Origin of the sequence: Oerskovia sp. NPDC057915, from assembly GCF_042887685.1 — a bacterium.
GTDB lineage: Bacteria > Actinomycetota > Actinomycetes > Actinomycetales > Cellulomonadaceae > Oerskovia.
Genome location: NZ_JBHVOS010000007.1, coordinates 114,593 through 162,938, shown reverse-complemented (window position 1 = coordinate 162,938; position 48,346 = coordinate 114,593). Strand labels below are relative to the sequence as shown.

Sequence of the window (48,346 nt, the reverse complement as noted above, 5' to 3'; positions counted from 1 at the left end):
GGGGGCCGGGGCGCGGGGGCGGCCCCGCCACTTCGCCCGTGTTCCCCCGGTGGCGGGTTGTTACCCCCCCGGGTGTAAACCCCCCCCCACACGGGTCTACCTCGGCCGGCAGGCGACGGGGTAGCGGGCCGACTCTCAGTGGTGCGTGTACCTCACGGGCTCCGGGAGGCCCGCGTCCGCGCGGATCGCGCGCGACAGGCCCTCGATCGAGCGCAGCGCGTCGACGAGCTCGGGCACGCGGACCTCGAACGGCATCGCGTGAATGGTCTCGCCCGGGGCGGTCGCGGCCTCGGCGACACGGCGCAGGTCGCCCACGTCGGCCGGCGTCAGGCCGATCTCGGTGAGCGTGTTGGGCAGCCCGACGCGCGTCGTGAACTCGACGAAGTCGCGGATCTCCTGCGACGGCGCGCCCTCCAGCACGAGCTGGGTCAGCGAGCCGATGTTGACCTTCTGGCCGTGCGTGAGGCCGTGGGTCTGCGGCGCGGCCGTGAGCCCGTTGTGGATCGCGTGGGCCGCCGCGAGGCCGCCCGACTCGAAGCCCAGCCCGGACAGCAGGGTGTTCGCCTCGACGACGGCGTCGACCGCGGGCGTGACGAGGTGCTCCTTCACGGCCTCGATCGCGGGCAGCGAGTTCTCCCACAGGATCTTCCAGGAGAGCTCGGCGAGCGCGGTGCCCGTGATGAGGGGCAGGCCGCCCGCCATGGTCGTCGCGTTGGCCTTCGCCACGGCACGCGCCTCGATCCAGGTGGCGAGCGCGTCACCGATGCCGGCGACGAGGAACCTCACCGGCGCGTTAGCCACGAGCTGGGTGTCCACGAGGACCAGGTCGGGGTTGTGCGGGAAGAAGCGGTACTCCTCGAACGCCCCGTCCTCGGTGTAGATGACGGACAGCGCGGAGCAGGGCGCGTCGGTCGAGGCGACGGTCGGGACCGAGACCCACCGGATGCCCTCGAGGTGCCCAGCGGCCTTGACCGCGTCGATCGTGCTGCCGCCGCCGATACCCACGATCACGTCGGCGCCGCTCTCGCGGATGCGCCGTGCGAGGTGGTCGACGGCGGTCGCGGTCGCGTACGTGCCGAAGCCCTCGCGCTCGCGGCGCAGGTTCGCGGCCTGGAACGACTCGGCGACGGTGTCCTCGACGATCTCCCAGACCACGTCGTCGGCCACCAGGAGCGGCTTGGTACCGATCGGGGCGACGAACTCACCGAGCCGGGACAGCGCGCCGCGCGACTGCACGTAGCGCAGGGGGCTGATGAGGGTGCGGATCGGGACCTCGGACATGGGGACCTCCTCGGAGTGCTGGACAGGGCCGTCGCCGGACCTGCGCGGAGGGTCGCTCCGCGTGGGCCGTCGACACCTCGACGCTATGCCGAGGCGTGACCGACCGCCCGGTGGGGCCGTGTGACGTCCGTCGTCGGCCCACCGTCCGGGACGTGCTGCGTCAGTCGACCGTGACGGCCTCCAGCACGGGTAGGCGCGAGGCCCGGATGCCCGGCCAGACGCTCGCGACGAGACCGATCACGACCGCGAGCCCCAGGACCGCGAGGACCTGACCCCAGGGGATCGCCAGGCTCGTGAGGCCCTGCTCGGCCAGGACCCCCGGGAGGGCGGCCGCGATCGCGATCCCGGTCAGCACACCGAGGACCGTCCCGTAGACGGCGGTCAGGACCGACTCGATCGTGATGATGCCCGCGAGCTGGAGGCGCCCGAGCCCCACGGCCCGCAGCAGCCCGATCTCGCGCGTGCGCTCGATGATCGACAGCGCGAGCGTGTTGACGATGCCCAGCAGCGCGATGACGATCGACAGCCCCAGCAGCGCGTAGAGGATCACGAGCACCTGGTCCACCTGGGCGGCGGCCGCGTTGGCGAGCTCCTCGCGGTCGAGCACCGAGACGACGAGGAACGGCTTGACCGCGTCGGTGAGCGCGGCGCGCAGCTCCGTGGCCGAGGTGCCCGGGGCGGCCGTGACGTACACCGCGTACGTCGGGATCTCGGCGGAGCCCACGTCCGCGTACGTCGCGTCGGAGAGCACCACGTCGGACGAGATCACCTGGGTGTCGATGATCGCCCCGACGGTCACGTCCTGCGTCCGGGTGCCGTCGTCGCTCGTCAGGGTCAGGGAGTCGCCGACCTCCCAGCCCTCGTCACGCGCCGCGGTCCGACGGACCACCGCCTCGCCGTCGACGAGGGCCCGGTCCGGGTCTCCCTCGACCACGGGCGCGTCGAGGCCCTCGGTGAAGAACCCGGGCGGCACGACCGTGGCCACGCTGGGCTTGCCGTCGACGTCGAGCGTCCCGAGCCGCAGGGGAAGCGCCTGCCCGACGGCGGGGAGCCCGGTCACGGCATCGGTGACCCCCGGGGGGAGCGCGCCCGTGGCCGCAGCACCCTGGACCACGTAGTCGGCCCGCATCTGCTCGTCGACGATCGACCGGACCGAGGCCTGCGTCGAGGCCGCGATGACCCCGGTCGCGCTCACGAGCGCCATCCCGATCAGCAGCGCCCCCGCGGTGTTGGACGTGCGGCGCGGGCTGCGTGTCACGTTGCCGCGCGCCAGCCGGCCGAGCGGGCGGATCGCCGCCACCGCCGGTACGGCGAGCACCGTGATCACGGCGCCGGCGATCGCGGGGGACAGGACCAGGACGCCCACGAGGGCCGCGCTCGCGCCGACCGCGAGCAGGACCCGCGGGTTGAGGTCGTCGACCAGGGCCCACCCGGTCGGGTCGGCCGAGGCCGAGCTGCCGAGCCGCGAGGCCAGGACCAGGAGCCCCGCGCCGAGCACCGTCAGCACGAGCCCGACCACCGCCCGGGTGCCGGTCCCGCGGTCCGGTGCGACGTCGTCGTGCATGGCCTGGACCGGGGGAGTGAGGGCTGCACGGCGGCCCGGGACCGCGGCTGCGACCACGCTCACCAGGACGCCCAGCGAGATCGCGACCACGACCGAGGTCGCGCTCAGCGGCACGCGCCCCGAGAGCTCCATGCCCGTCGAGCCGAACACCGCGCGCAGACCGCTGACCAGGACCCGGCCCAGCACCACGCCCGTCGCGGCACCGAGCAGCCCGACCGCGACCGCCTGCGCCAGGATCGACGCGAACACCTGCGCGGGCGATGCCCCGAGCGCGCGCAGCAGCGCGAACTCGCGCTGGCGCTCGCGCACCGACATCGCGAACGTGTTGGCGATGATGAACGTCCCCACGAACAGCGCGATCGCCGCGAAGACCAGCAGGAACGTCTCGATGAAGCCCAGGATCTGCTCGACCTGCTGGCGTGCCTCCTCGCGCACGGCCTCGCCCGTGAGGGACTCGGTGCCCGCCGGGACGACCTTCGCGACCCGGTCGGCGAGCACCTGCTCGGACACGTCGCCCGCGGCGTAGACCGAGATCGTGGGGACCGTGCCGTCGGGGGCGTAGGTAGCGAGCGCGGTCGCCGGATCGAGGCCGACCAGGATCGTGCCCGCGGCCGCCGCCTGGATCGCGAAGATCCCCGTGACCGTGACGGGCTGGGGCGCGCCCGCGAGCACCACCGTCGTCGTGTCGCCCGTGGTCAGGTCGGCCGCCGACGCGGCGCTCTCCTCCAGGGCGATCTCCGCAGGGCCCACGGGCCACGCGCCGCTCGCGAGCGTCACGGTCGGCTCGTCGGGACCCACCGCGATCCCGATGCTCGGCGGCCCCGACGTCGTGACGGCCGTGCCGTCCGCCGCGACGAGGACGATCGGGCCGGACGCGTCGGGCACGGCCCGCGCGACGCCGTCGACCCCCGCGACCGTGTCCGCGAGCGAGACCGGGACCGGGGAGTGCGGCGTCCCGAAGGTGCTGCCCGCGGTCGTGGAGTCGTCGATCTCTTCGGCCCCGCGCACGTAGACGTCTGCCACGAGCGTCGTCGCGATGATCTCGTCGAACGTCGAGGACAGCATCGCCCGGAACGTGAACGTCCCCACGACGAACGCGACCCCGAGCATCACCGCGAGCGCCGACAGCAGGAAGCGGACGAGGTGCGCCCGGACCCCGCGCAGCGCGACCTTCAGCATCAGTCCTCCTCCGCCTGCCCGAGCGCGTCGAGGATGTCGCGCCGCGTCGGGGCCGCGAGGTCGGCCGTGATCCGCCCGTCGGTGAGGAACAGGACCCGGTGCGCGTACGAGGCCGCCCGTGGGTCGTGCGTGACCATGACGACCGTCTGCCCCAGCTCGTCGACCGACCGCCGCAGGAACCCCAGGACCTCCGCGGACGACCGTGAGTCGAGGTTGCCCGTGGGCTCGTCGGCGAACACCACGGACGGCCGCGACACCAGGGCGCGCGCGCACGCGACCCGCTGCTGCTGACCGCCCGAGAGCTCCGACGGCCGGTGGTGCAGGCGGTCGCCGAGGCCCACGGCACCCACGACCTCGTCGAACCACGCCCGGTCCACGGGGGCGCGGGCGATGTCGAGGGGGAGCGTGATGTTCTCCGCCGCGGTGAGCGTCGGGACCAGGTTGTACGACTGGAACACGAACCCGATCCGGGTCCGCCGCAGCGCGGTGAGGCGCCGCTGCGAGAGGCGGCTCACCTCGGTCCCGTCGATCACGACCCGACCCGACGTCGGGGAGTCCAGACCCGCCATGCAGTGCATGAGCGTCGACTTGCCCGAGCCGGACGGCCCCATGATCGCCGTGAGCTCGGCCGCACGGAAGTCGACGTCGACGCCGTCGAGCGCGCGCACGACCGTCTCGCCCTGGCCGTACGTCTTGACGAGGTCACGCGCCCACGCGGCGGTCCCGGGAGGCGCGGTCGGGGGCAGCGCGGGCACGGGTCCGCCCCCGGTGCGGGTCGCGGGCGGGCCGGACGAGGACGGGGCGGGCTCCATCGGGGCTCCCTTCGGTCGGAATGTCTCCATCGTGGCCCCTGGGGCGGGTGACGTGCGACACATCCGCGGATCTGGCGTCAGGACGCCGATGCGGGGTGGTCCTCCCAGATACCACGGACCACCCGCCCGTGCGACCCGACGGCTCGACCCCCCCTGCCCGCCGGGAACCACCCGAGGAGCCCATCATGACGAACCACACACCGGCCGGATCCCCCCGGCACGCGGCGGTGCTCGCCGCGCCCCCCACGCTCGCGTGGCGCCTGCTGTCGACGGCGCTCGCGGCCCTGCTCGTGCTCGTGGGCGTCGTCGCGATGCCCCGCACGGCGTCCGCCGCCGAGCTCGACGCCATCAAGACGGTCACGATCACCCAGCCCCTGGACGAGGTCCACCTGTGGCAGTCGCTGCGGATCGAGGCGACGTGGGCGGTGCCCGACGGCTCGCACGCGGGCGACACGTTCACGCTGAGCTTCCCGGACTCGCCCCGCGTGACCGGGTTCGCGCAGACGTTCGACCTCAAGACGCCCGGCGGCGCGGTCGTCGGCACGTGCGACGTCACCCAGGACGGCTTCGCGTGCACGCTCAGCTCGTACGTCGAGACCGCGAGCAACGTCCACGGCACCCTGTTCTTCTACGCGCAGGTCAGCAGCGTGGGCGAGGGGGGCACGTTCACGTTCACCACGGGCAACGACATGGTGATCCAGGTGCCCGTGCCGGGCGGTGAGGTCATCCCCGGGAGCGGCTGGTCCGCCCCGACCGAGCCCGTCAAGGGCGGCTGGGTCAGCACGGACGGCAAGACCGCCGTCTGGGAGGTCTACGTGCCGAGCGAGTTCCTGGCCGCGTCGGCCGGCGGCCCCGTCGTCGTGACCGACACGTACGACCCGCGGCTGACCATGCGCGACGACTCGCTCGCCGTCGCGTACGTCCCGCTGGCCGACTGGAACAACGGTGACTACGGCTCGAGCGCGGTGCGCCTCAGCCCGGGGACCGGCTACGCCTACACCCCGAACGTGGCCGGCTCGTCGTTCGACCTGACGTTCGTCGACCCCGTCACGGACGGCTCGCGCATGTACATCTTCACGTACCGGATGTCGCTGCCCACGGGCGTGCAGGACGGCGACACGTTCGCCAACAAGGTCCAGGGCAGCACCGGCTGGGACGACCAGCGGGTCCTCGAGTACGCGGCCGCCGGCGGCGACGGCAACGGCGACGGCAACGGCGAGCTCCGCCTGACCAAGCACGTCACGGGCGAGGGTGCGGCGTCGGTCCCGGCGGGCACCGGGTTCACGGTCGACTACACGACGGACCGGAACGGTGCGACGACGTCGGGCAGCCTCACGGTGACCGACGGCGAGACGGTCACGATCCCCGGCCTCGCCGCAGGGACCGTCGTGACGCTGAGCGAGGTCTCGCCCGCCGCGATCGACGGCGTGACCTGGGGCGAGCCCGTGTTCTCGGGCGAGGGAGTGACACCCGTCGAGGGTGGCGCGCAGGTCACGGTCGGTGCGGAGGGCGTGGTCGAGGTCGCGCTCGACAACCCCGTCACCCCGGTGGAGCCGCCGGCCCCGCCGGTCCCCCCGACGACGCCTCCCACGACCGTGCCCCCGACGACGGTACCCCCCGTCACGCCGCCCGCGTCGGTCGTCCCGCCGACCAAGGCACCGACGGTCAAGGCGACCAAGAAGCCCGCGCGCGGCGCGCTCGCCACGACCGGCGCGACGGTCGGCCTGGCCGCCGGTGCGGCCGCCCTGCTGGTCGGCACGGGCCTGACGCTCGTGGCGCTGCGTCGTCGGGGGTCGAGCTCCTGACGACCTGACGAGGCTGCGGCCCTGGGACGGACCGGCCGGTCCGCCCCAGGGCCGCAGTAGCGTGGGCGCATGGTCTCTCACGCAGTGGTGAACGTGCTCGACGCCGTGCCCGACCCGGGCGACGCCCCGCCCGTGCGCTGGGGGATCCTCGGCGCGGGGAACATCGCGGGGTCGTTCGCCGACGAGGTGCGGGCCTTCACACAGGGGCACGTGGCGGCCGTGGGGTCGCGCGACGAGCGCCGCGCGCGGGACTTCGCGCAGCGGCACGCGCCGTCGGCGACCGTGCACGGCTCGTACGAGTCCCTCGTCGCGGACCCCGACGTCGACGTCGTCTACGTCGCGACCCCGCACTCGCACCACCGCGACCACGGGCTGCTAGCGGTCGCGGCGGGCAAGCCCGTCCTCATGGAGAAGGCGTTCACGCGCAACGAGGCCGAGGCGCGCGAGGTGCTGGACGCCGCACGGCTGGCCGGGGTGTTCGTCATGGAGGCCATGCTCACGCGGCACCTGCCGCACGTCGCCGCGATCCGGGCCCTGATCGCGCAGGGGGAGATCGGTGAGGTCCGGTCGGTCACGGCGTCCTACGGCTCGAACGCGGCGTACGACCCGGCGAGCCGGCTCTTCGCGCCCGAGCTCGCGGGCGGCGCGCTGCTGGACATCGGGATCTACCCGCTCGCGTTCGCGACGGACCTCCTGGGCATGCCCGACGACGTCACGGCCGTCGGTCTGCAGGCTCCCACCGGGGTGGACGCCCAGTCGACCGTGGTGCTGCGGTACGGCGACCGGGCCACGGCCACGCTCTCGTCGTCGGTCCTGGCGCAGTCGGCGACGTCGCTCGTGGTCGCGGGCACGGGCGGCCGGATCGAGGTCGTCGACCGGTTCATGGTGCCCACGACGTTCAGCGTGGTCTGGGCCGACGGGGCGCGGCGCGAGTACGACGGGTACGCGACGGGGGCCAAGCAGTACGAGGCGGCCGAGGTCGCGCGCTGCCTCGCGGAGGGCCTGACCGAGAGCCCGCGCATGACGTGGCAGGACACGCTCGACCTGATGAGGGTCATGGACCTGGTGCGTGCGCAGCTGGGGGTCGTCTACCCGGGGGAGTGAGCACCGGTTCCGAGAACGGCGGTGCCGAGAACGGCCGTGCCGAGAACGGCCGTGCCGAGAACGGCCTTGAGGTCGTTCCGGCGGTCGGGACGACCTCGATCACGGTGTTCGACCGCGCGGAACCTCGTCCTCGGCGCGAGGGCCCGCCTGGGCGCCGCGCGACCACACCTCGGGCACTACCCAGTGGCACCGCTCTCACGGGGTTAGCGTGAACTCATGAGCAACGACGCCCGCACCGCGGCACCGACCGACCAGCCCGTCTCCCTGCCCGACCTCGTCGCGACCGCCGCCGACCTGCCCGAGGTGATCTCCGGCGTCGTGCCCGATCCCCGGACCGCGCCCACCGTCCGCTGGGGGATCCTCGGTGCCGGGAACATCGCCGGGTCGTTCGCCGAGGCCGTGCGCGACCACACGCGCGCCCGCGTAGTGGCCGTGGGCTCGCGCGACCGCGTCCGGGCCGAGCGCTTCGCGACCGAGCACGGCATCCACACCACGCACGCCGACTACACCGAGCTCGTCGAGGACCCGCAGGTCGACGTCGTGTACGTCGCCACGCCCCACTCGCACCACCGGGACCACGCGCTGCTGGCCATCGCCGCGGGCAAGCACGTCCTCGTCGAGAAGGCGTTCACGCGCAACGAGGCCGAGGCGCGCGAGATCCTCGACGCCGCACGGGCGGCCGGCGTGTTCGTCATGGAGGCCATGTGGACGCGGTTCCTGCCGCACGTCGCGGCGCTGCGCGGCGTGATCGCGCGCGGTGAGATCGGCGAGATCGTCAACGTCACCGCCGACCACGGGCAGTTCTTCCCGTTCGACCCCGAGCACCGGCTCTACGCGCCCGACCTCGCGGGCGGCGCGCTGCTCGACCTGGGGGTGTACCCCGTGTCGTTCGCGCACGACGTGCTGGGCGCGCCGTCGTCGGTCACCGCGGTCGGTGCGCTGACCGAGACGGGGGTCGACGGCCAGCTCGGCATCACGCTCGGCCACGGCCGTGCCATGGCCACGCTGTCGACGACGCTGTGGTCGCAGACGCCCAACGTGGCGTCGATCTCCGGGACGGCCGGACGCATCGAGATCGAGGGCACGTTCTACGCCCCGACGTCGTTCCGTGTGGTCCGGCACGACGGCGCGCAGTGGCGCTACGAGGGCTTCCGTGGCGAGGGCAAGCAGTACCAGGCTGCCGAGGTCGCGCGCTGCCTCGAGGCCGGGCTGACGGAGAGCCCGCGCATGACGTGGCAGGGCACGCTCGACGTCATGCGGACCATGGACGAGATCCGCCGCCAGACGGGCGTGGTCTACCCGGGCGAGTGACCCGGGTGGCCTGACCGGGGGCCGCCTCGGACCGGGCTGCCGACTCCGCCCGGGGTCGAGAACGGGTTGGAGGTCGTCCTGACGGGCTGGGCGACCTCCAACCCGTTCTCGGCGGCGCAGGTCAGCCGGCGGAGGGCTCGTCCGTGTGCTCGACGACGTAGCTGCGGCCGTCAGGGCCCGTCACGTACTCGAAGCGCGTCTTGAGCTCGCGGTCACGCTCGGCCTCGGCTGCGGAGACGCCACGTCCGGCGGAGCCCTGCTTCCCGACCTGCGCGGGTCCGAAGATCGGCAGGAACGTCTCGGTCATGCGCAGGCCCAGGGGGCGTCGTCGCTGCTTGTCGGCCATGCGCCTCTCCTCTCGAGAACGGTGCAAGTAGATGGTGCACCAATGATTGGTGTACCAAGCATAGGGGAGAACTGGCTACGATGACGACATGACCACCTCGATCGAGAGCGCCCCGCTGCCCGGCACCGACCCGCTCGCGCTCGAGTCCCAGGTCTGCTTCGCGCTGTCGGCAGGTGCCCGCGCGATGGTCGCCATGTACAAGCCGCTGCTCGAACCCCTGCGCCTGACCCACCCGCAGTACCTCGTGATGCTCGCGCTCTGGCAGGACGCCGCGGCTGGCGAGCGCACCACGGCCACGTCCCTCGCCGAGCGGCTGCACCTCGACCCCGGCACGCTCTCACCGCTCGTGCGACGGCTCGAGACCACGGGGTACCTCACGCGCTCGCGCAACGAGCACGACGGCCGCGTCGTCGACGTCACGCTGACCCCAGCAGGGCGCGAGCTCCGCACCCAGGCCGAGAAGGTGCCGCCCGCCATCACCGCCGCGACAGGCCTGACCCTCGACGAGCTCATGGAGGTCCACGCCGCAGCCTCGAAGGTCGTGTCCGCCGCGCTGCGCACCGGCGTGATCTAGCTCAGGCCTCCACGACCGTCCCCGGCGACATGTCGTACGTGACCCACGGGGTCGCCGTCGCGACCGAGTCGTAGAGCCGCCTGGCCGTGGCGTTCGCCGGGTCCGTGATCCACCGCACGACGCTCGCCCCCAGGTCACCGGCGTGCACCCCGACGGCCCCGAGCAGCAGGCGCCCGACCCCGGCCCCCCGCGCCGCCTCGGCGACGAACAGGTCGTCGAGCCAGCACCCGTGCGACCCGTCGAGCGGGCGCTCGAACGTCCGCAGCACCGCGATCCCGCCGAGGCGCGTCCCGTCCGTGGCGACCAGACCGCGGACCCCCGAGGCGTCGTCGTGCAGCCAGGACCAGACCAGCCGGTCCCGCGCCGCGTCCGCGGGCATCTCGTAGAACGCGCGGTAGGCCGCGTACAGGTCGAGCCACTCGTGCTCGTCGTCGAGGAGGACGGGGCGCACCCGCCAGGTCGTCGTCACGGCCACACCGTACCCACCCGGAGCCTGCCCCTGCGACGACGCCCACGCCCTGCCTAGGGTGGCGCGATGACCTCCCCCAGCATCTCCGCCCCCAGGGCTCCCCGGGCGGCCCGGGCGCGCGGCCTGGCCGCCGCCGCCCTCCGCCAGTGGCACCTGCACCCCCGGTGGGCCATGGCCGTGCGCGGCGCCGTGGCGGCCGCGGTCGCGTGGGTCGTCGGGATCGTGCTGCCGGAACCCTTCTCCGACTACCCGTACTACGCGCCGCTCGGGGCCGTCGTCGCGACCACGAGCACCGTGGCCCGGTCCGTCCGGGAGTCGTTCCAGGCGGTCGGCGCGATCGTCGTCGGGGCGCTCGTGGCGCGCAGCGTGGACCTCGTCCTCGCCCCGAGCGCGCTCTCGATCGCGCTCGTCGTCGCCGTGGCGATCCTCGTCGCCGGGTGGGGGCTCCTGGGCGACATGGGGTCGTGGGCCGTGACCTCGGCGCTGTTCGTCCTCATCATCGGGAACGCGGACAAGGTCGGGTACATGGGGGCGTACGTCGGCCTCGTCCTGGTCGGGGCGCTGGTCGGGATCGGCATCAACCTGCTCTTCCCGCCGCTGCCGCTCGCGGCGTCCGACGTCGACCTCGACCGGCTCAAGGAGGCGCTCGCGGACCAGCTCGACCACCTCGCGGACGGGCTCGACGGCGACGTCGCGCCCTCTCCCGAGGAGTGGGACGAGCGCCGCCTGCTCCTCGGGCCCGTGGTCGACCGGTCGCAACGGTCCGCCGAGCAGGCGCGAGAGTCGGCCCGCATCAACCGCCGCGCCCGCCGGTACGCCGAGACGACCCGGGCTCAGGGGTCCCGGGCGAGCGCGCTGGGCGTCACGTCGTCGGTCGTCGGGGACCTGACGCGACTCGTCACCGGGTGGGAGAGGCAGGACCGCGACGACCTCGCCTTCGGCCAGCCCCTGCGACCCCTCGTGCGCGACGCCCTGCGCTCGTACGCCGACGCCGTGCGGTCCGCGGCGGGAGCGCACGCGGAACCAGAGGTGCTCGACCGTGCCCGGGACACGACCGAGCGACTGCGGCGAGCCGTGCGCGACGTGCGCAGCGGCTCAGACGAGGACTACTTCGTCGCGGGGGCGACCGTGCTCGCGATCCGGCGAGGGGTCGCGGCGCTGGCCGAGGGGTAGGTCCGCGTCAGGCGTCCGTGACGCGGATCGCCCCGTCCTGCCCGACGGCGAAGCGCACCCGGTCGAGCCCGCTCGCACCCGCGTCGGGAGGCACGGGAGCGCCCGCGAGCTGGGCGAGCGTGTGCGTGCCCTCGACCACGAGCACCGCGCATCCCGCCGCCCGGCCCGCAGCGACCCCGGCCGGGGCGTCCTCGACCACGAGGCAGCGCGCCGGGTCGACACCCAACCGCTCGGCGCCCAGCAGGAACGGGTCCGGGTCGGGCTTGCCGTGCACGACGTCGTCGGCCGTGACCACGACCGCAGGAGGCACGAGGCCCGACGCCCTGATGCGCGCCGCCGCGAGCGGGCGCGTGCACGACGTGACGATCGCCTGACGCGTCGCGGGGAGCGACGCGAACGCGTCGACCGTGCCCGGCAGGATGCGCACACCCTCGGTGTCGTGGAGCTCGAGGTCGTGGATGCGGTGGTACGCCTCCTCGACCAGGTCTGCCGGCAGGAGGCGCGCGATGAACGTCCTGGCCGGGGTGCCGTGCTCGATCTGGAACGTGTCCGCGTCCGCCAGGCCGTACTCGTGCGCCCACCGGCGCCAGTTCCGGTCGACCGCGGGCACCGAGTCGATCAGGGTGCCGTCCATGTCGAACAGGATCGCGTCGAACGTGCGCCCCGCGAACGCGACGCCCGGGCTCGGGAGCGCAGGGGAGTCGGGAACGTCGGGGCCGGGTGCGGGGAGGACGGGCATGCCACCGAGGCTACCGGCCGCATCACGCGACCCGTCCCGTGTCAGGCGGCCCGACTATCGTGGGCGCGTGAGCACACCCGGTTACTTCATCTCGTTCGAGGGCGGCGACGCCGTCGGCAAGTCCACCCAGTCCCGCCTCCTGGGGGAGTGGCTGGGCGAGCTGACCGGCCGTGAGGTCGTTCTCACGCGTGAGCCCGGGGGCACCGAGCTGGGCGTCGAGCTGCGTCAGGCCGTGCTGCACGGCCGCGACATGGACGCCCGCACCGAGGCCCTCATCTACGCGGCCGACCGTGCGCACCACGTCGCGCACCTGGTCAGGCCCGCGCTCGAGCGCGGCGCCGTGGTCGTCACGGACCGCTACCTCGACTCGTCGGTCGCCTACCAGTCGGGGGGGCGTGAGCTGGGCGTCGACGAGGTCGAGCTCATCTCGCTGTGGGCGGTGCAGGGGCTCATGCCGCACGTGACCGTCCTGCTGGACCTCGACCCCGCGGTCGCCGCCGAGCGGCTCCAGGGCAAGCCCGACCGCCTCGAGAGCGCGGGGCTCGACTTCCACCGGCGTACGCGCGAGGCGTTCCTGTCCCGCGCAGCGGCGGACCCCGAGCGGTGGGTCGTGATCGACGCGACCGCGTCGATCGAGGACATCCAGGCCCAGATCCGGGTGGACCTCGCGGCCCGGCTCGAGCTCACGCCCGTGGTCGAGGAGGCCGAGGACACGGTCGAGGCCCTGCCCGACGACGGGTTCGACGACTCCGACTCGGCGATCGGCTACGCCCCGGACCTCGCGGACCTGCCCGTCACGCGCCCCGTGACGCACCCGGCGCCCGGCCCCTCCGCAGGCAAGGCCACGACGGGGACCGTCGGCGCCGCCGGGACGGGCGCGCCGTGACGGTCTGGGACGACGTCGTCGGGCAGGAGCACGCGGTCGAGATGCTCTCGGCCGCAGCGACCGACCCGGCGGCAATGACCCACGGGTGGCTCCTGACGGGCCCGCCCGGATCGGGGCGTTCCAACGCGGCCCGGGCCTTCGCCGCCGCGCTGCAGTGCGAGCAGGGCGGGTGCGGCGTGTGCCAGGCGTGCACGACCACCCTCGCGGGCACGCACGCCGACGTGACGATCGTCGCGACCGAGAAGGTGACCATCGCGATCGACGAGGTCCGTGACCTCGTCGGCGTCGCCAGCCGGCGCCCGTCGCAGGGTCGCTGGCGCGTCATCATCGTCGAGGACGCCGACCGCATGGCCGAGCGGACCACGAACGTCCTGCTCAAGGCCATCGAGGAGCCGCCGCCCCGCACGGTCTGGGTCCTGTGCGCGCCCAGCCCGCAGGACGTCCTGGTGACGATCCGGTCGCGCTGCCGGGGCGTCGCGCTGCGGGTCCCCCCGGTCGAGGCCGTCGCGAGACTCCTCGTCGCGCGTGACGGCGTCGACCCGGTCGTCGCCGAGGCAGCGGCGCGCGCTGCGCAGAGCCACATCGGCCTCGCCCGGCGCCTGGCCAGGGACGGCAAGGCGCGCGAGCGCAGGTCCTCGGTGCTGGCGCTCGCACGCAGGATCCGTGGCGTAGGGGACGCGGTCGTCGCCGCGGGCGAGCTCGTCGAGGTTGCGCAGGCCGAGGCCAAGGCTGCGACCGAGGAGCGCGACGCGATCGAGAAGGCCGAGCTCCTACGCGCCCTGGGGGTCGAGCCGGGAGGGACCATGCCGCCGCGGCTCCGGTCCCAGCTCACCGACCTCGAGAAGGACCAGAAGCGTCGCGCGACCCGTCACCAGCGCGACGTCCTGGACCGGTCGATGCTGGACCTGCTCTCGCTCTACCGCGACGTGCTCGTGGTGCAGCTCGGGGCAAAGGTGGACCTCGTCAACGCCGAGCTCGCGGAGACCGTGCAGGCGCTCGCGGAGGACTCGACGCCCGAGCAGACCGTGCGCCGCATGGACGCGATCGGCGTGGCCCGCGAGCGGCTCGGGGGCAACGTGGCACCGTTGCTCGCGCTCGAGGCCATGGCGATCGCGCTGCGCCCGCAGGGCTGAGCAGGGTGGGGGAGCCGGTGCCCACGCAGGGCTTGCGGCGGTTGGCGCTCTCGCTGCTCGTCGGCGGTCCGTACTCGACGGACGGTGTCCCCACGGCGCTCGTCGCCGCGTCCTGGCCGGCAGGCAGAGCGTCCGAGCGCAGGGCTCGTACCGTGGGCAGCCTCGTCGCGGACCTGGTCGAGTCGGGTCAGGCCTCGCTCCTCGACGTTCGGTATGCCTCCGAGAGGGCCATGGCCGCCTCGACCCGACCGCTGCCGGTCGACGAGCTCGTGCTCGCCCCCGCGATGCTGTTCCCGGCGGTCATCGTCCCCCCGGCCCCGGCCGTCCCGTCGGACTGGATCCCGCACCTCTTCGCCGAGGCGCCGCTCGACGAGCTGCTGTGGCCGGACGTCTCGCCCCTTGCCCCGGAAGCCGAGGGCAGGGAGCGACTCGCTGACGGTCTCGGTCGGTTGCACGCTCGGTGCGTGGCGGCGTGCGGGACGGGCGGCATGGAGACGGACATCCGTGGTCGTCTCCCCGCTCTGCTCGACCTGCTCTCCCGGTCTCGTTTCGCCGGGTCAGAGCCGCCACACCCTGCCGTCTCGGCCGTGATGCTGGTGCTCTCAGCCGTCGTGGGAACCGAGGGCACCGATGCCGCCCGTGAACTGACCGGTGTGCTGGACGCCGTGCGGACGATGGCTGGGTGGGTTCCACCCGCTGCCCCGTGGCAGGTTCCGGGGGACGTGTTCGCGGACGACGCCTGGCTCACGCTCGGCTGAGGTCCGGCCTCAGACCGCCGACGCCGCGCGCGCTGCGGCGATGCGGTCGCCGTTGACCTCGCACCAGGCGCGGATCGCGTCGACGGGCTCGAGCAGGGAGCGGCCCAGGTCGGTCAGCGTGTACTCGACCCGGGGCGGGACCTCGGCGTAGACGGTGCGGGTCACGATCCCGTCGCGTTCGAGCGAGCGCAGCGTCTGCGTGAGGACCTTGGGGGTCACGGCGCCGATCTTGTCGCGGAGCTCCCCGAAGCGCAGCACGCCGGGCCGCAGCGCCATGAGGACGAGCAGGGTCCACTTGTCGCCGAGGCGTTCGACGACGAGCCGCGAGGGGCAGGCCGGCGAGAACACGTCGGGGACGTCGACGACCGAGACCGCAACAGTATCCATGAGGTAATAATGGCACGTTGAAGTCATTGGTACCCGTTGGATACTGTCCCCCTCATCGCGACGCGCTCGGCGTCGCCGGCACCCCGCAGGGGTGGGTTCGAGGAGGCTGACATGAAGGTTCTGCTCACGGGTGGCACGGGGTACATCGGGTCCGCGGTGCTGGCCGCTCTCACGGCGCGCGGGCACGAGGTGACGGCGCTCGTCCGCAGCGAGGGGTCTGCGCGCACGGTCGAGGACGCGGGCGCGACCGCGGTCGTCGCCGACCTCACCGACTCCTCCGTGGTCGGCGGTCTCCTCGCGGGCGCCGACGCCGCGGTGCATGCCGCGGCCGCGGGCGACGGCACGAGCCCGGCGATCGACACCTCGGTCGTCGACGCGGTCCTCGCGACGTTCGACGGCACGACCAGGCCGTTCGTCCACACGGGTGGCGTCTGGGTCTACGGGAACAACGGCGCGATCGCCGAGGACTCGCCCCTGGACCCGCCCGCGATCGTCGCGTGGCGCGTCCCGATCGAGGAGCGCCTCCTCGCAGCCGCAGCCCAGGGTGCCGTGGTCGCCTCGGTCGTCGTCCCCGGCGTCGTGCACGGCCACGGGGGAGGCATCCCCGCCCTGCTCGCCGGAGCCCCGCGCACGGGCCCCGACGGCGCCGTGCTCACCCTGGTCGGCAGCGGCACCCAGCGATGGGCGACGGTGCACGTCGACGACCTCGCGGAGCTCTACGTGCTCGCGCTCGAGCAGGGGCTCACGGGGCGCCTCCTCGGTACGGGCGACGAGAGCGCCACGGTCGCCGACCTCGCGCGGGCCGCGAGCCGTGCTGCCGGGCTGGGCGGCGCCGTCGGGCCGGAGAGCGACGACGCGACCCGCGAGCGGCTCGGTGCGCCCTTCGCCGACGCGCTGCTGCTCGACCAGCGCGCCGTCACCACGACGCGCTCGCGCGCGGCGGGCTGGTCGCCCACGCGGCCGTCGCTCACGCAGGAGCTCGAGGCCGGGAGCTACACCCCGGCCCCCGCGACGCGCTGAGGCGCACCCAGGGCCGGGGCTGGACGTGGCCCCGGCCCTCCGGGAGGATGTGGCGACCTTCCCCGTGACGAGAGCGAGACCATGACCGACAGCGGTTCCCCCAGGGGGTCCGTCCGCCGCGACTCCCGTCGCGACGAGTACAAGGCCGGAGCGCTCGCCCTGACGGGCGCCGTGATCGCGTGGGCGCTGGCGCTGGTCCACCTGGTCAACGGATTCACCCGGGACGTCGGGCCGGTCGACGTGCGCGTGGTCGACGCCGCCAAGGTCACCGGTGCCACGGAGGTCGGGACCGACGAGATCGAGGTGACGTCGGTCCTGGGGCAGACCATGCCCTGGACCGACGTCTACCTCCACCGCCCCCTCGACAAGATCGACCTGATCGCGTTCTTCGCGCTCGTCGGCGTGGCGCTGTTCCTCACCTATCTGCTCGCGCGGCGCGGCCCCCGAGGAGCGCGCGCGGTTCTCGACGGCACGGCGACGGCCCGCTGGCTCGGGATCGCGCTCGTCGCGGTGGGCGTCCTGCCCGCTGTCGCCCAGGAGCAGGGGACGCTCGTGCGCCTCGCCGACGCCGGGCTCTCGGACGTCCTGGCCCCCGCCTCCCCGGACCTCGGGTGGGGATGGATCGTCGCGGGGATCGGCGTGACGTTCGTGGTCCCGGCCCTGCGGAGGGCGTCGCGTCGGGGGCGTGACTGACGGGGAAGCCGCGCGACGTTCATCCGATCGTCGCGCAGGGGACCCGTGGACGTCGCCGAGCCGTGGGACGGCGTCGCTAGCGTCGCGAGCGACAACGCACCGGACCACCGGAAAGGGCACTTCGACGATGACCCTCACACTGACGCTCGTCCGCCACGGCCAGACCGTCCTCAACTCGCGACGCTTCCTCCAGGGTGCGTGCGACTCGCCGCTCACGCGGACGGGCCGAGCAGGGGTGCGCGTCACGGCGCAGCACCTCTCGCGCCACGACTTCGACGCCGCGTACTCCTCGCCCCAGGGCCGCGCCGTGCTCACGGCGATCGAGATCCTGCGCCACCACCCCGACCTGAGGCTGTCGGTCGACGAGGACCTGCGCGAGCTGTCCTTCGGCACCTTCGAGCGACGGCCCGAGCGGGAGCTCGACGCGGTCGTCCCGTGGAGCACCCTCGTGCCCGCAGTCCTCGCGGGTACCCACCCGGGCATCGGCGGGGGTGAGCCCGGCGCGGAGTTCATGACGCGTGTCCGGGCGGTCCTCGGGCGGATCGTCGCCGCGCACGACGACGCGGCCGGCCCGGGCGCGGACCGTGACGAGCACGTGCTCGTCGTGGGCCACGGGCTGACGCTCGGCGCGATGCTCGCGACGATCGACCCGGCCGGGCTCGTCGCGCTGCCCAACGCCTCGGTCTCGACGGTCGAGGTCACGGACGGTGTCGCGCGCGTCGTCGCCGCGGGGATCGACGTCGCGGGGCACGGATCGCTCGCTGCGCGGCCTGCCCCGGTGGCGGCTCCCGTGTCCGCCTGAGGCCGTCGGGGCGCACGGTCGGCGCCCGCCACGGGCCCACCGCGCGCCCGCCACACCCATCGCCGTGTGAGGCGTGCGTCACTCCTGCCCCGGAACAGGTGCCTCGGTCACCCGTCGTTCAGGTACCCGACATGTCGGGCCACCTCCGGTTCACACCGGTTTCCTACGGTCCGACGGAACCCCCACGACCGGGAAAGACCGGAGGAACCCGCATGTCCCTGACCAGACGACTCACCGGCTGCGTCGCCGTGGTGTCGATCGGCCTCACGACGGCCGTCGGCACCGCGGTGACCGCGTCGGCCGGCGCACCGGCGGCGGCGCTCGCGGCACCGTCGGCCCTGCCCCGGGCCGCCACGAGCACGCCGTTCCCGCTCTTCGTCTCCGAGCTCGCCCCGGACAACACCGGCGTCGACGACTTCGAGTACGTCGAGCTCTTCAACCGTTCGGACGCCCCGGTGGACCTGACGGCCGCGGGCATCGGGCTCGCCTACACGTACGCCGACTCGGACGACCGTTCGCGCGACGTGCCGCTGAGCGTCCCGGCGGGCACGGTCGTCCCGGCCGGGCAGGCCGTGGTCCTGTGGCTCGACTACACGTCGGGCAACGTCGACACCTCGGTCCGCACCGAGCAGGACTTCCGCGACCACTACGCCGCCGCGGGCGCCACCGCGAGCGACTACCAGCTCGTGCGTGTGAGCGGCCAGGCGGGCATGGCCAACGGCGGGGACCGCGGCATCCGGGTCCTCGGGCCCGACGGCGCGTCCCCCACCTGGTCGTTCTACTCGGCCGGGTCCGTCGCAGCCGGGCGCACGGTGCACTTCCGGGTGCCGGGCGAGGGTGCGGCGTCGGCGGGGCTGCTCGAGGCGAAGGGCGTCCCGTCGCCGGGGGTCGTCGCGCCCGAGGCGTTGGTCCCGCCCGTCACGCCCGACCCGGAGCCCAGCCCCGAGCCGACGGGCACGCCGACAGAGCCGACCGAGCCGGTCGAGCCCACGCCCGGCCCGAGCGAGACCCCGACCGACCCGCCCACGACCGAGCCCGCTCCCGGGAACGGCGCGCACCTGCAGGTGACCGAGCTGCTGCCCGACTCGTCCAACGTCGGTACGGGCGACGGCTACGAGTTCGTCGAGCTGTACAACGCGTCGAGCACCCCCGTCGACTTCGACGACTACACGCTGAACTACCTCTACCCGCTCGACGACCTGACCAACAGCCAGGTCGTGGAGTGGCCGGCCGTGCCGGGCGACGTCGTCGTCCCCGCGGGCGGGACGCTCGTGCTGTGGGTCAAGAACGGCCAGAACGACCACCTGACGGGGGCCGACTTCAACGCGAAGTTCGGCACGCACCTGGTGGCCGGGACCGACCTGGTGGAGATCCACTCGGGCGGCATGGCCAACGGGTCGCCGCGCGGGCTGGAGATCACGACCCGTACCGGCTTCGCGCTCAACCGTGCCTACTACAACCTGGGTGGCGCCAAGGACCCGGTCGCTGACCGGGGCATCCAGTACGCGGCCGACGCGGCCGACGCCATGGTCCAGCGCAAGATCGGCGTGAGCGCCGCGACTCCCGGCGCGGTCTCGGCCGCGCAGAAGCCCGCCGTGCCCGTCGAGGTCCCGGCCGACACGGTCGCGCCGACGGTCACGGACGCGACCCCGGCGCAGGTCGACCCGGCCGACGAGCTCGCCGTCGAGGCGACCGTGACCGACGACGTCCAGGTGCGCTCGGTGCGCCTGCTGCTGCGCAGCGACGTCGACGCCGACTACCAGCGGATCGACCTGGCGGCGGGCCTCGCCGCCGACGGGTCCGGTGCCCGGACGGCGTTCCGGCACGCGATCCACCCGGCCGACCTCACGGGCAAGCGCTGGTACGAGTACGTGCTCGTCGCGTCCGACGGCACGCACGAGACCCGCACGGCCCCGCGCCGGGTCGCGATCACAGGCGTCGACACCGCGCCCGTGCGCCTGAGCGTGACCGAGGGCGAGTTCGTCACGGGCACGACGTCCGTCGCGGCCGCGGGCGCCACCTACCCGAGCCCGCTGTCTCTCACGATCGACGGCGCGAGCGTCACCCCCGTCGCCCCGGCGCTCGAGGCCGAGCCTGTCTTCGCGTTCGAGGCGGGCGGCGTCAACACCTTCTTCCGCAACGGCGTGCTGTCGGGCGGCGAGGTGCTGAACATCTTCGACGACGGCATCTACGAGGGCTACGAGACGATCGCGACCGACGTCCCGCTGCGCATGGTGCGCCAGGGCGACGAGCTCGTCGTGAGCGTCTACGCGGGCACCAAGGCCGCCCCGGAGATCGACCCCGACGAGAACAACGACGACTTCCAGATCAAGAACCTGCGCCTGGTCCTGCCCGACGGTCGCACGTTGCGCCCCGCCGGGTACGACGACCCGACCACGGTCCTGCAGATGGGGGACAGCGTCGGCAAGCTCGACTTCTTCGACGCCCGCTTCACGCTCCCGGACGACGCCTTCACCGCGGTGTCGTACTCCTGGGACACCGCGGCCGTGGCCGACGGCGAGCACACGGTCGCCGCGACCGACGGCACGGACTCCGCGCGGGCCGGCGTGGTCGTCGACAACACGAGCCCGGTCATCACGACCGACGCCGTGGACGGCACGGACTACCGCGGCGAGTTCACGCTCGACGCGTCCGCGACCGACGCGGGCTCGGGGCTCGCGTCGCTCACCGCGACGCTCGACGGCCAGGGGGTCGCGCTCCCGTACGCGACGTCGTCGCTCGTCCTGCCCGACGGCGAGCACACCTTCGCGCTGACGGCGCGCGACGTCGTCGGGAACCTGAGCGAGCGGACCGTGACCTTCACGACCCCGGTCGAGAACCCCGGTTCCGAGGCCGTCTCGCCTGCGGGCGGCACGACCGTCGAGGGCGACGAGGTCGAGCTGCGTGCCAAGGTCACCGACCCGAGCGGCGACCGGCTCGACGTCTCGTTCCGCGAGGGCTACCGGCTCGACGACGAGGACGCGGCGGTCGTGACGTCGTCGGGCACGACGCGAGTCGCCGCCGACGCCGCGCTCGCCCAGCCCGGGCCCGGCGCCCGCGCCAAGGACGCGGCACGCGCAGACGGCGCGACCACGGCCTCCGACTCCCAGTTCCCCTACCGGACCTACCAGGTCACGATCCCCGAGGACGCGGGCGAGGACTACGCGACCCGCCTCACCTGGGACGGGTCGGCCAACGCCGACGCCAAGGTGCTCCTGTACGTCCTGAACACCGCGACGGGCGGCTGGGACGAGGTCGACCGGCACGTCACCGCTGCCGGGGCGACCGAGCCCGAGGCGTTCACCCTCTCGGCGACCGTCCCCGCGAAGGACCACGCGCGGGACGGCGTCCTCACGGTGCTCGTGCAGCACTCCGAGGGCTTCGCGGGCGAGGACCTCTCGACGCGCGAGACGCCCGTGACCCCGAACCACCCCGAGGACACGCCGCGCTCGTCCTACGACTTCACGCTCGGCTGGGAGTCCGACACCCAGTACTACAACGACTCCTACTACGACCGTCAGCTCGACATCCACGACTACTTCCTGGACCAGCGCGCGGCGACCAACCTCCAGTACGTGTTCCACACGGGCGACATCGTGGACAACCACACCCAGCCCCACCAGTGGGCCAACGCGGACGCGGCGTACTCGATGCTCGACGACGCCGACCTGCCGTACGGCGTGCTCGCGGGCAACCACGACGTGGGCCACAAGGAGATCGACTACGGGCCGTACTCGCAGCTCTTCGGCGAGGCCCGCTACGCGGCCAACCCCTGGTACGGCGGCTCCTACCAGGACAACCGCGGGCACTACGACCTCGTCACCGCGGGCGGCATCGACTTCCTCATGCTCTACATGGGCTGGGGACCGGGCGACGCCGAGATCGCGTGGATGAACGAGGTCCTCGCGCGCTACCCCGAGCGCGAGGCGATCATCAACCTGCACGAGTACATGCTCACGACCGGTGGCCTGGGCCCCGTGCCGCAGCGCATCTACGACGAGGTCGTGGCGACCAACCCGAACGTCAAGATGGTCTTCTCGGGTCACTACCACGACGCGTTCACGCGGGTCGACGACTTCGACGATGACGGCGACGGCGTGACCGACCGCTCGGTCCACCAGATCCTCTTCGACTACCAGGGACTCCCCGAGGGCGGTCAGTCGTTCCTGCGCCTCCTCCAGTTCGACAACCAGGGGCGCACGATCCACGCCCGGACGTACTCGCCGTACCTCGACCGGTACGGGTCCGACGACCCGTCGCTCGCCCCCGAGCACCAGGACTTCGTGATCCCGTACGCCGCGCTCGGGATCGAGCCACGGACCAAGACCCTCACGTCGGACGCCTTCACGGCCGAGGTCCTCATGACGCGGTCCATCGCCGAGTTCGACGACGTCGAGAGCGGCACCGAGCTGTCCGCGACGTGGCAGCGTCCCGGCGCGGGCGAGCACGGCTGGTACGTCGTGACCGCCGACCCGTACGGCGGCACCGACTCCTCCGAGGTGTACCTGGTGAACTTCGCCGAGGTCACCGGAGGTGGTGACGGCGACGGCGGGCCGACGGGTGGCACGGGTGGCGCAGGCGGTGCGGGTGGTGCGGGTGCCGGTGGCTCGACGAGCGACCCGGGCGCAGGGTCCGGCACCGACGGGACCGGCGGTGGCCTCGGCCCCCGTCTGCCCGCGACCGGGACCCAGGTGGGCCTCCTCGTCGGGCTCGCGCTGCTGCTCGTCGCGGGCGGCGGCGTGCTCGTCGCGCGCAACCGGCGCACGGGCGCCGCCGCGGCAGCCGCGCCAGAGAGCACCGAGGGCACCGAGCGGTAGCACCGCCCGCCCCACGCCCGACGGCGCCGCTCACCCCAGAGGCGAGCGGCGCCGTCGGGCCGTCACCCCTGCCGGAGAGAACCCACGCGACGGCGGGATCCGCGACCTGTTGCGCTCCGGCCGCGCATGCCTACGATCGGAAGGACGGAACCTGGGGAGGGCAGCCCCGGGGTGCACTGGGGAGCGTCGACGCGATGGCACAGGACACGAAGGACGAGAACGACCACGGGCTCGTGGCGGCCCTCCTGGCCGGAGGGGCGCAACCGGTCGCGCGCTACACGCTCGACGTCCCCACCGGTCGGTGGTGGTGGTCCGACGAGCTGTTCGAGATGCACGGGTTCGCGCCCCACGAGGTCGTCCCGACGACCCAGCTCATGCTCGCCCACAAGCATCCCGACGACGTCACGCGCGTCGCGGGGATCCTCGCCGACGTCACCCGCACCGGAACACCGTTCAGCGGCATCCACCGGATCATCGACGCCGCCGGGCGGACCCGCATCCTCGGGGTGGTCGGTCAGGGGGACGTCGACCCGGTGACGGGTGAGGTCGCGCAGGTCACCGGCTACTTCATGGACCTCACGGACTCGCAGGAGGCCTTCGCCCAGGCGCACGCCACGCAGGCGGTCTCGGCGTCCGCAGCCCGCAGGGCGACGATCGAGCAGGCCAAGGGAGCGCTCATGGTCGTCTACGGCCTCGACGACGAGGAGGCGTTCGAGATCCTGCGGCACCACTCCTCGATCACCAACGAGCCGGTGCGCGACCTGGCCGCCCGCTTCCTCGCGAGCATCGCAGGCGGCCACGACGGCGCGTCGCTCACGCGCGAGGACGTGGACCACTTCTTCGAGACCCCCCGGCCGTCGCCGCGGGCGAGCCAGGTGGGCTAGGGGCGCTCCGCCGTCGGGCTGGCGTCGCCGGAAGGCGTGCCGCCGTCGCCGGAGAGCGATCGCCCGGCGGCGGACCCACGTCGCGAGAGCGCGACGTCCCCCAGGATCACGGCGAGCAGCACGCCGTTCGAGACCCAGTTGATCGCGAGCGGCGACAGCACCGGGTACGAGAGGTAGAGCAGGCCCAGCGCCAGGACGCCGGCGACGTGCGGCACCGACCACGACCCACCCGTCGCACGCCGGAACAGCGTGTTCCCCGCGAGGTAGACCATGCCCGCACCGCAGATCAGCCCGGCCGTCCACGGGTCGGAGTGCCCCACGTCCTCGTGGCCCAGGGGATGCAGCAGCACGATCTCGTCCGCGACCGCCGTGAGCACGATCCCGACCACGAGCAGGTAGGGGACGTACGTGTACGCCGTCTGCGCGATCATCCCCGGCGAGTCCGAGCCCGAGAAGAAGGCCGTCGCGCGACGCTCGGAGCGGTCGAAGTACAGCAGCCACATGAGCACGGTCGACGCGAACGCCGCGAGGAACGCGAGGAGCACCGTGCCCGTCAGCTCGAGCTCCCCGAACGCCGTCCCCGTCACGATGATCGACTCGCCCAGGCTGATGATGATGAACAGGCCCACGCGCTCGGCCATGTGCCCGCCGCGCACGACCCACGTCGCGGGATCCGTCGGACCCAGCACGGGGACCCGGAACAGCGCGCGGGGACCCGCGTAGTCGACGAGAACCGCCGCGACCCACAGGAGCAGCCGCCACGACTCGTCCGGGGCCAGGGCGCCCGCGACCCACAGGATCCCCGACGACACCTGCCACACCGTGATGCGCACGAAGTTCGTGCCGTTCTCCGGCCAGTGCCGGTGCAGCGCGAACGCCGTCCACGCCGAGCGCCCCACCTGGATTGCGACGAACGTCCCCGCGAACAGCAGCGCCTTGTCGCCGAACGCCTCGGGGATCGCGCTCGACATGAGCAGCCCCAGCAGCATGAGGACGATCAGCAGGGTCCGCACGGGTGTGCGCTCGGGGTCGAGCCAGTTCGTGACCCACGTCGTGTCGATCCACAGGTACCAGACCGCAGCCCCCAGGATCAGCGTCTGGACCAGCGTCGTGCCGTCGGGGTGCGCGATGAGCGAGTGCGAGAGCTGGGTCACCGCGAAGACGAACACGAGGTCGAAGAACAGCTCGATGTAGCCGACCCGGTCCGAGTCGTGCCCACGGCCGTGGCGCAGCACGTCGGTGCGCATGCCCCAGGAACCGGACGGGCCAGAGGGTCCGGTGGGGGCCGGGTGCGGCGGCGCGCTCATGGTCGCGATCCTCGCACGCGGGCCGAGCGAGGGCGCGGGGTGCGGAGCGCAGGGGCTGAGCGCGGGGTGCGGCGTGCGGACTGCGGCGCGCGCGACTGCGGACCACGGCGGGCGGGACCGTGACGGGCGGGACTGCGGACCACGGCGGGCGCGGCCGTGGCGGGCGCGACCGGGAGCAGCGCGCCCGGGGCCTCAGTCCGCGGTGTACGGCTTGCTGGGCCAGTACGCCCACTCCGCGAAGTCCTCGACGCGGCCGTCGTCCGCGAACCGCAGGATCCACAGGTCGCGGTACTCCTGCGGCGTCGCGCCGCCGTAGCGGACCTCGACCCGCACCACCGCTGCGCTGCCGTCGACCGCGACGGGTTGGGCCGTCATGGCGAACGTCTCCCCGGCGTCGGCGAGCCAGAAGTCGCGGATCGCGTCGTGCCCGCGCAGCGGGTCGTCGTAGGGCGACCGTGCGTAGGTGGCGTCCTCGGTGAACAGCGACGCGACGGCCCCCCGGTCCTCGCCGCGCCAGGCCGTCTCGTAGGCGGCGACCCAGCTCATCACAGCGTCACGGTCCATGCGTACCTCCGTGGTGGGGCCGGCCGGGGCTCCAGCACGAGGAGCTCCGGCCGACCGGCGGTTCAGCGGACGTCCGTCCCTTCGAGGACCTTGCGGAGCGCGGCGGCGAACCCGTCGGGGTCGCCGGGCATGCCGTACTCGTCCCCCATGAACCCGCCGTGCCCGCTGGGGAACGCGACGGCCTCGGAGCCGATGTTCTTCGCGACCCCACGGGCCGCGCGAGCGGCCATCTGCTCGCCCGACTCCTCCCCGGCGGCCAGGACCACCCGGGTCGAGACACGGGAGAGGGCGTCGTAGTCGTGCTCGTAGTGGGTGCAGCTGACGAGGTTCTGCCCCAGCAGCGCGTCGTCGCGGGACCCGTCGTCCTCGGCGGGGAACCCGAACGCACCCGGGTCGGGGGCGGGCTGGTCGGCGAAGTCGTCGGGGAAGGGGCCCTCCCAGCTGGTGAGGGCGATGAAGTGCGCCATGCCCGCACCGAACCCCTTGTCCTGGTAGGACCGTGACACGGCCTGCACCGCGGCGAGCGCCGCGTCGCGGTCCGGCAGCGCAGGGCCCGACGGCGGCTCGTGCGCCACGAGGGTCCGCACCTGCTCGGGGTGCCGGGTGACGAGGGCGAGGGCGTTGACCGCCCCGCCGCTGCTCGCCAGGACGTCGACCGGTCCGGCGCCCAGGGCCTCGATCACGAGGTGCAGGTCGTCGGCGTGGTGGTCGGGGGTCACGGGGGCGGACGGGTCGGTGCGGGTGCTGCGGGACACCCCGCGCGGGTCGTAGGTCACGACCGGCCGGTCGGTGAAGTGCGAGGCCAGGGTGACGAACCCGTCGGCACCCATGGGTGAGCCGACGATCAGGAGGACGGGGGCCTCGGTGGTCGCGTCGGCGAGGTTCCCGCGGACGTCGTAGGTGATGGTCGCCCCCGGGGCTTCGAGGGTGCGGGTCTCGATGTCGGTCACGGTCGTGCCTCTCGGTCGGGTGAGCGGGACGGCGTGGGCGCCGGCCGTCTCAGCGGTATGGGACGAAGACCCGCCGGGTCACCGGAACTCATCGCACCTGCTCGTTCCACCCTGCCTCGGTGGTGGTGGTCGTGCACGGTGAGCGGGCACGGGACGGAGCACGGGACCGGGCGCTGGACCGGGCACGCTCGCGACAGGGTGGTCGTCAGGGGTGGTCGTCCCGCACCGGTGCGGGCACAATGCACAGGACGAGAAGGAGGCCGGCGTGGTCGGAACGGCAGCGGTCCTGGGCATGACGGCGGTCGCCCTCGGCATGGTGCTCACCCCTGGGCCCAACATGGTCTACCTGGTCTCGCGCAGCATCAGCCAGGGGTGGCGCGCGGGCATGGTCTCGCTCGCGGGGACGGCCGTGGGGTTCCTCGTCTACATGACGATGGCGAACGTGGGGCTCGCCGCGGTCTTCGTGCTCGTGCCGTGGCTGTACGTCGCCCTCAAGGTCGCGGGCGCCTGCTACCTGCTGTACCTCGCGTGGCGGACGCTGCGACCGGGCGGCCGCGGTCCGTTCGAGGCGCAGGACCTGCCCCGGGACTCCCGCGGCAGGCTCTTCCGCATGGGGCTGCTGACGAACCTGCTCAACCCGAAGGCCGCGATCATGTACCTCGCGCTCTTCCCGCAGTTCATCGACCCGGCCGCCGGTGACGTCATGGCGCAGGGGTTCGTGCTGGGCGGCGTGCAGATCGGGGTCAGCATGGTCGTCAACGCCGCGATCGTGCTCGCGGCAGGCAGCATCGCGGTGTTCCTGCGCTCGCGGCCGACGTGGATGCGCTGGCAGCGCCGCGCGACCGGGACGCTGCTGGGCGCCGTCGGGGTGAAGCTGGCGATCGACGCCCCGTCCCCGGCGACCGCGTGAGGACCGTGGAGCTCACGACGCCAGAGAGCGCGTTGCCCCGGCGGGTGTCGGTCGAGGGCGCGGACGGGCGGCTCGTCGCGTCGTCCCGCTAGCGGGCGTGCGCAGCGACCGCGATCCGAGCGTGAGCAGCGGCGCCGTGAGGGTCACCGCGGCGACGAAGATCGCGACCCCGGGCCACCCCGCGTGCACCCAGGTCACGCCGCCGAGCCAGCCGAGCAGGCTCGACGCGGCGTAGTAGAAGGCGTTGTACAGGGACGTGGCCTGGGACCGGCCGACGACGGCCCGGTGCCCGACCCACCCCGACGCGACCGCGTGCGCGCCGAAGAACGACGCGGTGAGGATCACGAGCCCCAGCAGGATCAGGGGGATCTGGGGGGCGAGCGTCAGGAGGGCGCCCGCGCTCATCGTGGCGCCCGCGACGGCCAGGACCCGTCGGCGACCCCACCGCACGGTCAGGCTGCCCGCGAGGCGCGACGACACGGTCCCGCCGAGGTAGGCGAAGAAGACGAGCGACGTGACGGCCGGGGACAGCAGGTAGGGAGGGGCTTCGAGGCGGAACCCGAGGTAGTTGTAGATCGTCACGAACCCGCCGATGACGAGGGCACCGTTGGCGTACAGGACGAGCAGGCCGCGGTCGCGCAGGTTCGTCAGGACGAGCGAGCCGACGTGCTTCAACCCGTCGCGGTCCGGCACGAAGCCCCGCGCGCGCGGTGCGAGCACGACGAACGCGGCGGTCGTGAGCACGCACAGCCCCGACACCACGGCCAGGCCCACGCGCCAGCCCGCGAGCTCGGCGACGCCCGCGGAGAGCACCCGGCCTGCGAGCCCGCCGATCGACACCCCGCCGACGAACATCCCTGCGACGACCGCGGTGTGCGCGGAGTGGATCTCCTCGTGCAGCAGGGTGATCGCGAGCGCAGGCACCCCGCCGAGCGCCGCTCCTTCCAGGAAGCGGCCGACGACGAGCAGCTCGATCGTGGGCGCGAACGGTGCCAGCAGGCCGATGGTCGTCGCCGCGATCAGGGCGACCTGGATGGCGCGGACGCGGCCGATGCGGTCGGCGACCACTGACCAGGGCAGGACAGCGAGCGCGAGGCCGAGGGTCGCGGCCGAGACCGTGAGCGAGGCCGTGGGGGCTGCGATGCGGAGATCCGACGAGATCATGGGCAGGATGCCCTGCGGCGAGTAGAGCTGGGCGAACGTCGCGAGCCCCGCGCACACGAGCGCCACGACGGTCCTGCGGTATCCCTGGGAGCTGCGTCGGTGTCCTGTCCACGGAGCGGAGGGCAGGACGACGAGCGCACGGGTCGTGACCGGCGCGAGGGCGTTGGGCATGGGTTCGACGCTAGGAGCGTCCAACTCTTGCGTCCAATGCATGTATCTCTGCCGAGGAATACGATCTGAGCATGGATGCCGCGCTGGACGAAGAGACCCGCCGCCTGCTGCCCCTGCTGCCCGCGTTCGTCGCGGTCGCCGAGGTCGAGCAGGTCACGCTCGCGGCCGCGATGCTGCGCGCCCCGCAACCGACCGTGTCCCGGGCCGTCGCGCGCGTCGGCGAGGTGCTGGGCGTGCCCGTGGTCGAGCGCCACGGGCGCGGTATCCGGCTCACCGACGCAGGGCGCGCTCTCCTGCCGCACGCGCGCGGGGCGCTCGCGGCGCTCGGCGCGGGCGTGGACGCCGTCCGCTCGAGGGAGGCGCTCGCGCGCGGCACGCTGTCGGTCGCGTTCCAGACCTCGCTCGGTGAGTCCGTCGTCCCTGCCCTCATCAAGGAGTTCCTCGCCGACCACCCTGCCGTCCGGTTCACCATGACGCAGGGCGCCCGTCGCTCGTGCCTCGACGCGCTCGACGCGGGCGAGGCCGACATCGCCCTCGTGTCGCGCCTCGTCCCGGCCCCCGCGGGCCGCGAGATCCTCACGCTCTTCCGCGAGCCCCTGGTCTTGATCGTCCCCGCAGGTCACGAGCTCGCGTCGCGCCCGGCCGCCACGTTGCGCGAGGCCGCACGCTCGACGTTCATCACGCTCAAGCACGGGTTCGGGCTGCGGGGGACGGTCGACGCGCTGTGCGCCGCCGCGGGCGTGCGCCCGACCATCGGGTTCGAGGGCGAGGACCTGCACACGGTGCGCGGTCTCGTCGCCGCGGGCCTCGGCGTGAGCGTCCTCCCGCCCGCCAGGCAGCCCGTGCACGACGTCGTCGAGATCCGCCTCGACGAGCCCGTGCCCTCGCGCGACATCGGCGCGGCCTGGTCGCCCGACAACACCTCGCCCACCCTCGCCGCGTTCGTCGAGATGCTCCGCGCGGGCGTCGTCGAAGGCGGCCCGCCCGACGGCGTCGCGCCCGTCGGCTGAGCGGCCCGCCGCAGAGGCGGGTCGGCCCGCGCAGGGGTGCGACCGTGCGCCCGGCCCGGCCTCTCCCCGGCAGAGCCTGACGACGCGTGTTGTGCGACGTCGTCGGGCGGGCCGTGTCGCGGCGCAAGAACCGCGGTCCCCGCGACATGATGAGAGTGAGGGGTGCACGCCGCCGCGGCGCCCACGCCGAAGCCGAAGGAGACCCCGCTCATGACTTCCCTGCGCCGCCTCGCCCCCGCCGTCTCGCTCGTCGCGCTCCTGGCGCTCACCGCGTGCGGGACGGACACCGACTCGGGCGGGAACGCCTCGGACACCCCCAGCGCCGAGGAGAGCACCGCCGACGAGAGCACGCCCTCCGACGAGACCCCCGAGGCCCCGCTGAACGCGGCCGACCTCCCGATCGAGGCGGGCGCCAACGGCGTCGACCTGCCCGCAGGGATCGACGCCCCCACGACCGGCGGCACCGGCGCGGCCTGGACCGCGGACGACGGCTACCTGTACGTCGTGACGTTCGGGTCGAGCACGTGCCCCCGCATCGCCGAGGGCGACGCGACCCTGGACGGGAGCGACGTCGTCGTGACCTTCCAGAAGGTCGACGAGACCAAGCCCTGCACCATGGACCTGCGCCCCTGGACCACCGTCGTCAAGGCACCCGAGGGGGTCGACGAGGCGGCCGACGTGACCGTGCGCCTCGACGAGGCGGGATCGGTCGTGCTGACGCCGCGCGCTGCCGCCGGGCAGGTCGGCGAGGCCGCGTGGGTCGCCCAGTCCTGACCCGGTGACGGGCCCCGCCAGGGGTCGGGGCGGCCCGTCGGCCCGCCGCCCGTGAAGTTCGCGTGAAGGGCAGGGCCGGGGGCGTCGTTCGAGGTCCCCGGCCCTGCCGGACCCGTTACCGTTGCCAGGTGAAGACGCCCCACCGCCGCACCACAGCGCTGTCCGCCGCGACGCTCGCCGTCGCCCTGCTGCTCGGGGCGTGCGCCCCCTCGCCCAAGGTGCAGAGCCCGGTGGAGACGGGGACCTCGACCGGGTCCACGGCGACCGGCGAGGACGTGCCGGCCGAGCTCGCCGAGTTCTACGGGCAGAGCCTCGCGTGGGACGACTGCGGCGGCGGGTTCGAGTGCGCAACCGCGATCGCCCCCCTGAGCTGGGACGACCCCGCGCAGGGCAAGATCGAGCTCGCGCTCAAGCGGCTGCCCGCGTCGGGCGAGAAGATCGGGTCGCTGCTGACCAACCCCGGCGGGCCGGGCGGGTCGGGCATCGAGTACATCACGAGCGCGGCAGGCAGCATCGGCGAGCCCGTCAAGGAGGCGTACGACGTCATCGGGTTCGACCCCCGCGGCGTCGGGGCCTCGACCCCCGTCGTGTGCCTCGACGACGCGGCCAAGGACGCCTCGCTGTCCCGCGCCTACCCCGACAGCGACGAGGGCCGCGCCGAGATGACCGCCGACCTCAAGGCCTGGGCCGACGCGTGCGCGCAGAACACGGGCGACCTCCTCGGCAACGTCGACACCCAGAGCGCCGCGCGCGACATGGACATGCTGCGCGCCGCCCTCGGCGACCCGACGCTCAACTACCTCGGCTTCTCCTACGGCACCCAGCTCGGCGCCACGTACGCGGGGCTCTACCCGGAGAAGGTCGGGCGCATGGTCCTCGACGGCGCGATCGACACCTCGCTGACCTCCGACGAGATCTCCGCGCAGCAGGCCGTCGGCTTCGAGAACGCGCTGCGCGCCTACGTGAAGGACTGCCAGGGCGGCAAGGACTGCCCGCTGACCGGCTCGGTCGACGACGGCATGGCGCAGGTCAAGGCGTTCCTCGACCAGGTCTCCGACCGCCCCATGCGAACCTCGAGCGACCGCCGCCTGACGTCGACGCTCGCGTTCTACGGGATCGCGCTGCCGCTCTACAACAACGAGAGCTGGTACGCCCTGACCGCCGGCCTGGACGCCGCGCTCAACGACGGCGACGGCACCATGCTGCTCGGCTTCGCCGACCTGTACAACGGCCGCAACGCCGACGGCACGTTCAACGACAACTCGGCCGAGGCGTTCCGCGCCATCAACTGCCTCGACGCGCGCGGCAACCCCGACCCCGCGTTCATGGCCGAGCAGGCCGCCCAGATCGAGGAGGCGGCCCCGACCATGGGCTCGTTCTTCACCTACGGCGGCCTGACCTGCGTCGACTGGCCCTACCCCGTCGTCGACCAGGAGTTCGACCTCCACGCCGAGGGCGCCGCGCCCATCGTCGTCATCGGCACCACCAACGACCCCGCGACCCCGTACGTGTGGGCCGAGGGCCTCGCCAAGACCCTCGACTCCGCGACGCTGCTCACCTGGGAGGGCGAGGGGCACACGGCCTACGGCCGGTCCAACACCTGCGTCGCCGACGCCGTGGACACCTACCTGGTCGACGGGAAGGTCCCGGAGGACGGGAAGGTCTGCTGAGGGCCCTCGAGCCCTGCTGGTGCGGTCTGGACGGCCCGGTCGCTGATGCGGCCGGGCCGTCTGGCATGGTGCGGGCAGGGGCCCGCGCGGAGCCGGGGCGTACTGGCCGTGGGGCGGGGGAGGGCTGCCCGACGGCGCCGCTCCGAGTCAGTTTGTGCTCGCGCCCCCGCGTTGGGTACAGTTGCGACGCTTGCTGAAACGGAGCGCCCCAAGGCGCGACGTCTGGCACGCGCCGCCTTAGCTCAGTCGGTAGAGCGTCTCACTCGTAATGAGAAGGTCATCAGTTCGATTCTGATAGGCGGCTCCATAAGGCCTCGGGGTGAATTTCCCTGGAAGGCTTCCCCGCATCGCCATAATCTGCAAGGATCGCTTCCGTCCCTCTACGACGAGGCTAGGGTTGAACCTTGTTTGCGAACTACGATGACGTGCGTTCCGCATTTCCAGAGTTCGATATCGAGCTCCCAGAACTCGGCGTCGGCGGGTTCAAGACCGCTTTCAAGATCCGCGGAAACGATGGTGCGCAGGTCCTGAAGGTTCTTCACGAGCCATTGCCACAAAATGAGGCCGAGCAGACCGACGAGCTTACGCTTCCTGACCGCTTCGCGCGGGAGATCGTGGGAATGCAACGAATCTCATCGCCGCATGTCGTTCAGTTGTTGCAGGAGCCGTCGACACGTTTCATCGGAAATGAACTCTATATTTGGTATGTGGAGCCATACTACGGAGGCGGCACGCTCCAAGACCGTATCGTACCTGGCGGTGACCCGGTCGGGGCCAAAGAACTTCTTGTGGCGCTTCTGCGAGCTGTTAGATCGATGTGGAATGACGCAAGAATTGTTCATCGTGATATCAAGCCAGGCAATATTGTCTATGACGAAGACAACATACCAGTGCTACTAGATCTAGGCATCGCCTACCATGACGAACTGAGTCCCATAACGGCCTCGATGGATATATCCCCAAGGACCCCAAGATACGCTGCGCCGGAGCAATTTCTGCAGCGAAGAAATGTGCAAATCGACTTTCGCACCGACCTCTTTCTCGTAGGTATGGTCTGTCTCGAGGTACTGACAGGAACGCACCCATTCTGGGTGCCGGGAATTGATGCAAACTCTTACGTCCGGCGACTAGAGTCATTCGATCCCAGTATGCTTGAGCCGATTTCTTGCCATGCTTCCATGAAGCAAGTAATCAGCCGGCTCCTAGCTGCGCGGCCGAGTCGCCGCTATCGTAACGTCGAAACTCCGCTTGTGATACTGGGGGCAGAAACATGACGATGAATCTTCAACATGGATATGGTAAGTCGCGGAAAATCGACGAACTAAGCGCGACAGGGGCAATTTCTGGCGTTATTCTTAGCTCGGGCGACGAGGATGTTGAAACCCTGTCGGCCACCGTCGCGACATGCCGTCGGGTCGGTGTTCGAACGCTACTAGATCCGCAAACATACATCTATTCGACTTCCCCAGCGGGGACTGCGCGGCACCATCAGTCACAGGGGATTGCATACGGCACAATGCACTGGTCCCAGGATGCTACTCGTGTCTCTCAACAGGTTCGGGATGTCGCTGCAGCAAACGCGGCTATCGGGATATCAGAAGTCATGATCGCGCCCGCATGCAAGCAGTCCACTTTTTCCGACATTTGGACTCCGCTGTCCTTGCAGTTTGCAAGAACTGCGGCAAAAGACTGGGGTGGCACTCGCACGATTGCTTCCGTTGTCATCGAGGATGTCGCTTTCGATGACTGGAATTCGGTCGCCGACTGGCTGGATGTTGCCACAACTCTGGACGTGCGAGGCTTCTACCTGCTTGTAGATCGAGGCCGTAGAGACTATCCCTCTGCGCCATGGTCTCCACTCCGTCTTGAGAATCTGATGCGTCTAATCTACAACTTGAGTGAACTAAATGAGTTCGAGGTGCACTGGGGGTACTCGGACATCGACGGTCTGTTGGGGGTCGCTGCGGGCGGTACCAGCATGGCTGCCGGCTGGCATTACTCGCTACGGCAGTTCGCAATTTCCAAGTGGCAGCCATCGGACGCTCGCGGTGGACTTGCGGCGCCTCGAGTGTACATGCCGAGACTTTGGGCCGCACTGAGGGCCGAGGGTGAGGTGGGTAGGATTCTGGAGACCGAGCAACCAGAGAAATTGTTGCCAAAGGGATTTATTGGCCGATTTGCTGACCGCCCATTGGCTGAGTGGGGGCGCGTTGAGGCGCAAATGCTCCATTTGGATCTATTGGGTCGTTCTGCCAAAAAGCTCTCCGGCATGGATTCTGTGACTTCCCGGCTCGATGCTGTTGGTGCGAGTTTGGAGGGTGCGCGAGCGCACTACCGCCAGTTGAGTCGCCAGAACGTGCTACTTCCCGCACTTTATCAGGCCCGCGTCGAATCCTATCTTGAAGCGGTTGAAGGCTTTCGCGGAAGTGAGAGTTTGTGAGCCGTTCCGGCCTCAAGGCCGCGCATCAGGATTTCCAATAGCCAAATGGCTTGGGTCTTCTCAATATCACGCTTGCGTGCAGAGTGGTGCCATGTCAAAATATCCCCTCGGGCGCCGATAGCGCCGGTTCGATATGACTCCAAATGTGCGGCGGTCACTCGATCGAGGACGGCCTCAGGCATTAATATTGCACTTCGATGGGTTGCGGTGCGAAACAGTGCTACCTGCCGAAGTGCCTGCCTCCAGTCTTTCATCTTCGCTTCGATTGCCAGTGAATCGTGCACGAGTTTACCCGCACTATACGACTGGTCTTTAGTTAGGCCGTCTGAGCGCAACTTGGCACGCAGATCGCGTACGTAGTTTCGATCAAGACCGAGTGCGCCATCGTCGAGTGTGAGATCGGAGACTCGCGTTGCGCTGCGATGTGGCACCCGGACCGCACGTCTTGCATATTCTTGGAACCCGACTGACGATATCGTCAGCAAAATGATGTCCGGTCGCCCAGTCCCGATTTCGGGTTCGTTTATTAGGAATATGGACCGCCCCGGCCCAGGTGGAAAGAGGCGTGCTGCGTGCCTTTCTAAAGCGTTCGTCAGGGCTCGCTCGTGGATTGGTATTCCCACTTGGGGCCGCGTGCCGCGCGGCCGTACTGAATCGGGGTCCACGTTTCTCTTTCTGTGTTGGCTTCTGCTCAGTTTCGGGCCGATTGTAGTCGAGGAGATCGCCCCACGACCCCTCGAGGTTGTGCACCGGTCGTTCCATTATGCTGTTGTCCATGTTCACCTTCGGCCGTCGTCGCCCCACCACCTACGTCCTGGGCCAGCCGGTCAAGTCCTTCCCGGAGATCGCTCCCCAGGTCGAGCGCGGCAACATCCTGCGCATCACCGAGATCGGCGAGTCCGTCCTGCACACCCCGTGCCGTGAGGTCACGGAGTTCGGCACGCCCGAGCTCGCGCAGCTCGTCGACGACCTGTTCACGACGATGTTCGTCGCGGAGGGGGTGGGTCTGGCGGCGCCGCAGGTCGGCGTGGACCTGCGCGTCTTCGTGTACGACGTCGAGGACGAGAACGAGGACCGTCACGTCGGGCACGTGGTCAACCCGGTGCTCGAGGTCTTCGACGGTCCGGAGGACGAGATCGAGGAGAGCGACGAGGGGTGCCTCTCGATCCCGGGCGCGTACTCGCCGCTCGCCCGCCCCGTGAAGGCGATCGTGCGCGGGTTCGACCAGCACGGCAAGCCCGTCGAGCTCCAGGGGTCGCACTTCCTGGGCCGTGCGCTCCAGCACGAGGCGCAGCACCTCGACGGGACGCTCTACTTCGACCACCTCACGCCCGCCGCGCAGGAGGCCGTGATCGCCGAGATGCACCAGGAGCGTCCCGGTGTCCTGGAGGAGCGGCTCGAGCTGTCCGAGGCCCTCGGCAAGACGCCGGCCGAGTACCCGGCCGCGCCGCTGCGCTAGCCGCGCCGACGAGCCCGTGCGAGATGGGTGGTTCGGTCTGAGACGGGTTGCTGGGGACGCGACCCAGCAACCCGTCTCGGACCGAACCACCCATCTGGTTCCAGGGGGAGGTCAGGCGCGCCGCGACCGGCGGCTCAGCAGCAGCGCACCGACCCCGGCGGCCAGCAGCACGACCGCTCCGCCCGCGACGAGCAGCGCGTTCGAGCCGGTCGCCGCGAGGCCGCCGTCGTCGGCCGCAGCGACACCCGGCGCCACGGTGCTACCGGGCGCCGCCGTCGGGACGGCCCGGGCGACCGGCGTCGCCCCCGCCACGGGAACGCCCTCGGGCGCCGGGCCCGTCGCGGCGAGCTCGCGCCCCGTGACCGGCGCCGGCGTCGGGGCCTCCACGGTCGGAGGTGACGTGGGCGTCGCGACCGGTGCGCCGCCGTCGGGCACGTCGGTGCTCGGGGCCGGAGACGGGACGGGCCGCGGGATCGGCGGGGCCGGGCTCAGGGGCGTCGGCCTGGGCGTGCACTCGGGCGCCTGGCCGCCCTCGCCGAAGTGCTCGTCGAAGCCCTCGACCTGGACCCACGTCACGCAGAACCCGGCGGGGAACGCGGCGACGGCGCCCGCGAAGTCGAGGAAGCTCGCGCCGACGTACGCCGCGGTCGACCGGCCGTTGGCCGTCTCGAGGTGGACGTTGAAGCTCTGCTCGCCCGTCCCGTCGAGCGCGGTCGCGCGGTAGTTGACGTGCCCGTGCTCGCGGAACACCTGGCCTGCGGGCAGGCTCACACCGCTCGCGGTCACGGTGTACGGGGTGGGGGAGTCGGACCCTGCGGACGCGATCGTGGGGGTGGCCACGAGGATCGCTGCCGTGAGGAGGGCGACGGGCGCTGCGCGCATCGAGGAGGACCTTTCGAGGGTGGTCGGAGGGGGACGCCCTCGGCTCTCGGGTGCGAGCGGGGCTGGTGCCGGACGGTTGATCACCGTACTCGTCCGACATGCCCGGATCGACCGGGCGAACACGACATATCAGCGCCAAAGGTACTCGGGACCGGGTGATTGTGGAAGCGCTCCCAGCGTGTCGCTGGCGTGTCGCGGCGCGCGCGGTTCAGAACGTCGCCAGCCACCGCACGACGGCGTCGCTCACCGCCGCGTGGTCGTTCCGGACGTCGTGGGCACCGGGCAGGCGCACCTGGGTGACCGGCCCGGGGATCGCGGCGACGTGCTCGTCGAACTCCTCGGGAGAGCCGAACGGGTCGGTCGTGCCGGACACGAAGAGCACTGGGACCGTGAGCTGTGGGAAGTGGTCGACGCGCAGCTTGTCGGGCTTGCCCGGCGGGTGCAGGGGGTAGCTCAGCAGCACCAGCCCGGCCGCAGGCAGACCCTCGGCGACCGCGATCGAGCACATGCGTCCACCGTAGGAGCGGCCGCCGAGCACGAGCCGGTCGGGCGCGAACCCCTCCTCGGCCGCGAAGCGTGTCGCCTCCTCGACCAGGTGCGCGACCGCGACCGGCGCCCGGTCCGGCATGCGCTTCCCGGCGAGCCGGTACGGGAAGTCGACCCGCCGCGCGGGCAGCGGGGCCACGGCCTCCTCGACCGCGACGAGCGTGGGGTGGTCGCGACCGGCCCCGGCCCCCGGCGTGAGAAGAAGCCCGCCGACCGCAGCGCGAGAGGATCGAGTCATGGTCCCAGTCTCGCAGCGGCCAGGGCTTTGCCAGCGGTCGACCACGGGGTTGAGGTCGTCAGTCTGCTCAGAACGACCTCAACCCCGTGTTCGGCACCCGGCGGCTACTGCCGCAGAGCTGCCAGCAGGTCCTGCATCTCCTGGATCTCCTGCTCCTGGGCGTCGATGATCTCCTGGGCCAGCGCGCGAGCCTCGGCGTTCTCACCGTCCGCGATCTCGGCCTTCGCCATGTCCACGGCTCCCTCGTGGTGGGCGATCATGCCCTCGAGGAACAGGCGTGAGACGGTCGTGGCGTCCGCCGCCTCGAGCGCCTGGATCTCCTCGTCGCTCAGCATCCCGTCCATCTCGTGGCCCGAGTGGTCGCCCATCGGCTCGGCGCCCCACTCCTCGAGGAAGCCCTCCATGGTCGCGATCTCGGGCTCCTGCGCGCCCTCGATACGGGTAGCGAGGTCGACGACCGCAGGGTCGACCCCCTCCGTGCCGAGCACGATGCGCGACATCACGAGCGCCTGCTCGTGGTGCGGGATCATCATCTGCGCGAACACGACGTCCGCGTCGTTCGCCCCGGTGGCGTCCGCCCCCGCGTCCTGCGACGGCGAGCCGTCGCCCATGTCGTGGCCGTCCGCGCCTCCGCCGTCGCCGGCGTCCGCGCAGCCCGCGAGGACCAGCGTCGAGCCGAGGGTCAGGCCGATGCCGACCTTGGTCAGGGTGTGCTTGTTCATGAGTCGTCCTTCAGGTGATCGATCGGTGTGCCACGGCTACTCCGTGGCGGTGACGGTCGCTGCGGCCCTGGTCGGGCCGAGCCCCTATCTCCGACTGATCCCGAGCGCGACGAGCGACGGTGCCCTCAGCGCGGCCCCGAGCCGCCACCAGGGCGCGACGACGCGCACGAGGTGCGTGACGCCGTCGGGCAGGCGGCGCACGAGCGCCGGGCCGCCGAGCGAGAAGAGCGCGACGAGCACCAGGAGGCACATCGCCTCGAGCTCGCCGTGCCCCGTGCCCGACGGCGCCCCCTCCTCCGCGCCCGGGTCGCCGACCGCGTGGCCCGCGGTGGCGGTCGCCGGGTCGGTGACCGCGTGCGAGGGCCCGTGGGCCACGGGGCTGCCCGACATCTGGTGCATCCCGACGAACCCGACCAGCAGCGCCACCGTCCCGAGCAGCACCACGAACCGCCGGACGAGGCCGGCGGTTCGGGCGGGCCGGACCGCGTTGCCCAGGTGGGAGGTCGACACGGCCCCGGCCGGGGTGATCGGGGACATCACGGACATCGGCTACGAGGCTGCCACGCGCTCGGGGTCGAGGTCCAACCGGCGCAGGAGCTGCGCGTTGAGGGCGACGATCACGGTCGACAGGGACATGAGCAGCGCGCCCACGGCCATCGGCATGACGAACCCGACCGGCGCCAGGACGCCCGCCGCGAGCGGCACCGACACCAGGTTGTACCCGGCGGCCCACCACAGGTTCTGCTTCATCTTGCGGTAGCTGGCCCTCGACAGCTCGATGACCGACAGGACCGAGCGCGGGTCGTCGCTCGCGAGGATGACCCCGGCCGACGCGATGGCCACGTCTGTGCCCGCGCCGATCGCGATACCCACGTCGGCCTGGGCGAGCGCGGGGGCGTCGTTGACGCCGTCGCCGACCATCGCGACCTTGTGCCCGCGGGCCTGGAGCTCGGAGACCTTGTCGCCCTTGTCTCCCGGCCTGACCCCCGCGAAGACCTCGTCGATGCCGAGCTCGTCCGCCACGGACTGCGCCACCGCCTGCGCGTCACCCGTGATCATGACGACCCGGATGCCACGCCGGTGCAGGGCGTCGATCGCTTCGCGGGACTCGGGCCGGATCTCGTCGGCCAGCGCGAAGCCACCGAGCACGCGGGGTGCCCCGTCTCCCAGCCCGAGCGCGTGCAGGACCGTCGCGCCCTCGCCCTCCCACGCGGCGGCGTCGGGCAGGGGGGACAGCCCGTGCTCGCGCAGGAGCGAGGGGCCGCCCACCGCGATCCGGCGACCGTCCACGAGAGCCGAGACGCCCACGGCCGTCGAGGACTGGAAGTCCTCGGCACGCGGCACCTGCACGCCCCTGTCCGCGGCGGCGTTCACGATCGCGCGGGCCAGGGGGTGCTGGGAGTCGGCCTCGACGGCCGCGGAGACCGCGAGCAGCTCGTCCTCGCTGCCCGACGTCGCGACCAGGTGCGTCACCACGGGCTCGCCCCTGGTCAGGGTGCCGGTCTTGTCGAACAGGACGGCGTCGACCGTTCGCATCTGCTCGAGCGCCATGCGGTCCTTGACGAGCACGCCCGCCTTGGCCGCGCGCTCGGTCGAGATCGACACGACGAGCGGGATCGCGAGACCCAGCGCGTGGGGGCACGCGATGACGAGGACCGTGATGGTCCGGATCAGCGCACTCTCCTGGGTGCCCCAGACGCTCCACGCGACCAGCGTCAGCACCGCCGCGCCGAGCGCGAACCAGAAGAGCCAGCCCGCGGCGCGGTCCGCGAGGCGCTGCGCGTGCGACGAGGACGCCTGGGCCTGCGTCACCAGACGCTGGATGCCCGCGAGCGCCGTGTCGTCACCGACCGCGTCGACCGTGACGCGCAGCGCCTGGTCGGTCGCGACCGTCCCGGCCACGACGTGGTCGCCGACCGTCCGGCGCACCGGGCGCGACTCGCCCGTGATCATCGACTCGTCGACGTCCGCCGACCCCTGGGAGACCACGCCGTCCGCGGGCACGCGCCCACCGGGGCGCACCACGACGACGTCGCCCACGACCAGGTCGGTCGGGGACACCGTGGTCACCTGACCGTCGGCGCCCACGCGCTCGGCCTCGTCGGGCAGCAGCGCGGCGAGCGACTCCAGGGCCGACGACGACTGCGCGAGCGACCGCATCTCGATCCAGTGGCCCAGCAGCATGATCACGACCAGGAGCGCGAGCTCCCACCAGAAGTCGAGCTCGTGCGACAGGATCCCCAGGCTCGCGCCCCACGACGACACGAACGCGACCGTGATCGCGAGCGCGACGAGCAGCATCATGCCGGGCTTGCGGGCCTTGAGCTCGTCGACCGCACCCGTGAGGAACGGCCTGCCGCCCCACGCGTACATGACCGTGCCGAGGACCGGTGAGATCCACGCGATGCCCGGGACGTCCGGGAGCGAGTAGCCGATGATCGAGGCGAACATCATGCTCGCGCCGACCGTCGGGACCGCGAGGGCGAGCATGATCCAGAACAGGCGGCGGAACATGGCGACGTGGCCTGCGTGGCCGCCGTGGCCCGCGTGGCCGCCGTGGGCGTCGTGCCCCTCGTGGCCCTCGTGGCCCGCGTGGTCCGCATGGACGGAGTGGTCGGCGTGGGCCGAGTGGTCCGTCGCGGTCATGGTCGCCATGTCGTGCGCGGCGTGCCCGTCGTGCGTGCTGTCGTCGCCCACGTGATGCTCGTGGCCGTGACCTGCGTGCCCGTCGTGGCCCGTGCGGTCACCGTGCTCGTCGTGGTCCATGGGATTCACTGTCCCGTCCTCCCTCGTATCGTGCCGGGCGACCTTGGCGACCGGCATACCCCCTAGGGGTATCGACAACTCCTGATCTTGCCGCAGCATTCCCGGTCCGTCAAGAGGAGAGCGGGTGATCGTCGACGAGCGTCCGCCGGGACGGCGTCCTAGCCTGAAAGCCCGACGACGGGCGGAGCAGCCATGACCCTGGTCCTTCACGACGAGCTCTTCGACGCGCAGCTCGTCCGAGCGCTCGCCTACACCGCGCAGGGCGGTGCGGAGATCGGCGAGTGCCTCGAGACGGCCCGCCGCATCACCCGGACCGACGGGAACCAGTGGTACGACGAGTGGTCCGCGACCGCCGCACGCGTCGAGAAGACGGCCGAGGAGAGCGACATCGCAGGCCACCGCGTCAGCGCCCGCGGCGCCTGGCTGCGAGCCTCGAACTACTACCGCACCGCGGGGCTCTTCCTCATGGGGGCGCCCGTCGACGACCGCTTCCGCGAGAGCTCGCGCAGGCAGACCGAGACGTTCCGCAAGGGGGCCGCGCTCCTGGACCTGCCCCCGGACGTGCTCGAGATCCCGTTCGAGGGCGGGGCGCTCCCCGGCTACTTCTACCGGGCCGCCGACGACGGTCGCCCGCGCCCGACCGTCCTGCTCGTCGACGGCTACGACGGCACCGCGGAGGAGCTGTACTTCGCCAACGCGGTCGCGGCGCTCGACCGGGGGTACGACGTGCTCGCGTTCGACGGTCCCGGTCAGGGGAGCGTGATCCTCGACCAGGGCATCCCGTTCCGTCCGGACTGGGAGACCGTGGTGAGCGCCGTCGTCGACCATGCGCTGACCCTCGACGAGGTGGACCCGCAGCGCATCGTGGTGCACGGCTGGAGCTTCGGCGGCTACCTCGCGCCCCGCGCCGCGTCCGGCGAGCATCGCCTCGCGGCCTGCATCGCCGACAGCGGACCCTACGACCTGCACGACACCGTCACCGCGAAGTTCCCCTCGCTCCTGGCCGACCACCTCGACGACGACCACGGGGCCGCGCTCAGGGTCGTCGAGACGACGCTGCACCAGCTCCTGCGCAAGCCCTCGGCGGGTTGGGCGCTGCGCCGGAACCTGTGGGTGCACGGCGTGCGCGACCCGCTCGACCTCATCAGGCTGTCCCACGACTACACGATGCGCGGACGCGAGCACCTGATCCGCTGCCCGGTGCTCGTGTGCCGCACCGTGGGCGACGACCTCTCCGCCTCGGCCCGGACCCTCGCCGAGAACCTCACGTGCCCGACCGAGTACGTCGAGCTCGGGCCGGAGGACGGCGTCACGGGCCACTGCGAGATGACGGGCCGCGCGGTCTTCCACCAGCGCGTCTACGACTGGCTCGACGAGACCCTCGGCTACGACGGCGAACCCGCAGCACCATGACCGTTCCCGAGGGGTGGGGGGACTTCTTCGTCGCGACCGCCGGCGCGGCCGGGGCGCTCGCGGGGCTGATCATCGTCGCCATGTCGGTCAACATCAAGCAGATCCTCGACATCCCGAGCATGACGTCGCGAGCGGCCGCGACGGTCGGGTCGCTCGTCCTGATCGTCGTGAGCGCCGCGGCCGGACTCGTCCCCGGTCAGGGACCGCGGCTCCTGGGCGGCGAGGTGCTCCTGTTCTCGCTCGTCGCGCTCGGGCTCACGCTCGACGCCTCGGTGCGGATGCTGCGCGCGGCCCCCGCGGAGTGGAGGACCAGCACGTGGGCCAAGGTCGTCCTGGCGCTCGTGCAGGTCGTGCCCTTCTCCGTCGGGTCGGTCGTGCTTCTCACGGGGAGCTACGCGGGCCTCTACTGGATCGCGGCCGGGATCGTCCTCGTGTTCGCGGGGTCGGTCGGGAACGCGTGGGTCCTGCTCGTGGAGATCCTGCGCTGACCCGCTGAGCCGCTGACCCGCCGAGCCGGGGCTAGCCGGCCGTGGGCACGCTCGTGACCGTGGTGAGGAGGAACGCCGAGTCCTCCAGGGCGGCGACGGCGTGGCGCTCGTGCGTGAGCACGCGCAGCTCGCCCGTCCCGACCTCCTCGTCGCCCTCGAGCGCGGTGACGCGGACGCGGCCGCGCAGCACCTGGATGCTCGCGGCGGGCGGCGCGTTGTGCTCGCCGAGCTCGACGCCCGCGAGGATCGCGATGATCGTCTGGCGCAGGACGCCGTCGTGCAGCACGACCTCCGCGCTGCGGCCGTTGTCGCCGTCACGGGCGCGCGTGAGGTGCGCGTCGGTGAGCAGCTCGAGGTTCGTCATGGGGGCCTTCCGATCGGGTGGGGGGCGGGGCTTCCATCATGGCGGTCGGGCTTCCGGTTCGCCCGGTGCGCGCGGGTGCCCGACGGCGTCGCGCACCCAGGGTCGTCGTCGCGCGCCCGAGGATGTGACCCCGTGGGGAAGGGGGGGTGTGGATCGTGTGACGCCCGTCACTCGTCGGCAGGTCGACGCGCGATCCGTGGACGGGTGACAGAGCATGGGGAGATGCACGTGCCCACCTTTGTCGACGTCTGGCAGCTCCTCGACGACGCCGATCGCGAACGCCTCGCCGAGATCGACGAGACCGAGACCGAGATCCTCGACTTCCTGCGGACGCAGCCCGTCGAGGACGTCGACGCGCCCCTGTTCTCCGACCTGCAGGTCGAGCGCCTGCGGGTCTACCGGGCAGCGCTCGAACGCGCGAACCCGGGCGAGAAGGTGCGCGGGGCCCACGACGCGGAGGCCCAGAGCGCCTGAGTCGGCGCCGCACCCGGGCGCCGAGCAGGCGAGCGATGCCCGGCGCACTCGAACCGGTCCACCCGCATCCTGGCGCAGTGGCGCGGTCCCGGCCCTGACCGGGCGATGACCGGTCCACCCGAGCGTTGCGCGTCGTGGTGTGCCGGAGTTGACTCGATCCGTGACCACGACCACGGAGACCGGCGGACGCCGCACAGCTCAGGCGGGCCTGCGCGAGCTCGTCGCGAGCCTGCCCGTGGGGCGACGACTCCCCGGTGAGCGGGACCTCGCCGCACGGTTCGGGGTCGCACGGGCGACCCTGCGGGCGGCCGTCGAGGCCTTGATCGCCGAAGGCCTGCTCGACCGACGTCCCAGCTCCGGCACCTACGTCGCCGCGAGACCGCTCGTGCGGTCGCTCGGGCTGACGTCCTTCACGCAGGACATGGCGAGCCGCGGCCTCGTCGCCGGGACCGTGCTCGTCTCCTACCGGACGACGGCCGCCGGGGGCGCTCTCGCGACCGCGTTGCGGGTCGTCGTCGGCGAACCGGTCGTGACGTTCAGCCGCCTCCGGTCGGGGGACGGGACCCCCATGGCCGTCGAGACGTCCTGGCTTCCCCGGCGCTACGTCCCGCGCCTCCGCGAGCCCGAGCTCGAGGGTTCGCTCTACGAGCTGCTCGCGACGCGGCACGGCATCACGCTCGGTGGCGCGCACGTGACGATCGAGCCGGTCCTGCCCGAACCGCGGGCCCGTGACCTCCTGGAGATCGGTCCCGCGCAGGCCTGCCTCCACGTCCGGATGGTCCACCAGGACGTCCGTGGCCGGGTGGTCATGGTGGCCAGCAGCCTGTACCGGGGGGACCGCTACCACCTGCAGGCCGACGTCAGCGGGGCGGCGTTCGCCCTCCGACCCGGCGCGCGACAGCCGACGAACCACCTCAGCGAAGGAGCACGACGATGACCGCAGCACCCTCCGAGACCTCGCCCGGGCGCGAGTACCTGTCCGTGACCCGCGACCTGATCGACCGGCTCGTGACGGACCAGTGGCCGTCGATCGCTGCCGCCGCCCGGGCGATCGCCGACGCGGTGCTCGCCGGGAGGACCGTCCACGCGTTCGGTACCGGCCACTCGCACATCCTCGCCGAGGAGCTCTACTACCGGGCCGGTGGGCTCGTGGGAGTCCGCCCGATCCTCTTCGAGGGGTTCATGCTCCACGCGAGCGCGCCCCTCTCCACGGCGCTCGAACGCCTCTCGGGGCTCGCCGAGGCGATCGTCGAGGACCACGGTGTCGAGCAGGGCGACGTCGTCGTGGTCGCGTCGAACTCCGGCAGCAACGCGACCACGACCGAGCTGGTCGCCGCCGTGCAGGCGCGCGGGGCAGTCGTGGTCGCGGTCACGAGCATCGCCCACGCGACGTCCGGCCAGGCGCGCCGCCCGGTGCTCCCGCGGCTACACGAGGCGGCGGAGATCGTCATCGACAACGGCGGCGCCGTCGGGGACGCCGCGGTCGCGGTCGCCGGGGTCGACCAGAAGGTCGGGCCCACCTCGACGGTCGTGGGGGCCGCGGCCCTCGACGCGGTCGTCGTCGAGGCCGTCGGGCTGCTGGCCGCCGCCGGGGCACGACCCCAGGTCTACGCGAGCAGCAACACCGTGGACGGCGACTCCGCCAACTCCCGGTACGCCACGACCGGCTGAGCGCGCCCGTCGACGGGGGCCGAGGACGGCGCGGGCTCGGCGAGGGTCAGTGCGTCGGCATCTCCAGGCAGCCGCCGTCGGCGATCGGGCCGCCCGCGTCGAGCGTCACGCCCTGCGGGGTGACGCCACCGTAGACGCAGCCTCCTGGGACGCTCACGCCGACCCCGAAGCTCGTCGCGGGGTCCCCGTGCACGGTGGTCTCCGGCGTCACGCCGAACGTCTCGAAGCCCGCGCCCGTCAGTGCGGCGACGACCTCGTCGCGCTGCAGGGCCTCGCCCGTGAGGAGCGGGGTGAGCGCGGCCTCGACCACCGGGACGGACAGCGCGGCCTCGGCGTCCGACTCCGGGGTCCCGCGGCGCTCGCGGTAGGCCTCGTTCGAGGAGTCGAGCCCCTGGTTCTCCTGCTCGGCGGACGTGCCGGTCGACCCGGTGACCGAGGAGGACGTGGGCCGGGCGTCAGGCCCGCCGGACGTGTCGTACGCGTCGGCCCACCGGTCCACCAGGACGACGTAGCCCACGACGGCCACGACCAGCGTGACCGTGACGAGGGCAGCGAGGCCGACCACGACCCGGCCCACCCACGTGGCCGCACGCGAGCGACCGACGGGCGTGACGTCGTCGGGCACGGGGCGGTTCATCCGGCGAGTCTCGCGGCACGGCGGCCCACGCGTCCAGCGCAGGGCACGAACCCGTGCGAGATCTCCACGCACGCCACGGCCTAGGCCACCGGCAGTCGCAGCGCCTCGCCGAGCGGGACCGGCGGACCCTGGAACGGCGCCACGTCCTGGGCGCACGTCGCAGCGTCGGTCGCCTCGAGGTCGACGAGGTAGCGGGCGACCGCCGCGTCGGCGCACACGGACTTGCCGATGATCGTGTGACCCCAGCCCTCGACGGTCAGCACGCGCGCGTCGGGCCACCGGTCGGCGTACGGCTGCGTGAACGCGTAGGGCGTCGCCGGGTCGAACCGGGTGCCGACGACCAGCACCGGCGCATCGGTGGTCTGGTCCCACGGGCCGGTGAACGCGTCGCGGTCGGTCGCCGGGAGGAACTCGCACTGGACGCCCACCCAGCCGCGGAAACGGCCGAAGTGCGGGTACTGCTCGTCGAGCGCGTCGACCTTCGCCGCGTACGACCACGGGTCGCCAGGAGTCGTCGCGTCCACGCACAGGCTCGCGAGCGCGCCGCCGAGCGACGGGTAGTCCTGCGCGTACCCGGCCCGGCGCAGGAGCTCCCCGAGCGAGGGAGCCGCGCTGCGGGCGGCGGGCGCGTCCGCAGCAGGCGGCCCGACGGCGCCGCTCAGCACCGCCAGGCCGGCGAGCGTCAGGTCCAGGTCGCCCCAGGCGGCGGGCTCGTAGAGGTACGAGAAGACGAGCGCGACGGCCTCGGGGTACCCGACCCGGACGGTCGACCCGTCCGGCATCGGGATGGTGAGCGGAGCCTCGCGCAGCGCCGCGTAGGTCGCCTCGACGACCTCGGCCGGGTCGCCGAGCGAGGACAGCGCGCAGACCGACGGGCCCGCCTCGGCGCAAAGCCGCGCGAACTCCCCGAAGGTCTCGGTCGCTCCGGCAGCCTGACCGTTGCGCGTGCCGAACAGCTCGTCGGACCCGACGCCGGACCACCCCTCCACGTCCACCGTGCCGTCGAGCACCATGGCGCGCACGCGGTCCGGGAACAGAGCGGCGTACGTCGCGCCGAGCAGGGTCCCGTACGAGTAGCCGACGTAGCTGAGCTGCTCGTCGCCCACGGCCTGACGCAGCAGGTCCATGTCACGTGCGACGTTCGCGGTCGACGAGTGCGAGATGCGGTCGCCGGAGAACAGCGTGCACGACGCGCCGAGGGTCGCCATCTGCCCGAGGTAGCGCCTCTCCTCGCGGTCGGTCACGGGGAACGCGGGGACCGTGGCGAGGAAGGCCTGCTCGCGCGCCGCGTCGCGGAAGCACGTCGCCGGGTCGGACGTCCCCACCGCGCGCGGGTCGAACCCGATGACGTCGAACCGGGCCAGCACGTCGTCGTCGAACAGCGACCCGCCGAGCAGGTGCAGGGACTCGACCCCCGGGCCGCCCGGCCCGCCGAAGTTCGTGAACAGGCTCCCGACGCGCTGCGCCGGGTCGGTCGCGGGCAGGCGGGTCAGGCCGATCGTCGTCGTGCGCCCGCGCGGACGGTCGTAGTCCGTGGGGACCTCGACGCGCGCGCACTCGAACTGCTCGAGGCCCACGCCCTCGCATGGCCCCCAGGCGATCCTCGGTACCGGCGCGTCCACCTGTCCGGTCGGCCGCTCACCACCCGGTGCGGCAGCGGCCGCAGTGGGCAGCCCGCCGAGGAGGAGGGCCGCCGTCAGCGTGAGCGCTGCGGCGCGGACTCGTGTCGTCGTCGATCGCGAGGTCATCGACCCATCCGAGCACGGAAATGTCGGACATGCACCCCGAATCTCGGCCCCCGGACAGGCTGCCCGTGCCGGTGACGAGGGCCCGAGGACTGCTCGGCCCACCTCCCGGCCCACCTCCCGGTCCGTCCGCCGAGTGTGCAGTTCGGGTCGTGCGATCAGCGCCGGCACGACCCGAACTGCACGCTCGGCGCCAGCCCCGGGGTACCGCCCGCGTCCGCTGCCGCAGGTGGCCCGAGCCTCC

At 72.4% G+C, this 48,346-nt stretch carries 43 protein-coding genes, 1 tRNA gene and 1 pseudogene; 26 read left to right on the top strand and 19 right to left on the bottom strand.

Going from position 1 to position 48,346, the window contains the following annotated elements:
- Nucleotides 1–135: 135 nt before the first annotated feature.
- The 3 genes from ACFVQ3_RS07015 to ACFVQ3_RS07005 form a co-directional block, all read right to left on the bottom strand.
- Nucleotides 136–1,281, bottom strand: coding sequence for a glycerol dehydrogenase (locus ACFVQ3_RS07015; RefSeq protein ID WP_387636791.1), 1,146 nt, complete (start codon nucleotides 1,279–1,281; stop codon nucleotides 136–138).
- A gap of 160 nt (nucleotides 1,282–1,441) precedes the next feature.
- Entirely contained in the window at nucleotides 1,442–4,024 is a 2,583-nt protein-coding gene (locus ACFVQ3_RS07010) for an ABC transporter permease (protein ID WP_387636789.1), read from the bottom strand.
- Nucleotides 4,024–4,836 carry an ABC transporter ATP-binding protein gene (locus tag ACFVQ3_RS07005; protein WP_387636786.1) on the bottom strand — a complete coding sequence of 271 codons (813 nt, stop codon included), beginning with the start codon at nucleotides 4,834–4,836 and terminating at the stop codon, nucleotides 4,024–4,026. The genes ACFVQ3_RS07010 and ACFVQ3_RS07005 overlap by 1 nt, the downstream gene beginning before the upstream one ends.
- A 185-nt stretch (nucleotides 4,837–5,021) precedes the next feature.
- On the opposite strand from ACFVQ3_RS07005, the gene ACFVQ3_RS07000 reads away from it, so the two are divergent.
- The 3 genes from ACFVQ3_RS07000 (at nucleotide 5,022) to ACFVQ3_RS06990 (ending at nucleotide 9,056) form a co-directional block, all read left to right on the top strand.
- Nucleotides 5,022–6,641: an Ig-like domain-containing protein gene (locus ACFVQ3_RS07000; RefSeq protein WP_387636783.1), complete on the top strand. Its 1,620-nt coding sequence runs from the start codon at nucleotides 5,022–5,024 to the stop codon at nucleotides 6,639–6,641.
- A 69-nt stretch (nucleotides 6,642–6,710) separates the two neighbouring features.
- Nucleotides 6,711–7,745: a Gfo/Idh/MocA family protein gene (locus ACFVQ3_RS06995; RefSeq protein ID WP_387636781.1), complete on the top strand. Its 1,035-nt coding sequence runs from the start codon at nucleotides 6,711–6,713 to the stop codon at nucleotides 7,743–7,745.
- Between the two features lie 216 nt (nucleotides 7,746–7,961).
- The gene (locus ACFVQ3_RS06990; protein WP_387636778.1) at nucleotides 7,962–9,056 is read left to right on the top strand and encodes a Gfo/Idh/MocA family protein; all 1,095 of its coding nucleotides are present in this window, start codon (nucleotides 7,962–7,964) and stop codon (nucleotides 9,054–9,056) included.
- 121 nt (nucleotides 9,057–9,177) lie between these two features.
- Here ACFVQ3_RS06990 and ACFVQ3_RS06985 read toward each other — a convergent pair whose 3' ends face one another.
- Nucleotides 9,178–9,402, bottom strand: coding sequence for a hypothetical protein (locus ACFVQ3_RS06985; RefSeq protein ID WP_387636776.1), 225 nt, complete (start codon nucleotides 9,400–9,402; stop codon nucleotides 9,178–9,180).
- An 88-nt stretch (nucleotides 9,403–9,490) separates the two neighbouring features.
- Between ACFVQ3_RS06985 and ACFVQ3_RS06980 the strand changes: the two genes are divergently transcribed.
- Nucleotides 9,491–9,976, top strand: coding sequence for a MarR family winged helix-turn-helix transcriptional regulator (locus tag ACFVQ3_RS06980; RefSeq protein ID WP_387636774.1), 486 nt, complete (start codon nucleotides 9,491–9,493; stop codon nucleotides 9,974–9,976).
- 1 nt (nucleotide 9,977) lies between these two features.
- Here the strand turns inward: ACFVQ3_RS06980 and ACFVQ3_RS06975 are convergent, their stop codons facing one another.
- Complete coding sequence (locus ACFVQ3_RS06975; RefSeq protein ID WP_387636771.1) at nucleotides 9,978–10,445, bottom strand: GNAT family N-acetyltransferase; 468 nt, start codon at nucleotides 10,443–10,445, stop codon at nucleotides 9,978–9,980.
- 66 nt (nucleotides 10,446–10,511) lie between these two features.
- Between ACFVQ3_RS06975 and ACFVQ3_RS06970 the strand changes: the two genes are divergently transcribed.
- A complete protein-coding gene (locus tag ACFVQ3_RS06970) occupies nucleotides 10,512–11,618 on the top strand; it encodes a hypothetical protein (protein ID WP_387636769.1) in 1,107 nt (368 codons plus the stop codon).
- A 7-nt stretch (nucleotides 11,619–11,625) separates the two neighbouring features.
- On the opposite strand, the gene ACFVQ3_RS06965 is transcribed toward ACFVQ3_RS06970, so the two are convergent.
- Nucleotides 11,626–12,357, bottom strand: coding sequence for an HAD-IA family hydrolase (locus tag ACFVQ3_RS06965; RefSeq protein ID WP_387636767.1), 732 nt, complete (start codon nucleotides 12,355–12,357; stop codon nucleotides 11,626–11,628).
- A gap of 67 nt (nucleotides 12,358–12,424) precedes the next feature.
- On the opposite strand from ACFVQ3_RS06965, the pseudogene tmk reads away from it, so the two are divergent.
- The 3 genes and pseudogenes from tmk to ACFVQ3_RS06950 all read left to right on the top strand — a co-directional run.
- Nucleotides 12,425–13,045 (top strand): annotated as a pseudogene (tmk, locus tag ACFVQ3_RS06960) (dTMP kinase); the annotation flags it as partial.
- A 194-nt stretch (nucleotides 13,046–13,239) separates the two neighbouring features.
- Nucleotides 13,240–14,376: a DNA polymerase III subunit delta' gene (locus ACFVQ3_RS06955; protein WP_387636764.1), complete on the top strand. Its 1,137-nt coding sequence runs from the start codon at nucleotides 13,240–13,242 to the stop codon at nucleotides 14,374–14,376.
- A 17-nt stretch (nucleotides 14,377–14,393) separates the two neighbouring features.
- Entirely contained in the window at nucleotides 14,394–15,134 is a 741-nt protein-coding gene (locus ACFVQ3_RS06950; RefSeq protein ID WP_387636762.1) for a hypothetical protein, read from the top strand.
- A 9-nt stretch (nucleotides 15,135–15,143) separates the two neighbouring features.
- On the opposite strand, the gene ACFVQ3_RS06945 is transcribed toward ACFVQ3_RS06950, so the two are convergent.
- A complete protein-coding gene (locus ACFVQ3_RS06945; RefSeq protein ID WP_387636759.1) occupies nucleotides 15,144–15,521 on the bottom strand; it encodes a winged helix-turn-helix transcriptional regulator in 378 nt (125 codons plus the stop codon).
- A gap of 111 nt (nucleotides 15,522–15,632) precedes the next feature.
- On the opposite strand from ACFVQ3_RS06945, the gene ACFVQ3_RS06940 reads away from it, so the two are divergent.
- The 5 genes from ACFVQ3_RS06940 to ACFVQ3_RS06920 all read left to right on the top strand — a co-directional run bounded on the left by ACFVQ3_RS06940 (nucleotide 15,633) and on the right by ACFVQ3_RS06920 (nucleotide 23,737).
- Complete coding sequence (locus ACFVQ3_RS06940) at nucleotides 15,633–16,541, top strand: NAD-dependent epimerase/dehydratase family protein (protein ID WP_387636757.1); 909 nt, start codon at nucleotides 15,633–15,635, stop codon at nucleotides 16,539–16,541.
- An 81-nt stretch (nucleotides 16,542–16,622) separates the two neighbouring features.
- A complete protein-coding gene (locus ACFVQ3_RS06935; protein WP_387636754.1) occupies nucleotides 16,623–17,234 on the top strand; it encodes a hypothetical protein in 612 nt (203 codons plus the stop codon).
- Nucleotides 17,235–17,361: 127 nt separating this feature from the next.
- Entirely contained in the window at nucleotides 17,362–18,036 is a 675-nt protein-coding gene (locus tag ACFVQ3_RS06930; protein ID WP_387636751.1) for a histidine phosphatase family protein, read from the top strand.
- A 212-nt stretch (nucleotides 18,037–18,248) separates the two neighbouring features.
- A complete protein-coding gene (locus tag ACFVQ3_RS06925) occupies nucleotides 18,249–22,853 on the top strand; it encodes a metallophosphoesterase (protein WP_387636749.1) in 4,605 nt (1,534 codons plus the stop codon).
- A 194-nt stretch (nucleotides 22,854–23,047) separates the two neighbouring features.
- Nucleotides 23,048–23,737: a PAS and ANTAR domain-containing protein gene (locus tag ACFVQ3_RS06920; RefSeq protein WP_387636747.1), complete on the top strand. Its 690-nt coding sequence runs from the start codon at nucleotides 23,048–23,050 to the stop codon at nucleotides 23,735–23,737.
- Here ACFVQ3_RS06920 and ACFVQ3_RS06915 read toward each other — a convergent pair.
- The 3 genes from ACFVQ3_RS06915 to ACFVQ3_RS06905 form a co-directional block, all read right to left on the bottom strand.
- Nucleotides 23,734–25,044: a low temperature requirement protein A gene (locus ACFVQ3_RS06915; protein ID WP_387636745.1), complete on the bottom strand. Its 1,311-nt coding sequence runs from the start codon at nucleotides 25,042–25,044 to the stop codon at nucleotides 23,734–23,736. The two genes, ACFVQ3_RS06920 and ACFVQ3_RS06915, sit on opposite strands and share 4 nt — an antisense overlap.
- 192 nt (nucleotides 25,045–25,236) lie before the next feature.
- On the bottom strand, nucleotides 25,237–25,608 hold the full coding sequence (locus ACFVQ3_RS06910; RefSeq protein ID WP_387636743.1) for a YybH family protein: 372 nt from the start codon (nucleotides 25,606–25,608) through the stop codon (nucleotides 25,237–25,239).
- 62 nt (nucleotides 25,609–25,670) lie between these two features.
- The gene (locus ACFVQ3_RS06905; RefSeq protein ID WP_387636740.1) at nucleotides 25,671–26,558 is read right to left on the bottom strand and encodes an alpha/beta hydrolase; all 888 of its coding nucleotides are present in this window, start codon (nucleotides 26,556–26,558) and stop codon (nucleotides 25,671–25,673) included.
- 265 nt (nucleotides 26,559–26,823) lie between these two features.
- Between ACFVQ3_RS06905 and ACFVQ3_RS06900 the strand changes: the two genes are divergently transcribed.
- Nucleotides 26,824–27,468, top strand: a complete 645-nt coding sequence (locus tag ACFVQ3_RS06900; protein ID WP_387636738.1) for a LysE family translocator — start codon at nucleotides 26,824–26,826, stop codon at nucleotides 27,466–27,468.
- A gap of 12 nt (nucleotides 27,469–27,480) precedes the next feature.
- On the opposite strand, the gene ACFVQ3_RS06895 is transcribed toward ACFVQ3_RS06900, so the two are convergent.
- A complete protein-coding gene (locus ACFVQ3_RS06895) occupies nucleotides 27,481–28,803 on the bottom strand; it encodes an MFS transporter (protein ID WP_387636735.1) in 1,323 nt (440 codons plus the stop codon).
- A 71-nt stretch (nucleotides 28,804–28,874) separates the two neighbouring features.
- On the opposite strand from ACFVQ3_RS06895, the gene ACFVQ3_RS06890 reads away from it, so the two are divergent.
- From ACFVQ3_RS06890 to def, 7 genes are all read left to right on the top strand, one after another.
- Nucleotides 28,875–29,813, top strand: a complete 939-nt coding sequence (locus ACFVQ3_RS06890; RefSeq protein ID WP_387636732.1) for a LysR family transcriptional regulator — start codon at nucleotides 28,875–28,877, stop codon at nucleotides 29,811–29,813.
- Between the two features lie 210 nt (nucleotides 29,814–30,023).
- Nucleotides 30,024–30,587: a hypothetical protein gene (locus ACFVQ3_RS06885; RefSeq protein ID WP_387636729.1), complete on the top strand. Its 564-nt coding sequence runs from the start codon at nucleotides 30,024–30,026 to the stop codon at nucleotides 30,585–30,587.
- Between the two features lie 128 nt (nucleotides 30,588–30,715).
- A complete protein-coding gene (locus tag ACFVQ3_RS06880) occupies nucleotides 30,716–32,257 on the top strand; it encodes an alpha/beta hydrolase (RefSeq protein WP_387636727.1) in 1,542 nt (513 codons plus the stop codon).
- A gap of 231 nt (nucleotides 32,258–32,488) precedes the next feature.
- Nucleotides 32,489–32,564: transfer RNA gene (locus tag ACFVQ3_RS06875), tRNA-Thr, on the top strand.
- 97 nt (nucleotides 32,565–32,661) lie between these two features.
- Nucleotides 32,662–33,531 (top strand): serine/threonine protein kinase, encoded by an 870-nt coding sequence (locus ACFVQ3_RS06870; protein ID WP_387636725.1) that lies wholly within the window; start codon nucleotides 32,662–32,664, stop codon nucleotides 33,529–33,531.
- On the top strand, nucleotides 33,528–34,697 hold the full coding sequence (locus ACFVQ3_RS06865) for a hypothetical protein (RefSeq protein WP_387636723.1): 1,170 nt from the start codon (nucleotides 33,528–33,530) through the stop codon (nucleotides 34,695–34,697). The genes ACFVQ3_RS06870 and ACFVQ3_RS06865 overlap by 4 nt, the downstream gene beginning before the upstream one ends.
- Nucleotides 34,698–35,472: 775 nt before the next feature.
- Nucleotides 35,473–36,156, top strand: coding sequence for a peptide deformylase (def, locus tag ACFVQ3_RS06860; protein ID WP_387636720.1), 684 nt, complete (start codon nucleotides 35,473–35,475; stop codon nucleotides 36,154–36,156).
- A 111-nt stretch (nucleotides 36,157–36,267) separates the two neighbouring features.
- On the opposite strand, the gene ACFVQ3_RS06855 is transcribed toward def, so the two are convergent.
- The 5 genes from ACFVQ3_RS06855 to ACFVQ3_RS06835 form a co-directional block, all read right to left on the bottom strand.
- Nucleotides 36,268–37,038: a hypothetical protein gene (locus tag ACFVQ3_RS06855; RefSeq protein ID WP_387636717.1), complete on the bottom strand. Its 771-nt coding sequence runs from the start codon at nucleotides 37,036–37,038 to the stop codon at nucleotides 36,268–36,270.
- 208 nt (nucleotides 37,039–37,246) lie between these two features.
- Entirely contained in the window at nucleotides 37,247–37,822 is a 576-nt protein-coding gene (locus ACFVQ3_RS06850; protein WP_387636715.1) for an alpha/beta family hydrolase, read from the bottom strand.
- A gap of 104 nt (nucleotides 37,823–37,926) precedes the next feature.
- Entirely contained in the window at nucleotides 37,927–38,544 is a 618-nt protein-coding gene (locus tag ACFVQ3_RS06845; RefSeq protein ID WP_387636713.1) for a DUF305 domain-containing protein, read from the bottom strand.
- An 84-nt stretch (nucleotides 38,545–38,628) separates the two neighbouring features.
- Entirely contained in the window at nucleotides 38,629–39,090 is a 462-nt protein-coding gene (locus tag ACFVQ3_RS06840; protein ID WP_387636711.1) for a hypothetical protein, read from the bottom strand.
- A 3-nt stretch (nucleotides 39,091–39,093) separates the two neighbouring features.
- Nucleotides 39,094–41,310 carry a heavy metal translocating P-type ATPase gene (locus ACFVQ3_RS06835; RefSeq protein ID WP_387636709.1) on the bottom strand — a complete coding sequence of 739 codons (2,217 nt, stop codon included), beginning with the start codon at nucleotides 41,308–41,310 and terminating at the stop codon, nucleotides 39,094–39,096.
- Between the two features lie 192 nt (nucleotides 41,311–41,502).
- Here ACFVQ3_RS06835 and ACFVQ3_RS06830 point away from each other — a divergent pair, with 192 nt between their 5' ends.
- Both ACFVQ3_RS06830 and ACFVQ3_RS06825 read left to right on the top strand, forming a co-directional pair.
- Entirely contained in the window at nucleotides 41,503–42,723 is a 1,221-nt protein-coding gene (locus ACFVQ3_RS06830; protein ID WP_387636706.1) for an alpha/beta hydrolase family protein, read from the top strand.
- Nucleotides 42,720–43,211: a hypothetical protein gene (locus ACFVQ3_RS06825; RefSeq protein ID WP_387636703.1), complete on the top strand. Its 492-nt coding sequence runs from the start codon at nucleotides 42,720–42,722 to the stop codon at nucleotides 43,209–43,211. The genes ACFVQ3_RS06830 and ACFVQ3_RS06825 overlap by 4 nt, the downstream gene beginning before the upstream one ends.
- A gap of 31 nt (nucleotides 43,212–43,242) precedes the next feature.
- On the opposite strand, the gene ACFVQ3_RS06820 is transcribed toward ACFVQ3_RS06825, so the two are convergent.
- Nucleotides 43,243–43,575: a cupin gene (locus ACFVQ3_RS06820; RefSeq protein ID WP_387486395.1), complete on the bottom strand. Its 333-nt coding sequence runs from the start codon at nucleotides 43,573–43,575 to the stop codon at nucleotides 43,243–43,245.
- Between the two features lie 228 nt (nucleotides 43,576–43,803).
- On the opposite strand from ACFVQ3_RS06820, the gene ACFVQ3_RS06815 reads away from it, so the two are divergent.
- The 3 genes from ACFVQ3_RS06815 (at nucleotide 43,804) to ACFVQ3_RS06805 (ending at nucleotide 45,720) form a co-directional block, all read left to right on the top strand.
- Nucleotides 43,804–44,049, top strand: coding sequence for a hypothetical protein (locus ACFVQ3_RS06815; protein WP_387636701.1), 246 nt, complete (start codon nucleotides 43,804–43,806; stop codon nucleotides 44,047–44,049).
- 160 nt (nucleotides 44,050–44,209) lie between these two features.
- Nucleotides 44,210–44,986 carry a GntR family transcriptional regulator gene (locus ACFVQ3_RS06810; RefSeq protein ID WP_387636699.1) on the top strand — a complete coding sequence of 259 codons (777 nt, stop codon included), beginning with the start codon at nucleotides 44,210–44,212 and terminating at the stop codon, nucleotides 44,984–44,986.
- A complete protein-coding gene (locus tag ACFVQ3_RS06805) occupies nucleotides 44,983–45,720 on the top strand; it encodes a sugar isomerase domain-containing protein (RefSeq protein ID WP_387636696.1) in 738 nt (245 codons plus the stop codon). Before ACFVQ3_RS06810 ends, ACFVQ3_RS06805 begins: the two co-directional genes overlap by 4 nt.
- Before the next feature lie 46 nt (nucleotides 45,721–45,766).
- On the opposite strand, the gene ACFVQ3_RS06800 is transcribed toward ACFVQ3_RS06805, so the two are convergent.
- Both ACFVQ3_RS06800 and ACFVQ3_RS06795 read right to left on the bottom strand, forming a co-directional pair.
- Nucleotides 45,767–46,357 carry a DUF6993 domain-containing protein gene (locus ACFVQ3_RS06800; RefSeq protein ID WP_387636694.1) on the bottom strand — a complete coding sequence of 197 codons (591 nt, stop codon included), beginning with the start codon at nucleotides 46,355–46,357 and terminating at the stop codon, nucleotides 45,767–45,769.
- An 80-nt stretch (nucleotides 46,358–46,437) separates the two neighbouring features.
- The gene (locus tag ACFVQ3_RS06795) at nucleotides 46,438–48,105 is read right to left on the bottom strand and encodes an alpha/beta hydrolase (RefSeq protein WP_387636692.1); all 1,668 of its coding nucleotides are present in this window, start codon (nucleotides 48,103–48,105) and stop codon (nucleotides 46,438–46,440) included.
- Between the last annotated feature and the right edge of the window lie 241 nt (nucleotides 48,106–48,346).

Excerpts from the sequence above, each read along its gene's own strand:
- ACFVQ3_RS07015 (WP_387636791.1), bottom strand. The coding sequence starts at position 1,281 with ATGTCCGAGGTCCCGATCCGCACCCTCATCAGCCCCCTGCGCTACGTG.
- ACFVQ3_RS07010 (WP_387636789.1), bottom strand. The coding sequence starts at position 4,024 with ATGCTGAAGGTCGCGCTGCGCGGGGTCCGGGCGCACCTCGTCCGCTTC.
- ACFVQ3_RS07005 (WP_387636786.1), bottom strand. The coding sequence starts at position 4,836 with ATGGAGCCCGCCCCGTCCTCGTCCGGCCCGCCCGCGACCCGCACCGGG.
- ACFVQ3_RS07000 (WP_387636783.1), top strand. The coding sequence starts at position 5,022 with ATGACGAACCACACACCGGCCGGATCCCCCCGGCACGCGGCGGTGCTC.
- ACFVQ3_RS06995 (WP_387636781.1), top strand. The coding sequence starts at position 6,711 with ATGGTCTCTCACGCAGTGGTGAACGTGCTCGACGCCGTGCCCGACCCG.
- ACFVQ3_RS06990 (WP_387636778.1), top strand. The coding sequence starts at position 7,962 with ATGAGCAACGACGCCCGCACCGCGGCACCGACCGACCAGCCCGTCTCC.
- ACFVQ3_RS06985 (WP_387636776.1), bottom strand. The coding sequence starts at position 9,402 with ATGGCCGACAAGCAGCGACGACGCCCCCTGGGCCTGCGCATGACCGAG.
- ACFVQ3_RS06980 (WP_387636774.1), top strand. The coding sequence starts at position 9,491 with ATGACCACCTCGATCGAGAGCGCCCCGCTGCCCGGCACCGACCCGCTC.
- ACFVQ3_RS06970 (WP_387636769.1), top strand. The coding sequence starts at position 10,512 with ATGACCTCCCCCAGCATCTCCGCCCCCAGGGCTCCCCGGGCGGCCCGG.
- ACFVQ3_RS06965 (WP_387636767.1), bottom strand. The coding sequence starts at position 12,357 with ATGCCCGTCCTCCCCGCACCCGGCCCCGACGTTCCCGACTCCCCTGCG.
- ACFVQ3_RS06945 (WP_387636759.1), bottom strand. The coding sequence starts at position 15,521 with ATGGATACTGTTGCGGTCTCGGTCGTCGACGTCCCCGACGTGTTCTCG.
- ACFVQ3_RS06940 (WP_387636757.1), top strand. The coding sequence starts at position 15,633 with ATGAAGGTTCTGCTCACGGGTGGCACGGGGTACATCGGGTCCGCGGTG.
- ACFVQ3_RS06935 (WP_387636754.1), top strand. The coding sequence starts at position 16,623 with ATGACCGACAGCGGTTCCCCCAGGGGGTCCGTCCGCCGCGACTCCCGT.
- ACFVQ3_RS06930 (WP_387636751.1), top strand. The coding sequence starts at position 17,362 with ATGACCCTCACACTGACGCTCGTCCGCCACGGCCAGACCGTCCTCAAC.
- ACFVQ3_RS06925 (WP_387636749.1), top strand. The coding sequence starts at position 18,249 with ATGTCCCTGACCAGACGACTCACCGGCTGCGTCGCCGTGGTGTCGATC.
- ACFVQ3_RS06920 (WP_387636747.1), top strand. The coding sequence starts at position 23,048 with ATGGCACAGGACACGAAGGACGAGAACGACCACGGGCTCGTGGCGGCC.
- ACFVQ3_RS06915 (WP_387636745.1), bottom strand. The coding sequence starts at position 25,044 with ATGAGCGCGCCGCCGCACCCGGCCCCCACCGGACCCTCTGGCCCGTCC.
- ACFVQ3_RS06910 (WP_387636743.1), bottom strand. The coding sequence starts at position 25,608 with ATGGACCGTGACGCTGTGATGAGCTGGGTCGCCGCCTACGAGACGGCC.
- ACFVQ3_RS06895 (WP_387636735.1), bottom strand. The coding sequence starts at position 28,803 with ATGCCCAACGCCCTCGCGCCGGTCACGACCCGTGCGCTCGTCGTCCTG.
- ACFVQ3_RS06890 (WP_387636732.1), top strand. The coding sequence starts at position 28,875 with ATGGATGCCGCGCTGGACGAAGAGACCCGCCGCCTGCTGCCCCTGCTG.
- ACFVQ3_RS06885 (WP_387636729.1), top strand. The coding sequence starts at position 30,024 with ATGACTTCCCTGCGCCGCCTCGCCCCCGCCGTCTCGCTCGTCGCGCTC.
- ACFVQ3_RS06865 (WP_387636723.1), top strand. The coding sequence starts at position 33,528 with ATGACGATGAATCTTCAACATGGATATGGTAAGTCGCGGAAAATCGAC.
- def (WP_387636720.1), top strand. The coding sequence starts at position 35,473 with ATGTTCACCTTCGGCCGTCGTCGCCCCACCACCTACGTCCTGGGCCAG.
- ACFVQ3_RS06855 (WP_387636717.1), bottom strand. The coding sequence starts at position 37,038 with ATGCGCGCAGCGCCCGTCGCCCTCCTCACGGCAGCGATCCTCGTGGCC.
- ACFVQ3_RS06850 (WP_387636715.1), bottom strand. The coding sequence starts at position 37,822 with ATGACTCGATCCTCTCGCGCTGCGGTCGGCGGGCTTCTTCTCACGCCG.
- ACFVQ3_RS06845 (WP_387636713.1), bottom strand. The coding sequence starts at position 38,544 with ATGAACAAGCACACCCTGACCAAGGTCGGCATCGGCCTGACCCTCGGC.
- ACFVQ3_RS06840 (WP_387636711.1), bottom strand. The coding sequence starts at position 39,090 with ATGTCCGTGATGTCCCCGATCACCCCGGCCGGGGCCGTGTCGACCTCC.
- ACFVQ3_RS06835 (WP_387636709.1), bottom strand. The coding sequence starts at position 41,310 with ATGGACCACGACGAGCACGGTGACCGCACGGGCCACGACGGGCACGCA.
- ACFVQ3_RS06830 (WP_387636706.1), top strand. The coding sequence starts at position 41,503 with ATGACCCTGGTCCTTCACGACGAGCTCTTCGACGCGCAGCTCGTCCGA.
- ACFVQ3_RS06825 (WP_387636703.1), top strand. The coding sequence starts at position 42,720 with ATGACCGTTCCCGAGGGGTGGGGGGACTTCTTCGTCGCGACCGCCGGC.
- ACFVQ3_RS06820 (WP_387486395.1), bottom strand. The coding sequence starts at position 43,575 with ATGACGAACCTCGAGCTGCTCACCGACGCGCACCTCACGCGCGCCCGT.
- ACFVQ3_RS06805 (WP_387636696.1), top strand. The coding sequence starts at position 44,983 with ATGACCGCAGCACCCTCCGAGACCTCGCCCGGGCGCGAGTACCTGTCC.
- ACFVQ3_RS06800 (WP_387636694.1), bottom strand. The coding sequence starts at position 46,357 with ATGAACCGCCCCGTGCCCGACGACGTCACGCCCGTCGGTCGCTCGCGT.
- ACFVQ3_RS06795 (WP_387636692.1), bottom strand. The coding sequence starts at position 48,105 with ATGACCTCGCGATCGACGACGACACGAGTCCGCGCCGCAGCGCTCACG.